Below are 50,657 nucleotides of genomic sequence, written 5' to 3' on the forward strand. Positions count from 1 at the left end.
CCGGATTCACCGGCAGATACGCCCCACCGGCCGCATGGATCGCGTAAAGGGCGGTCAGCAGGTCGACCGAACGGTGCATCGCCACGGCCACCACGGTTTCCGGGCCGACGCCACGGTCGATCAACGTCCGCGCGAGCGCGTTCACCCGGGCCGCGAACTCGCCGTAGTCGAGTCGCGTGCCGTCCTCGGCGTCGAGCACGGCGGCCGCCCGCGGTGTCGCGGCGGCCTGGGCGGCGAACAGTTCGGCGATGGTCGCCGAGGACGGCGCCATGGTCCCGCCGGTTTCGCGCACCGCCAGCTCGCGCCTCTCCTCCGCGGTCAGCAGGTCGATATCGCCGATCGCGCGGTCGGGCCGATCGACGACCGCGCGCAGCAGCAGCACGAACCGGTCGATCATCGAGCGGATCGTGGACTCGTCGAACAGGTCTGTCGCATAACCGAATTCGAGGGCCATCCCGTCCGGTTCACCGTCGCGGCGCGCGGTGTCGACGAGATTGAGGTGCAGATCGTATTTGGCCACGCTCGGGTCGGCGGTCCGGGCATCGACGGTCAATCCTTCGAACCGCACCGCCGGAATGTCGATGTTGTGGAACGCGAAACCCACCTGCGTCAGCGGCGCATGCGCCGTGGAGCGAGGCGGATTCAGCACCTCGACGAGACGTTCGAACGGGATGTCGGCATGGTCGAAGGCGGCGAGATCGGTCGCGCGGACCTGCTCCAGAATCCGGCGGAAGGAGGCGCCGGGGTCGATGCGGGTGCGCAACACCAGGGTGTTGACGAACATGCCGATCAGGCGTTCGAGTCCCGGTTCTCCGCGTCCGGCGACCGGCGTGCCGACCGCGATGTCGTCGCTACCCGACAGACGTGCCAGCAGGGCGGCATACGCGGCGTGCAGCACCATGAAAACCGTGGCATCGCAGGAGCGGCCCAGCGCGGTGAGGGCACGCCCGAGGTCGGCGGGCAGGGTGTGCGACACCGTCGCACCGCGGAAGCTCTGCCGCGCCGGGCGCGGGCGATCGGTGGGCAGATCCAGCACTTCGGGCAGATCGGCCAGCGCCGTGCGCCAGTAGTCGACCTGCACGGCGGCCGGAGCGCTCGGATCGTCTTCGGTGCCGAGCCGTTTGCCTTGCCACAGTGCGTAATCCGCGTATTGCACGGGCAGCGGTTCCCATCGCGGCGCCTGCTGCCGGCGGCGTGCCTCGTAGGCGGTCATCAGGTCGGCGGCCAGTGGCGCGAGCGAGGATCCGTCGAAGCTGATGTGATGGACGACGAGGACCAGCGTGTGTTCCTCGGGCGCGGTGCGCAGCAGGACCACCCGGAACGCAACGTCGCGGGTGACATCGAATCCGGCGGCCGCCGTCGCGGCGATCCGCGCCTCGAGTTCGGCCGCGGGAACCGTCACCGGCTCCAGCGGCGGCAGCGCCTCGCGCACCGGCACGATCACCTGATGCGGCCCGGTGTCGCTGTCCGGGTGCACGGTCCGCAACGCCTCGTGCCGGTCCAGCACATCGGCGACGGTCGCACGCAGGGCCGCCACATCGAGCGGGCCGGACATGCCCACCACCAGGGCGATGTTGTACAGCGCGGAGTCGGTGTCGAACTGGTTGAGAAACCACATCCGGGCCTGGGCCGGCGAGAGCGGGATGCGCGCCGGTCGCGGTTGCGGCACCAGCGGTTCCCGCCCGGATGTGTCGAGGGTGCGCAGCGCCGCGGCGAGCGCCGCGACCGTCGGGGCGTCGAAGACGGTGCGCAGCGACACCTCGACACCGAATGCGGCACTCAGCCGCGCGACCAGCCGCGTCGCCGACAGCGAATTGCCACCGAGGGCGAAGAAGTCGTCGGCGGCGCCTACCTGGTCGATGCCCAGCACGGCGCCGCACACATCGGCGACGAGCTGTTCGGCCGCATCGCGCGGCGCGACGAAAGCGGCTCGCGCACTGGCGAATACCGGCTCGGGCAAGGCGGCGCGGTCGACCTTGCCCACCGAGGTCAGCGGCAGGGCGTCGAGTACCGTCACCGACTCGGGAACCATATGCGCGGGCAGGTGGCGCGCGGCATAGGACGTCACGGCGGCCACGTCGACGACGTCGTCGCCGGGCGCGAGATAGGCGGCGAGCCGCATGCCGCCGTCGGTCGCGACGCTCACCGCGACCGCGGCGGCGACGTCCGGATGACCGGCCAGGACCGCCTCGATCTCACCGAGTTCGATGCGTTGCCCGCGGATCTTCACCTGGAAGTCGGTGCGCCCGGCGTATTCGAGGGTGCGTTCGGGGGTCCAGCGGGCCAGATCGCCGGTGCGGTACATCCGCTCCCCCGCCGCGCCGAACGGCTCGGCCACGAACGCCGCCGCCGTCTCCGCGGGCCGATCGAGATATCCGCGGGCGAGATGGATGCCGGAGATGTACAGCTGTCCGGTCACCCCGGCCGGCACCGGCCGCAGCCGCTCGTCCAGAACCAGCGCCCGCACACCGCGGATCGGACCGCCGATCGTCACCCGATCGCCGGGTCTCAGCGGATCGCTGATCGCCACCATGATCGTGGTCTCGGTCGGTCCGTAGCCGTTGTGCAACCGGCGTCCGGGTCCCCACACCGCGACGGTGTCGGCCGAGACCGCCTCCCCACCGGCCACCAGCACCCGCAACGACCCGAGTTCGGCGGGCGACATCGTCGCCAGCACGCTGGGCGTGAGGAACGCGTGCGAGATCCGTTGCCGGCGAATCACTTCCGCCAGCGGCTCACCGGCGAAGACATCCGGTGGCGAGACCACCAGCGTCGCGCCGTGCGGATGTGCCATCAGCAGTTCCAGCACCAGCGCGTCGAAGCCCGGAGCCGCCACCTGCAGCACGCGCGCGGAATCGCCGATCCGATACCGATCCCGTTGTTCGGCAGCGAAATTCGCCACACCCGCGTGCGTCACGGCGACGCCCTTCGGCTCGCCGGTCGAACCCGACGTGTAGACCACGTACGCCGTATTCGATACCCGGCACGGGCGAATCCGGTCGCGGTCGGTCACCGCGGCCGCGGAACGGCACGTGATGCGGGCCTCGGTGCGCGGTTCGTCGAGGACCAGCCGCTCGGTGGTCTGCGGCACCAGGTCCCGCGTCGCGATCACGGCGACAGCGACCCGGACGTTCGCGAGCATGACCGCCACGCGCTCGGCCGGATTGCGCGGATCCACGGGGACGAAGGCGGCACCCGTCTTCGCCACGGCCCACATTCCCACCACGAGTTCCATCGACCGCGACAGCACCAGCGCGACCCGGTCGTCGGCTCCGATCCCGTACTCGATCAGCACCCGGGCCAGCTGATTCGACCGGGCGTCCAACTCCCCGTACGTCAGGGTGTGCCCGCCCGACACGATCGCCACGGCCTCCGGATCCCGGACCGTGAGCAGCTCGGCCAGCACGAGCGGCGCCTCGGCGCCGCCACCGGACGCGGGCACCAGCGTGGCGCGCTCACCGGCCGACAGCACATCGACCGCGCCGACCCGCTGCCCCGGATCACGCACGACCGATTCGAGAATCCGATGCAGGCGCGCGGCGAACTCCTCGACCGTGCCGCGGTCGAACACGTCCGTCGCGTAGTTGATCCGCATGGGGAGATCGCCTGCCGCCCGGGCATTCTCGGCGACGGTGACAATCAGGTCGACCTTCGCCGGCTGCGGTCCCGGATCCAGGACCTCGGCGGTGACCCCGGCCAGCTCGAGGGCCGGGCGGTTCATATTGTCGAACGCCAGATACACCCGGCACAGCGGGTCCTGCGCCGCCGCCGACATCGGCTCGATCGCCTCGGCGACCTGTTCGTAGGGCAGGTCGCTGTGAGCGAGTGCGCCGAGATCGATGTCCTCGACCCGCGTCAGGAAGTCAGTGAACGTGTCGTCGTCAGCTACTCGCGTCCGCAGCGGCACGGTGTTGACGAACATGCCGATCAACGGTTCGAGCGCGCGTTCGCCGCGGCCCGCGACCGGCGTGCCGACGGTGATGTCGGCCGAGCCCGACAGCCGGGCCAGCAGCACCGCCAGCGCGGCGTGCACGAGCATGAAGGTGGTGACCTTCGCCGTGCGGGCCAGCTGCTCGATCCCGGCGTAGGTTTCGGCGGTGATCGCGGTGTCGACGACATCGGCGAGCAGGGACCGGCGATCCGGGCGCCGGCGGTCGGCCGGGAGTTCCAGCGGCCGCGCCATACCCGACAATTGCTTTGTCCAGTAGTGCAATTGGCGAGCGGCGAGCGACTCGGGATCGGTGTCGTCGCCCAGTAGGATGCGCTGCCGGATGCTGTAGTCGGCGTAGTGCACCGGCAGTGGCTGCCAGCCGGGGGCGTGCCCCTGCGCTCGCGCGCGGTAGGCGGTGGCGAAATCGGCCGCGAGTGGCGGCAGCGACGACCCGTCGCAGCAGATGTGGTGCAGGACGACCACCAGGACGTGTTCGTGATCGGCGGTGGCGAGCAGTGCGACTCGGATCGGCGGCCGATGGCGCACATCGGTTCCGGTCGACACCAGCTCGCCGATCCGGTGGTCGAGTTCGTCGGCGCAGACGCGCCGCGCCGTCACATCCAATTCCGCCACGACATCCTCGGACGGCAGAATCACTTGCGTGCCTCGGCCGTTCACCGCCGGATACACCGTGCGCAGGGATTCGTGCCGTTCGATCACATCGGCCAGGGCCGCGTGCAGGGCGGCGGTGTCGAGCCGTCCGGACAGCCGCAGCACCAGCGGAATGTTGTAGGCCCCCGATTCGGGCTCGATCTGATTGATCAGCCAGATCCGGTTCTGCGCGGGTGCGAGCGGAATGGGATCGACCCGCGGCTGCGGCCGCAGCGCGGGGCGAGCGGACCGGCGGGCGCCGTCGATATGGGCGGCGAGCTGGGCCGCGGTCGGCTTCTCGAACAGCTCGCGCACCGATACCTCGCATCGGGTCGATTCAGCGATCCGCACCGCGGCCCCCGTGGCCGTCAGCGAATTGCCGCCCAGCTCGAAGAAGTCGGCCAGCACACCGACCCGGTCGACGCCCAGGACCTCGGCGAAGACACCGGTGATGGTCTCCTCCACGGCCGTGCGCGGCGCCACGTACGCCGCCGCCGAATCCGGGGCCGGCTCGGGCAGGGCCCGATGGTCCACCTTGCCGTTGACGGTCAGTGGCAGCGCGTCGAGAACCACGACATGGGCCGGGACCATGTAGTCCGGCAGAATCGAACGCACATGCGTGCGCAGCTCCTCGGCCACACAGACCGCTCCGGTGGCCGGCACCACGTAGGCCAGCAGCCGGGCCGCCTCGGTACCGGGCAGATGCACCACGACGACCGCCGCCGACACCGAACCGTGGCTCGAGAACGCGGCGCGGATCTCGTCCAGTTCGATCCGGAACCCGCGCAGCTGCACCTGCCGATCCGCGCGGCCTCGATACTCCAACTCGCCCTCGAGATTCCGGCGCGCGATGTCACCGCTGCGGTACAGCCGCGCACCCGGTACGCCGAACGGGTCGGCGACGAAGCGTCCGGCGGTCAGCCCGGGCCGGCCGACATAGCCCCGGGCGAGTTGCGCTCCGGCAACGTAGATTTCGCCCCAGGCTCCCAGCGGCACCGGTCGCAGGCGCTCGTCCAGGACATACACGCGCAGGCCCGGTAGCGGCGGTCCGATGGTGCTGGGTGCGCCCGGTACGGCCCGGTCGGCCGCCAACGGGGTGTAGGTGACGAAGACCGTGGTTTCGGTGATGCCGTAACTGTTGGCCAGTACCGGCAGATCCGGATTCCGGGCATACCAGTCGGACAGACTCGCCGGATTCAGCGCCTCACCGGAGAGGACGACGAGGCGCAGGGCGAGCTCACCGTCCGGTTGCCCGGCGTCCACATAGCGCTGTCGTGCGGCCGCGAACTGGTGGAACGCCGACGGTGTCTGACTGAGAACGCTCACCTTCTCCCGCGCGGCGAGGCGGACCAGCTCGTCCGGTGAGCGCGTGACGGGACCGTCCACCACCACGAGCCGGCCGCCGGTGACCAGCGCACCGAAGATCTCCCACACCGAAAAGTCGAACGCGAACGAATGGAACAGCGTCCACACGTCACCGGCGCGTACCCCGATTTCGGCAGTGGCGTTCGTCAAGTAGGCGGCGACCGCGCCGTGGGTGATCGCCACACCCTTCGGCTGCCCCGTCGACCCGGAGGTGTAGATGACATAGGCGACGTTGCCTGGGCGCACGGGACGCACCCGGTCGGCGTCGGTGATCGGCTCGCCGCTCTCGGTGGGGTCGTCGTCCAACAGCACGACGCGGCCCGTCTCCGGCAGCCGATCGGACATGCTCCGGTTCGTCACCAGGGCGATCGGTTCGGCGTCGTTCACTACGTAGTCGAGGCGCTCGAGCGGGTGTGCGCGGTCCAGCGGCAGATATCCGGCGCCCGTCTTCACGACGGCCAGTGCGGCCACGATCAGATCGACATCACGCGGCAGTGCGATCGCCACCAGCGTGTCCGGTCCGGCCCCGAGGGCGATGAGCCTGCGCGCCAACCGGTTGGAGCGTTCGTCGAGTTGGCGGTAGGTCAGCGCGGTCGTCCCGTCGTCCACGGCGACGTCGGACGCCGAGAACGCCGCCTGCCGGGTGACGAGGTCGGCGAGTGTCGCCGCTGTGGCCGTTCCCTCGCGGCCCGCGAGTTCGCCGAGCACCGTCCGCTGTTCGGCGGTATCGACCAGCGGGATGTCGACCAGCCGGGCATCGGCGGGCGAGTTCGCCATGCGGTCGAGGAAGTCGACGAAGCGGCCGGCATGGGCGTCGAGTTCGTCCTGTCCGTACAGGTTGGCATTGCCGTGCAGTTCGACCGCCAGCGGTGCGTCGGCGCCGGCGCGGTACATATTGAGTTGCAGATCGTCGAGCGCTCCGGAGGTCAGCGCGCGGTAATGCCCCGTCGCCTCGCCGAGGCGGATCTCGGAATCGAAGAACAGGATGTTGACGATCGGGCCGAAGGAGGTCGCCGCCGCGTCGACGGCGTCGGATTCGCGGCGCAGGTCCTCGAACCGGTAGAGCTGATGTCGCATGGCCAGCACGAGTTCGGACACCGATGCGCGGACCAGGTCCTCCACCGTGGTCGCCGGGTCCACGGTGAATCGGATCGGCACCATATTGGCCAGCATCGCGGCGGCATTGCGCAATCGCCGCGTCACCCGCCCGGACACCGGCAGCGACAGGACGACCTCGTCGGTACCGGTCATGCGCGCGAGGAAGGCGGCGAACGCGGCCACCACCACCTGCGCTGTCGAGGCGTGCAGGTCGTCGGCGAAACGGTCGAGCCGCGCGGTCAGCGGCGCCGGCAACCTACGCCCGGCGAAGCGGTCGTCCTCGCTCCATTTGGCGGAGCGCCCCGCCAAACTCGCGGCCGGCGGCAGGTCGGCCGCCTTGTCCAGCCAGTACGCCCGGTCGGTGTCGAACCGCCGGCTCGTCCGATAGTCGTGCTCGGCGGCGATGATGTCGTTCAGCCCGAGTGCCGCCGGCCGCGTCGGCGCTCGACCCTCGATCAGTGCGTTGTAGTGCTCGGCCACGCGGTTGATGAGGTTGAACGCGCCGTAGCCGTCGATGACGAGATGGTGAGCGCGCGCGTACCACAGGTACCGGTCCTCGCCGATCCGGATGAGTCGCGTCGTGGTGAGCCGGTCCCGGGCCAGATCGACCGCCTTGCTGCCGTAGTCGCGGCGCATCCAGTCCATCGCCGCCGCGTGCGGATCCGCGGCCTCGGTCAGATCCAGGAGCGGCTCGTCGTAGACGATGCCGCGATCCACGTACTGATACGGACGACCGCCGACCTCGACCACGCGGACGATGAGTGACTCGCTCTCGTGACCGGCGTCGTTCACCGCCTTGGCGAAGGCGGCGTAGTCGATGTGCCCCTCGATCTCGACGTAGTGGGCGATGTTGACGTTCGGTCCGCCGGGTAGATTGTCCGCCAGCCACATTCCGTATTGCGCCCTGGAAAGCGGAATCAGATCAGGATTTCGGTCGGCAGGCATGGCTGAATCCGGACTCATCGTCTAACCCCTCCTCGAATTCCGAGACACGGAGCAGCGCACACCCCCACCTGTTTCCATGCGCGGAATTCCCCGTTGCGATACCCTTGATTACGAATGCAATTGCATTTGCGATTCCCCGAGCTGCCGGAATCCCGAATCGCCGGATTTCCGAATCAACCTAACTCATTTCGCTCACGCGCGGTTCGACGCACACGACGCCGCCCCAATCGGAGCCGGGAACGAGCCACTGGCCGATTGAGGGTGTTATCCAGATCGTGTGCGTGCTCTGCGTAGCTGAGGACCCCCTCTCGCCGAGCTTGGCAAGCACTGTGCGACAACTCTTCGCCGTATTATCACGACGTGCCGCCACAACTTGCGGGCGGCCCGAAAGCCCCACTCGCACAGAGGCATATGAGGGCCCCGTCGAATGGGTCGGAACTACGAGCGATTTGTCCGTATTAAAGTGGAAGGCGTATTGTCGAGCGGGTCGATCCCCCCGCCACGCCACGGTTTCGGAAGCTGGTGTCGGCATTGTGTCCGACCCGGGGAGACTGCCCCGGCGAGCATTGTTTCACCTTTCCGCACGACGACGCTGCGCGGAATGACCTATTGCGGTCCACACTGTGCGGAAAACCGTTGTACCACACCTAGCCGATACTACTGAACAGCGGCTTTGCTGTCCCGTACTCGCCGGGAAATCCGGCGAGCCCCGAGCATAATCTTCCGATTCGACCGAGTCCGAGAAGGACACCGCGAGAGCTTCTCGGCGATACCCATGCCGGTGAGCGGCGGATTCACGGGCCCAGGAATAGCCGTTCGTTCGGCAAGCGGTTCTCCGGGAGGCGGCCGTCGATGGTGTCGAGAATGAATTCGATCGTGCACCAACGCTTGCGCCGCCAGTCCCGGACGATATTGTCCACTGCCGCGGCGGCGGTCCGGTAATCGAAGGCCGTTCCACCCAGCCAGATACGCATGTGCACATCGTTGTGCACCGCGTACCCTCCGCCTCCGGGCCTCAGCACGGCACCGGGATGGCCGAGGTCGCGCTGCCACATCGACGGTCCTGCCGATTCTCTGCGTTCATCTTCGTCCCCGAGCGGTAGTGCCGGCCTGACTCCCGTCCACCCTTCCTTCCACGCGGGCGATCGGCGACCGTAGAACTACGTACTTTTCCTACGTGGTCGCCTGCTCGGCGCCGAATCCGGAACCCCAGCTCCGCAGCGCGCGGTCGAGGATGTCGGTGAGCTCCTGGTCGGGGTGGTCGAGCCAGTGTTCGTATCCCGCGATCGCGACGCCGAGTGCGCAGTGGCCCGCGACCTGGGCGAGCAGATCGCGCGTGCCGACACCCAGCCGGGCGGCCACGAATTCGGCCACCACGTTGCGCCACTCCTGATAGCGCAGCGTCGAATGCGCCTGCAGCGCGGGAACTTTCAGGATCAACTCCATACGTTTGCGATGCCAGGGCACCTGAGCCGGGTCGAAGCGGTTGAACTCGACCACCACACTGCGGACCGCGTCGGCGACCGGCTGGTCGGGCGGGCACCGGTCGAACAGATCGCGCATCGCCTGGAGTTGTTCGCTGAAGTTGCCCCACACGACGTCGTTCTTCGATTCGAAGTAGCGGAAGAAGGTCCGCTTGCTGACCCCCACGGCGGCCGCGATGTCCTCGACCGTGGTGTCGTCGAATCCGCGCTGCTCGAACAACTCGAAGGCGACCCGTTCCAACTCGTCAGCGCTGGTCGAGGGCCTGCGACCCGCCCTGACACGTGGTGCGACAGGTTTTTCCGCTGTCACCCCTTCCATTTTGTCACTCGGTGACATTATGCTGTGCCTCACACCCGTTGCCCCGATCCCATCCCCTAGGAGCGGTCATGAACGAACCCATCACCAGCCAGACAGTAGTCCCCGCGGAGGACGGGCTCGTCGAAGACGACCTGCTCGTCGAGGATGTCTCGATCGATGGCATGTGCGGTGTCTACTGACGGCTTCGATCCGGCCGGCTCCTATCGGCTCGCGCCCTCGATCTCGCTGCGACCCGAGCCGTTCGGAGCGCTGGTCTACGACTTCACCACCCGGCGGCTGTCGTTTCTGAAGACCAAGCAGCTGGTGGCGGTCGTGCAGGGACTGGCCGATCACTCTTCCGCGGCCGCCGCTCTGGCGGCCGCGGGGGTCGCCAACGCCGAACACCCCCGCTATCTGAGCGCGCTGGCCGGTCTGCTCGAGGCGGGCACCATCACCCCGCGCCCCGCCGGCCCGGACGAACAGGATCACCGATGAAGCTGGTCGAACATTTCAAACACGGCCTCGACGCCCCGATCTGCCTGACCTGGGAACTCACCTACGCCTGCAATCTGGCCTGTGAGCACTGCCTGTCGTCGTCGGGCCGGCGCGACCCGCGCGAGCTGTCCACCGCCGAATGCAAGGCGTTCATCGACGAGCTCGAACGCATGCAGGTCTTCTACGTCAACATCGGCGGCGGCGAACCCACCGTCCGCGGCGACTTCTGGGAACTGCTCGACTACGCGATCGCCCACCACGTCGGAGTCAAGTTCTCCACCAACGGAATTCGGCTCACCCCCGAACGCGCCCGCCAGCTCGCGGCCACCGACTACGTCGACGTCCAAATCTCCATCGACGGCGCCACCGCCGAAGTCAACGACGCCGTGCGCGGACCGGGATCGTTCGACACCGCGATGCGGGCCATGCAGAATCTGGCCGACGCCGGGTTCGAGAACTTCAAGATCTCGGTCGTGATGACCCGCCACAACGTCGATCAACTCGACGAGTTCAAGGCCATCGCCGACCGGTTCGGCGCCCAGCTGCGCATCACCCGGCTACGCCCCTCCGGACGCGGCGCCGATGTCTGGAACGAGCTGCATCCGACCACCGACCAGCAGTTGCAGATCTACGACTGGCTCGTCGCCCACGGCGAGGGCGTCCTCACCGGAGACTCGTTCTTCCACCTCAACGCACTGGGCTCCACTCCCATCGCGGGACTGAACCTGTGCGGGGCGGGGCGGGTGGTGTGCCTGGTCGATCCGGTCGGCGACGTGTATGCCTGCCCGTTCGCCATCCATGACGAATTCCTCGCCGGCAATGTCCGCGACACCGGTGGATTCGACAGCGTCTGGCGCACCTCGGAACTGTTCGCGCGGCTGCGGCAACCGCAAACCGGCGGCGCGTGCACCTCGTGCTCGGCTTACGACGCCTGCCAGGGCGGATGCATGGCCGCCAAATTCTTCACCGGACTGCCCCTCGACGGCCCGGACCCCGAATGCGTGAAGGGCAACGCCGAACTCGCCCTCGCCGGTGTCGGCGCGAAACCCCAGCCGGACAAGAACCACTCCCGCAGTGCGCCGTCCCGCCGGTCGGTCGCCCTCGGCATACCGACCCGCGCCAGGACGACCGCACCCGACCGGGCTTGCGACACCAGCCCTCTCGCTGGGCTCACCTGACACAACCACCAACCACCCTCGATGCCCCCGGACCGCCCATCTGTCCCGCCACTGTCGGCCTCTCGGCTCGACATTGCCCCACGATGCGGTTTGCCGTATGGACTTCGACTGCAGCACAAGGATTCTCATGGCAAGCACCCGTGACTGGTTCGAATCGGTCGCCGAGGCCCAGCGCCGCGCGAAAAAACGCGTCCCCAAGGCCGTCTACCTGGCCCTGCTGGCCGGCTCCGAGGCCGGCGCCACCCTCGACGACAACGCCGCCGCCTTCACCGAACTCGGCCTGCGCCCCCACATCGCCGACCTGCCCGCCACCCGCGACCTGAGCACCACCGTTCTCGGACAAGACATCTCGATGCCCGTGATCTGCTCCCCCACCGGCGTCCAAGCGGTCGACCCCGCAGGAGAGGTCGGTGTCGCACGCGGGGCCGCGATGTCGGGCACCGCGCTCGGCCTGTCCTCGTTCGGGTCCAAACCGATCGAGGAGGTCATCGCCGCCAACGACAAGACCTTCTTCCAAATCTATTGGCTCGGAAGCAAAGACGATATGGTCGCCCGCCTCGACCGGGCGCGTGAAGCAGGCGCCAAGGGCATCATCGTCACCCTCGACTGGGTCTTCGCCACCGCCCGCGACTGGGGCAGCCCCCCACTGCCCGAAAAGATCGACGTGAAGACCGCCGTGCGATTCGCACCCCAGGTCGTCACCAAACCCGGCTGGCTGCTGCGCTTCGTCAAGTCGGGAAAACTCCCCGACCTCACCACCCCCAACCTCGTCCCGCGCGGGCAGCAGGGCCCGACCTTCTTCGGTGCCTACGGTGAATGGATGGGCACCCCACCGGTCACGTGGGACGACCTGGCCTGGCTGCGGCAGCAATGGGACGGGCCGTTCCTCATCAAGGGCATCGGCCGCCCGGACGACGCCAAACGCGCCGTCGACATCGGCGCCACCGCGATCTCGGTGTCCAACCACGGCGGCAACAACCTCGACACCACCCCCGCCGCGATCCGCATGCTGCCCAGCGTCGTCCAGGCCGTCGGCGGACAGGTCGAGATCCTGCTCGACGGCGGCATCCGACGCGGCAGCGATGTCGTGAAAGCGCTCGCCCTCGGCGCGAACGCGGTCATGATCGGCCGCCCCTACCTGTGGGGCATGGCCGCCGCCGGTGACCGCGGCGTCCACAACGTCCTCGAAGTCATCCGCCAAGGCATCGACTCCGCGCTCTACGGACTCGGCCACTCCTCCGTCCACGACCTCACCCCCGACGACGTCATCATCCCCGACGGCTTCACCCGGGGCATGTAGTGGCCCCCGCCCCGGTCGCCATCGTCACCGGTGCCGCCCGGGGCATCGGCGCCGCCACCGTGCACCGGCTCGACGCCGCGGGCTGGCGCGTCGTGGCTGTCGACATCTGCCGCGACGACCCCGCACTCGGCTATCCGCTCGGCACCCGCGATCAGCTCGCCGCGGTGGCCGCCGCGCACGCGGGGACGGTCCTCGCCGTCGAAGCGGACGTGCGCGATATCGAAAGTCTTAGCCACGCAGTGGAACTCGGGATGGACCGTTTCGGTCGGCTCGACGCGGCCGTCGCCGCCGCGGCCGTCATGACCGGCGGCCGCCCGCTCTGGGAAACCACCCACGCCGACTGGGCACCGATGTTCGACATCGGCGTCCACGGCACCGCCAACCTCGCCCGGGTCGCCGTCCCCGCCATGCTCGCCCGGCCCGAACCCCGCACCGGCCGATTCATCGCCCTCGCCTCCGCGGCCGCCCACCACGGCATGTGGCACCTCTCCGGTTACAACGCGGCCAAACACGCCGTCGTCGGCCTGATCAAAGGATTAGCCCACGACCTGCGCGGCACCGGCATCACCGCCACCGCCGTATCCCCCGGCTCCACCCGCACCGCCCTGCTCACCGAAACCGCCCGCCTCTACCACCTCGACACCGTCGACGACTTCGCCTCCCACCAACTCCTCGACCGCATCCTCGAACCGGACGAGGTCGCCGCCACCATCGCCTGGCTGTGCACGCCCGAATCCGCCGCCGTCACCGGAAGTGTGGTACACGCCGACGGCGGATTCCTGGCGTGAACGCCGGGTTCCTCGAGTACGCGCACCCGGCAATCATGGCGCTTCGAGCCATGGCCTATCGACCTGCGGCCGGATCCGAATCGAGTGGGTTCGGAGATCCACCGTCCGGCGCGTAACCGCCGCCTCGCTCATACGTGAACGTCGTAGCGAGGCAATGGATGTCGGTGATTTCGGCAAGTTCCGGCGGGATGCGGCCACGGAGATGTCCGAGGTCGGGCACGATCAGCAGCTCGATCCGATGGGCGGTCACGTGATCGAGTAGGGCCTCCGCAACGACCAGGCTGCTACTTTTGGTCAGACCGAGGTAGGTATAGCCGAGCCGTCGGGCGATTCCCCGCATCGGCAGATGGAGCCGGTGAACGGTCTTCACCAGGTCCACACAGACGTAACCCATTGCATACGCGGGTATTTCATAGTCCATCGCATCGCCTCGCGAAGTCATCGGTCCTCGTCCTCGATCCGCCGGCGAATGGCGTCTACCTTGCGGTCCTTCGGAATGCGCTGCGGAACAATCAAGGTCGCGATCAGAACGCCCAGCGGCAAACCCACGCAGACGACAAGCCCGCACAAAACCCATCCGCTCATGACTGCCTTTCCGCCAGCGCGCGCCGACCGCGTTCGCTGATCTGCCACCGGGCCCACGAACTGCTGAAAACGATGAATCCGCACGTCGACAAACGAGTAAGCGCGATGCGCACACGCCACCCGGGCAATGCCGCAGCGCGACGAATTTGTCCGGCGGTCAGCAGACCACCCGGTGCCAGCACCGACAGCACCACACAATCCGACCTGTTCATTTTCGGCTTCATCGGCAGCCCCGCTGCCACCGCATCGACCATCGCGTTGCATCCACGAGCCGAGCAGACACGAAATCGGGTAGCGGCCGGAACACGCGCGGGCCGGGCAGATGTCGTCAGAGGATGCACGCAAAATGCAGCGGGGGTGGGCGTGTGCGCGGGGGGTGTGCGATTGTCGAATGTTGTTGGATCGCATCGTTTACGCGTGCGACACTCCGATCATGGGACGTAAGCCCAAACAACCCAACCTCGGACTGACAGAGCTCCTGCACGAAGGGGCGATCAGCCGAGGCGGCCTCGCAAGACGAATCAACGATGCAGGACGAGCTGTCGGCCTCGAGCTCTCGTACGATCACACGTCGGTCGGGCGATGGTTGAGCGGTGAGCAGCCGAATCCTCCTACACCACAGCTGATTGCGGCTGCATTCTCGGAGGTTCTGGGTCGGCGCATTGTGCCCGAGGACTGCGGCATGTCCTCGAGTTCCGGCTCCGGCGATCTCGGATTGGAATTCTCGCTGAGTTTGTCCGAGGCGTTGGGCTCCGTAACAACGCTGTGGCGCGCTGACGTCGAGCAGCGCCGGTACCTGCTCGACGCTTCCTACGCTGTAGCGGTCTACCCCGCAGCGTCGATGCGCTGGTTGACGATGCCCGGACCCGACCATCCCGTATCTGCGGGTCGTCGTCGAGTGGGAAATGTCGATGTCGAAGGCGTTCTCGCGATGACGCGAACATTCCGTGACCTCGACAATCGAGCGGGCGGAGGCCGGGTGCGGTCGACGATCGTGCACTATCTACACAGCTCGGTGGCTCCACTACTGCGCGGGAACTATGCCGAACCAGTCGGACGAACGCTGTTCTCCGCGACCGCGGAGTTGACGAAAATTGCCGGGTGGGCAGCCTACGACCAAGAGGAACACGGACTCGCGCAGCGCTATCTGATTCAGGCTCTCCGACTCGCCAGAGCGGCGAACGATCGTGGTCTGGGCGCTGAGATTCTGGCTGCTATGAGCCATCAGGCTACGTATGTGGGCCGCCCGGGCGACGCCATCGACCTGGCTCGCGCGGCCCGCATGACTGCGCGAGCCACAAGTTCCGCCGCCCTGGAGTCGGAATGCCATTTGGCCGAGGCACACGGTCACGCAGCCCGACAAGACAACTCTTCATGTGCCGCGTCGCTGATCGCAGCAGAGCGCTCGTACGAAAAGGCCGACCGAACAGGTTGCCCGGAATGGCTGTCGTATTTCGATGCCGCATACATGGCCGCCAAGATTGCACACTGTTTTCGCGAACTCGGCGACGACGCCCGTGCCGCCCGGTTCGCCGAACAATCTCTCGATATGTCGTCCGGTTACCACCGAGGCCGCGCCTTCAACCTGACCTTGCTGGCGTCTGTTCGAACAGCCGAGGACCCACTGGAGGCGGTGCGCGTCGGTCGCGAAGCAGTCGAACTCGTATCCGGGATCTCCTCGCAACGCAGCTACGCGTACCTACGTGAACTGCGACGCCGGCTCGATCGGCACAAGGACATCCCGGAAGTTGCCGACTTCCAGCACGAGGTACGGATTCTGACTACACGACCGTACTGAGCGCGCGGTAAACCCCGATTACCGTTGCAGCGCCGACGATGTCGCCGCGCTCGATCATCTTCGCGGCTTCAGCCAACGGGACCCAACGAATGTCCTCCGCTTCGTTGACATCCGGCACGGTGTCGGTTGGTTCGGCGCCCTGGGACAGGTACACCTCCTGCGGATGGTCGAGGGTGCCGATCGCGGGCTGGTAGGTGACCAGATGCCGCATCGACTTCGGCCGCCACCCGGTTTCCTCCTCCACTTCGCGGGCCGCCGCGGCCGCGACGTCTTCAGCTCCGTCCACATACCCTCCAGGCAATTCCCACACCCAGCGATCGATGATGAATCGGTGCCGGTACATGAGCAGGACCTCGCGGCTGTCGTTGAGCACCACGGTCATCGCGCATCGGGGCATACGGGCGACGTACTGGGTGAACGTCACGCCGTCCGGCAACTCCACGTCGACCGTTGACAGCCGTATGTGTCGATTTTCGTCGACCAGGGTTTCGCCATGGATGGTCCACTGAGTGCGCGTCACGTTCCGACGGTATCGCGAACTCCCATCCGGTGTCGTCGGTCGATCCCTCGCCAGCTCCTGCCCGGTGCGGGCGTGCCGCCGCCCGAGAAGTGCGACGCGGCCCAGTCTCCGACGGCGCCATCGCGGCCGACAATCGCCCCGCTCGCTCTCGGTTTGCCCCAACATTCCCGCGTCGACGCTTCGACGCCTTCCCTGGATTGGATCGTTGCGAAGATCAGACTATCCTGCTGGTCAGGAATGAAAGAGCGCCGAGGCGGTGGCATTGCCAAGTCATTGCCACCGCCAGTTCGCTACCGGTGTTCAGTCCGATGCACCCGGAAATCGAAACTCGTCGCTTCCGGGTCCGAATCGACCTCGTCAGCGATGGAGGACCACCGATATGTCGAAGACGAATTTCACCGCGTGGCCGCGGTTGCGGGTGGCGGAGTGGGCGGATACTCGCGAGACGCTGCATATGTGGATGCAGGTGGTGGGGAAGGTTCGGCTCGCGCATGCTCCGTTGTTGAATCACTGGTGGCAGGTCACGCTTTTCGTGAGTCCGCGGGGGTTGGCGACGCCGGCGATTCCCTATGGTGATCGGTTGTTCGATATCGAATTCGACTTTCTCGCCCATCAATTGGTGATCCGCGCCGACACCGGCGACAGTCGCAGTGTGGCGCTCGAGCCGAAATCGGTGGCGCAGTTCTACGCCGAAACCATGCGGGCGCTCGACGAGCTGGGGTTGACCACGCGAATTCAGGGGCGGCCCAACGAGGTCGAGCCGTCCATTCCGTTCGCCGAGGACACCCGGCACGCATCCTACGATCCGGAAGCCGCGCAGACGTTCTGGCGGCAGCTCGTACACGCGAATCGCGCCCTCGACGAGTTCCGGTCGGGATATATCGGAAAGTCCAGTCCGGTGCATTTCTTCTGGGGCGCGATGGATCTGGCCTACACCCGGTTTTCCGGGCGAACGGCGCCGGAACACGGTGGCGGTGCGCCGCATTGTGCCGATTGGGTCATGGTGGAGGGTTATTCCCGCGAACTCAGCAGTTGCGGGTTCTGGCCCGGCGGCGGGGAGGAAGGGGCGTTCTACGCCTACGCCTACCCCGAACCGGAGGGTTACCGCGAACGGCAGTTGCAGGTGCCGGGAGCGGGCTACGCCGCCGCGCTGGGGGAATTCGTCCTGCCGTACGAAACGGTGCGGACGGCCGATGATCCGAACGCTCTGGTTGCCGCGTTTCTACACGAAACATACTCGGCCGCAGCCGAATTGGGCCAGTGGGATCGGCGCGAGCTCGAATGCGATCCGCATCGGTGGGCCGAGAAGCGCGCGGCGGCGCCCTGGTCGTCGCTGCGCTGACCCCGCGGCTACGGCGTGATGCCGTCGAACTGCATCACCCAGTACGGGCTGTTTGTAGTCGTATTCCATTGGGAGACATAGAGAGTGATGTCCGTCGATGAGCTCGACCGGGGGTGGATGAAGCCGCCGTAGAGCTGCGGGAAGGTGCGGACCCAGAACTGCCACCACGGCGCCGAGGCGACGATCTGGCGCTTCGGCGCCGTCCAGACGCGGTCGATGGCCGGTGCGGTGCGGGTGGCGATGCAGGCGCCGGCGACGTCGAAGTAGGACATCACCCACGTCCCGGCGATGTTCTTCACACTCACCTCGCCGATCGGCCCCATCCCGCCGAACAGCGGCGTCGGAGTGGGATTGCCCCACCGCCAGGCCGAACCGTCGTAGCCCCAGTATTCGTACTCGCCGCGGACGGCGATCTGCTGCCACGGCACGCGCATCAGGATCGGACCGTTGCGATTGTGGCTGCGCCCCCACTCCTTCGAGACGATATAGAGATAGCCGTTGTCGTTCCCGATGCCGGCGAAGGACTGCATCATGAACGGACTCCAGCCGCCGTAGCCGTCACTGCCGTCGTTGGGCCAGACGGCCGCGTAGTCGGTCCAGGTGGCGCCGTCGTCGTCGGAGTAGGCCAGCCCGCAGAACAGCGCACCGTGGCGATCGTCGGGGACGCTCCAGTCGTGCACGCTGGTGTAGGTCAGCCACGTTCGCCCGTTCGGATCGACGAACGCGTCGTTGGGAATGCGGCTGACCTCGAACCCGTAACCGTTGTCGGCATTGTGTGTGTAGGTGAGGGCCTGTCGCGCCGGCGCGCCACCGGGGGTCGCGGAAAAGGTGGTGGTGGCGTCCGGGAGGTCGGAGCTGAACAGCAGCACGGGCGAGCCGAGCCACGTGCCCGACCCCTGACTGTCACCGGTGAACGTGTCGCCGAAGACGAAGCCAGACCGGCCCGGCGCGAAATGTTCTCGGCTGTAAGGGATTCCGAGATCGGTGCCACCTACTCCGAATTGCCTCGCCGTACTTCCGGCGAACCCGGTGAGCGGTGTCCCCCAGTGCGTCGCCATCGCCGGCTCATGCCGGGGCGGCGAGGACGAATCGCGTCCATGCCGCGGCTCGGTTGGCGTTGTCGGTGCACACCTTCCCGGTGGTGAGGTCGATGGCATACACGCAGCCGTCGGGGACCCCGCCGTTGAAGGTGGCGAACCAGGCCGTCGGCCCGGTTTGCGGTGTGGCACAGGCTGCCACGTCGGCGAAAGCCCCTTCCGGGAACGTGATCTCCGCGGCGGTGGCGGTGGTGAGGGCGGCCAGGGTGCCGCCCGCGGCGGCGGCCGTCGCCGCCGCCCGGACCTGGGGCACGCAGTCGGTGATCACGAAGAAGCGGCCGTTCGTGCTGGCGATTGTCGGCATGCGAATACTCCGTCGGAGGCTTGACAGGGTTGGGACGGTACGGGGCTGGGGGCTTTACGGGTTGGGAGGCTGGAAGCCGGCGATATCGAGTTTCTGCCCGATGGCCGCGATGGCGTCGACCAGGGACCAGCCGCCCAGCTGCGGCCAGCCGGTGCCCTGCAGTCCGCGCATCTGGATCCACTCGTCGCGGATGCGGCCGTCGGAGTCACGCGGCAACGGCACCTGGGTGGGCCCCGGCGGCGCCGCGAAGCCCGGCAGACCGAGGGTCTGTCCCACGCTGGCGACACCGTCGACGAGCGTGTGGCCGGCCAGTTGCGGCCAGCCGTTGCCGCCGATGCCCATGAACTGAATCCACATGTCGGTCACCGGATCCGTTGCCACCGTGCCGACCCCGACCTGGTTGGCGAAATCCTCCGGTGAGAAACCGTCGGCGGAGTTCATATCGCAGTTGCCGAAGGGCGAGGCGCCCTCGGGCAGGCCGCCGCCGTAACCCTGGCCGTCGGTGTACTGGTGCGCGATCTGGCCGGGCAGGTTCGGATTTCTGCCGTAACCGGCGCCGATCATGTTCAAGCCGTCCGGCCGCACCGGCCACATGCTGTCGAAATCCGGGCGGTTGGCGTAGCCGATGACCCGCCGGGTCGAACCGAGCCAATCGGCGAGCCGCCAGTAGGCGCGGTTGATGCCGTCCGATTGATCCCCGCCGGGGTTGCCGCCCGATTCCACGTCGATCATCGTGATCATCTTCGGATGCGGACCACCCGCCTGACCGACCATGCTCCGGTGGGTGTCGACGGTATCGAGCCAGTTCGGCCGCCAGTAGAAGTAGACGATGAAGCAGGCGATGCGTCCGGAATCGGCGGCCCGGGCCGCCCACGAATAGTTCGAATAGAAGTTGTGGTCCTGATAGGTCCCGTCGTTGGAACGGAACGAGAAGAGCTGATACGGATACGAGTCGTCGACCGGCACTTGGAACTCGGACACGTCGGCGAAAAGGGAATCGACCATATTCCCCTCCAAGAGTCGACCGGTCCTCGGCAGGACCGGGTTTCGAGTGGGTGGCTATCTCATTGTCCGAGGCTACGCCTGTCTCGTCATCGATAGTGCGGTTCTCGTGACCGCGTCGTAATCGACGGTGTCCCAACGAAACCCGTGGAAGATCGAATTACCGCCCCTCGGCGCCCGGCACGAGGGCGCGGACCCGCAACTGGTGCGTAGTCATTTGTCCGTTACCGCACGCCGTCGCCGCACGGTCGAGATACAGCGATACGGTGTTGTCGGGCGGGTAGATTCGCAGTCCCGGCACGTCGACGGGCCCGCACTGGTCGGCCGGGATATTGTGCACGTCGACCGCGAACACCAGCGCCGACGCCTGGCCGCCGGGTGCCAGCTGAACCGGTCCGGGCGCGCTCCCGTCGCGGGCGGCCGGGGCGCCGACGGGCGAGCTGTCGGGGCCGGCGGCATAGGAGACACCCGGGAACCCCTCCAGGACGCACGAGCCGGAACCGTTGTTGGTGAACACGATCGGAAATGCGACAGTTCCGGCGGCGGCGTTCGAGGGCCCCAGCGCGGCCGCGAGATCGGATGTCCGGCATTGTGGCGCAACGGCATTCGCGGCACGGGTGGGCGGAGTACCATCGTTCGAAGGTACCGAACCCACGTGCAGGGCCGGGGCCGCGCTCGTATTCGGAGTGTCCGGCGCCGACTGGTCCGATCCGCAGCCCGCGACGGTCACAGCCGCGGCCGCGGTGAGCGACCACCACGCCATCCGCCTTCTTTTCACAACTCCCGACCGTACTCGGTTCGGGGCCGACCGTGGAAGATCCGTCGAAGTTCGTCGCGGGCAAGGAGAACCCGATGATCGACATCATCACGTTGCGAGGAACCGGAGAGCCCCGGAACGCGGACGGCAGCCCTGCGGGGACGCTGGCCGCGGTCACCGATCTGCTCTCGACCGAGAGCTTCAGCTTCTTCGAACCCGACTGGCCCGCCTCCGTCGGGCCGGATCCGAATCTGTGGGGGCCGTCGCTGGACACCTCGGTCCGGCTGGGCATCGCCGCGGGCGTCGAGGCGATCCAGCAGTCGCCGAACGTCTGTGCGCTGCTGAGCTATTCGCTCGGCGGCATCTGTGCGAGCCGGATACTCGAGGGGGTGGCCCGGGGCGAGTACACCAACACCGACGGCAGCCCGCTCGAGATCGCCTTCGCCGTCTTCATCGCCAACCCGCTGCGCAAGGCCGGCGATTCGGTGAACAACCTGTGCCCGCCCACGACCTTCGGCCTGCACGGCCAACACGGCACCTGGCCCGCGGCGGTCGCGACACGGGAGTACGCGAACCCGGGCGACATCATCACCGCCTCCCCGGCCGACTCGCCGCTGCGCATCATCGACGTGGGAATCTCACCGTTCTCGTTCGTCGAGGGCGCCCGCTTCGGCAACGCGAGCTATCTCATCTTCGCGCAGCTGCTGCAGTTCCTGATGTCGAATCCGGTGGCCAACCTGCAACGCTTCGCCACCGCCGTCAACGGCGTGATCGGTTACCTCACCCCGTATCCCGACGGTCAGCACGTGCTGTACCCGGCGCACGACATGCCGGGCACCGGCGTCACCTGGACCACGGCGGCGGCGGATTGGATCACGGCGAATTTCGCGTAGGAGGTCAGGCCACCGCGCGCAGATGCCGGGGGCGCGCGGGCTCGGCGAGAGCCTGCTCGCGCAACCCCGAGAGCACCCGGCTGAGGATCCGCGAGACCTGCATCTGCGAGATGCCGTGCAGCGCAGCGATCTCGGACTGGGTCTTGCTCTCGTAGAAGCGCTGGATCAAGATCTTGCGTTCCTGCTCGGGCAGGGCCTCGATCAGCGGTTTCACCGTGATCGCGTCCTCGGTGAACTCGTAGCGCGGTTCGTCGACCGCCAGCCGGGCACCCAGCGGCGTGGGGCTGTCGCTCTCGGCGGACTGGGTTTCGTCGAGCGAGTCGCACAGGTAGCTGTTGGCCGCCACGGTCGCCTGCACGACTTCCTCGACCGGGACGTCGAGAGCGCGGGCCAGTTCATGGCTGCTGGGCTCGCGACCGAGTTGCTGGGACAGCACCAGGCTGTGCTGGGAGATGCGGGCGCGCAGTTCCTTCATCCGGCGCGGCACCTTCACCGCCCACCCGCTGTCGCGGAAGTACCGCCGCACCTCCCCCATGATCGTCGGCACGGCGAAGCCCAGGAACGGTGCGCCCCGGGACACGTCGTAACGGTCCACCGACAGCACCAGCGCGAGGTTCGCGACCTGCTGCAGATCCTCCCGCGACTGGCCGCGGCCCTCGTACCGGCGGGCGATGTGAGCGGCCAGCGGCATGCAGTCGGCGATGATCTGCTCCCGCAACCGGGCGCGGCGCGGGTCGGTGGCCTCGAGTTCGGCCAGCGCACGGAACGAATCTTCGATCCCGTCATAGGAATTGCGGCCACCGTCGTCGCGAGCGGTGGCGGAACGGGTCGAGGCAGCAGTGGTATCGGTGCTCATGATCGTCTCCGCAGCTTCCGTATGAACCATGCCGCCCTGGGTATCCGCGACTCGGAGGCTCAAACAAGAAGTTTCGGTCGAATCCGTCGCGGGCGACGGCGGTGGCATCCGTGCCGCGATGTGCTGTACTTGCCGGGTGAGCGAGTCTGGTGAGTCGACCGACGTGGTCGACGCGGTGGTCGAAACAACTCTTCTCGGTGGCCCCCGCCGCTACACCCGCGCTCAGGTGGCCGAGCTGTCGGGTGTCTCGGTCGACAACGCCCGCAAACTGTGGATCGCCTTGGGCTTCCCGGCCGCGGCGAGCGACGACGAAGCGGCGTTCACCGACGCCGACGTCGCCGCGGTCCGCACCTTCTGCGCACTGGGCCCGGCTTCGAATGTCAACGAGCAGAACCAGATTGCCGCCGCCCGCACCCTCGGGCAGTCGATGGCGCGACTGGCCGAATGGCAGGCGGACCTGATCACCCGCGAACTCGGCGCCGGCACCGATGCCGAGGCCACCGCCCACGCCATCGAGGTGCTCACCGATCTGCAGCAGTACGCGTGGCGGCGGCATCTGGCCGCGGCGCTGACCCGATCCCTCGAATCCGACGGCGCCGCACGGCAATTACTCGTCGGATTCGCCGATATGGCCGGCTACACCCGGCTGTCGCGACACCTGGACCCCGACGAGCTGACCGATCTGCTGGAAGCGTTCGAAACCGCCACCACCGAGGCCATCACCGCCCACGGCGGCTGGGTGATCAAGAACGTGGGCGACGAAGTGATGTTCGCCGTCGACGATCCGCACCGGGGCGCGCGCATCGCGCTGGACCTGCACATCGCGATCGGCCGGGCGGCACAGACGATTTCGGAGATGCCCCAGATCCGGGTGGGCCTGGCCTACGGGCCGGTGCTGACCCGCTTCGGCGATCTCTACGGCACCGTGGTCAACACCGCCGCCCGGCTGACCGGCGTCGCCCGCCCCGGAACGGTGCTCGTGGACGACGGCGCGGCCGCGGCCCTGGCCGGCGACACCGAATTCTCCCTGCGTCACCTACGCAGCGTGCGCGTCAAGGGATTCTCCCGCCTGCGGTCCCATGTGCTGCGGGAGCGGCAGCGCAGACAACGCTGATCCTCAGGTCGTCGAGGCCGCCGACGCGATCACATCGGCCACCACGTCGGGTTGTGAGACGAGCGCCACGTGCGACGCCTGCACCTCGCTGGTGTGCGCGCCGATCCGGCCGGCCATCCACCGTTGCGCGGCGGGCGGGATCACGGTGTCGTTCGCGGAGACCAGATACCAGCTAGGCGTGCTCGACCACGAGGGCTGCCCGGACAGCTCGATATTCGCCGACACCGCGAGGGACTTCTGGTGGGCGAGCATGGTGGCCGCCGTCGCATCGCTGACATCGGGAGCGAACACCTGATGGAACGACGCGTCGGCGATGTAGGCGTCGAGGTTGCGGCCGACGGCGTTGGTCGGATCGTCGACGATCTTCATCTGCAGTGCGGGCGGCAGCAATTGGCTGCCGGGAAAGCGGATCGGGTCCAGCGCCAGCGCCACCGGCTCGCCCTGCGCCGGCGCGAACGCCGCCACGAACACGAGCGCCCGCACGTTCGGATTGTGGATGTTGGTGATCACGGCGCCGCCGTAGGAGTGGCCGACCAGGACCACCGGGCCGGAGATGCCGGCGACGGTCTTCTCGACCGATGCGGCGTCGTACGCGGGTCCGCGCAGCGGATTCTCGGGCACCACCACCGGGTAGCCCCGCGCCCGCAAATTCCCGGCGACCGCATCCCAGCTGGTGGTGTCGGCGAACGCACCGTGCACCAGCACGATCGTCGGCATGGACTGGGCATTTGCGGGTCCGAGTGCCGCCACGACGAAACCGGCGATCAGCGCGAACACGATCGACACGGCTTGCGCGAAACGGGTAATTCTCATGGCGTGTCCCTTCATCGCTGCGCCGGCGGGCAGATGCACACGACCGGCAATCAATGGGCAAAGGCGACCTGGCAGCGACGATAGCGCTCTCGGCACGCACCGGCAGCGGTTCGGCGAAGATCCGCTCAGCCGGCCTCGAAGCGGGTGGCGATGTCGGCGGCTGTCACCTTGGCCAGCTCGACGAACAGCGGGAGTCGCTCGGGGATCATCAGCGCCGTGGGCCCGCGCAGTCCGAGCGCGAAGCGGCAGTCGCCGTCCCGGGTGAGGATCGGCAGGCCGATGGTGCGGAAGCCGGGGTCCAGCTCCTCGTCGTTGTAGGCGTAACCGCGTGCGAGCGTGCGATCCAGTTCGGCACGGAGTTCGGCCGGGGAGGAGACCGACCGGGCGGTGCCCTCGTCGTAGGAGAGGGTGGCCAGGACCTCGTCGGAGGCCCCGGACCAGGCGAGCAGGGCCTTGCCCAGCGCACTCGCGTGCAGGGGCAGGCGGACTCCCATCAGCCGATGTCCGTCGGTCTCCCGCCAGCGGCTGGTGCCGAGCAGGACGGCATGAATGCTGTGGCGGATCGCGACCGACGCGCTGGCGCCCGTGGTGGCCGCGAGCTGTTCCAGGCTCGGCTCGGCGAGATAGATGCGGTGCTGGCGGTAGGCGATCTGACCGTATTCGGCGAGCGCGCCGCCCATGCGATAGCGGCTGGAGGCCTCGTCCTTCTCCAGGAAGCCCGCCTGCACCAGCGCGGTGAGGAGGCGGTGAGTGGTGCTCACCGCCAGGCCCTGCTGACGGGCGACTTCCGATACGCCGCGTTCGTCGCCGTCGCGGAAACAGTCGAGGACCGACAGCGCGCGGGTGACGGTCTGCACTCCGGAGGCTTCCACGCCGGGGACGGTAACACAGGAAGCAGGCCCGCACCCCCTCTTTCATTCCATTATTCGGAAAGCGAACCCGCATCGAATTCGGATCACCCTGCGCGAAAAGTCGCCTCGATCAAGCTGATTGGCCAGTACAGAGGACTCGTGCGCCGGAATACACCCGGAGCCGAGGTTTCGTCAAGCCTTCCGATCCTCGGAAAGCATTACCTCGTAACGAGGTCCGTCCGTCCCTACTGTCGCTGGATATCACTCGACTTCGGTTCCCGATTCGGAAGAGGTGCTCCACGATGTTCCGCACGCGCAGGCCACACGGTTGGCGACTCGCGCTCGCGCTCGCCCCCGTCGTCGCTCTGGTCGCGGCGTGTGGCTCCGGATCCGCGTCCGAATCCGGCGCCGGATCGCAGCTGGTGTTGAAGGTGGCCGATCCGGGCAACGCGGGTCCGCTCGCGGTGGCCAAACGAGACGGCACATTCGACAAGGCCCTGGCTCCCCTGGGCGCCAAGGTCGAATGGGTCAACACCACACCGGGTTTCAGCTCCATGCTCAAGCTGTTCAACACCAAGCAACTCGATATCTCCGGGGCCGCGTTCAGCCCGGTCGTGGGCGCGCTGTCGAAGGATGTCGCGGTCCGCATCGTGGCGGTGCAGGATCCGGCCGGTAAGGACCAGAGCGGCATCATCGCCACCAAGGAATCGGGCATCCACTCGGTGGCCGAACTGGTCGGCAAGCGCGTCGCGGTGAACCCGGCCGGCAAGGGCGAATACATCCTGCTGAAGGCCCTCGCCCAGGCGGGCGTGCCGGCCGACAAGGTGACGCGGGTGCCGTTGCAGCAGAAGGACGCCGCCTCGGCCTTCGCCACCGGCAAGGTCGACGCCTGGGCCTCGTTCCTGGTGCCCTATCAGGAGGCCAAGGCCAACGGTGGTGTGGAGATCGCGACCGAACAGAGCATCGGCTCCAAGGACAACACGGTGGTGGTCTTCCGCACCGAGATCCTCGACAAGCGCCCGGAGGTCGCGGCCAAATATCTGGAGGTGCTGCAGGGGCTGACCATTCAGCAGCACGACAATCCGTCCGCGTTCGAGAACGTCTTCGAGCAGACCGGCCCGCGCGCGCTGACCGGCGCCCGGCTCGCCGACGCGATCCGGGTGGACAGCGAAGCCACCGTGCCACGCCTGCCACTGGCATCCGATGCCACCGACCTCGCGGACGTGGTCGACCTGTTCGCCGGCAACGGTGTGATCAGCCGCAAGATCACCGCCGCCGACATCTTCTACGACCTGAAGGCCAAGCTCACCCCCGACCAGCTGGCCGCGCTGAAAACGGGCCGCTGACATGACCGCCGTCATCGTTCCCGCCGCATCGACGGGCCGGCTCGCACCGCCGCGCAGCCGGGTCGAGAAACGCAGACCCGCATGGCTTTCGGTGCCGCTGCGCTTCCTGCTCCCGGTGCTGATCTTCGCCGGCTGGTGGATCGGGTCGGCCACCGGCGCGCTGTCGCCGGAGGTGCTGGCCGGCCCGCCGAAGGTCTGGTCGGCGTTCACCGAACTGGTGCACAACGGTCAGCTGATCGATTTCGCGCTCGCCTCCTTCGTCCGCGCCGGGCTGGGGGTGGGGCTCGGCGTCTCGGCCGGGTTGCTGCTCGGCTTGGCGGCCGGATTGACCAGTCTCGGTGAGGAATTGGTCGATTCGACGATGCAGATCGTGCGCGCCGTCCCGTTCCTCGCGCTGGTGCCGTTGTTCATCGCCTGGTTCGGCATCGACGAGTTGTACAAGGTGCTGCTCATCGCGGTCGCCACCGTCGCGCCCATGTACGCCTACACCTACCTCGGCGTGCGCAATGTGGACCGCAAGGTGGTGGAGGCCGCACGCGGCTTCGGGCTGACCGGTCCTCGACTGGTGCTGGAGGTGATCCTGCCGTCGGCACTGCCCGGCATCCTCATGGCGCTGCGAGTCTGCCTGTCCATCAGCATCACCGGCCTGATCGCGGCCGAGCAGGTCGGCACCAGCAAGGGCGTGGGCTATCTGGTCACCCTCGCGCAGGAATACAACCGCACCGACTACATGGTGCTGTGCGTCGTGCTCTACGCCGTCCTGGGCCTGGTGTTCGACGGCGCGGTGCGGCTGATCGAACGCTTCGCGATGCCGTGGCGCGGGCAGGTGGCGATCCGATGACCGCCGTGGACGAAACCCGCACCGCCGCACCGCTGGCCGTGCACATCACCGGACTGCGAAAAGCCTTCGGCGACAAGGTCGTTCTCGACGGTGTGGATCTGAGCATCCGCCGCGGCGAGTTCGTCGTGCTGCTCGGGCCCAGCGGCACCGGCAAGACGACGCTGCTGCGACTGCTCACCGGCCTGGAGGCTCCGGATGCGGGCGAGGTGCTGGTTCCGGCCGTCCGCACCACCGTGTACCAGGAGCCCCGGCTCATCCCGTCCAAACGGGTGCTGGCGAATGTCGTTGTCGGGCAACGCCGTTCCAAGCCGGTCCGGGAGGCGGGCCTGCGCGCCCTCGCCGAGGTCGGACTCGACGAGAAGGCACGGCAGTGGCCCGCCACCCTGTCCGGCGGCGAAGCCCAGCGCGCCGCACTCGCGCGCGCACTGGTCCGGGAGCCCGAACTGCTGCTGCTGGACGAACCGTTCGCCGCGCTCGACGCCCTGACCCGGCTGCAGATGCAGGACCTCGTCGGCGACCTGGTGGCGCGGCATCGCCCGGCGGTGCTGATGGTCACCCACGACGTGGACGAGGCGGTCAGGCTGGCCGACCGGGTCCTCGTCCTGAACCGGGGCCGTTTCGCCGTCGACATCGATATCGATCTGCCGCGGCCGCGCGACCGCACCGACCCCGCCGCCCTGCGTTATCAGGCGGCTCTGCTCGCCGAACTCGGCGTCGGCCACACCACCGACCACCACCGGATTCCCTGAACCACGGAGCTTTTCATGACCGACACCCTTTGGTACACCCGTTGCCCCGTCCCGACCGCCAGCGGTCTGGCGCACAGCCTGGGCTGGCTCGGGGACGCCGCGCAGCGCGGCGGCCTCACCTTCGGCGTCCTGCAGGACGCCGGACCCGAACTGGCCGGATTCCACTTCGACCACGGGCTGGCCGGCCTGGTGCGCGAAGGCGGCAATGTGCCCGCGCTGGCGGCCCGCGCCGCCGGCTCGCCCACCCGGCTCATCGGCCTCACCTGGATCGACGAATCGCAAGCCATCCTGGTGGGCCCGGATTCCCCGGTCGCCTCGCCCACCGATCTGGCCGGTCTGCGCGTCGGTATTCCGGCCTGGGCGCAGGATCAGGCCCGCAGCTTCCCGCGCGCCATGGCGTTGCACGGCTTCGGCAACGCGCTGCGGCTGGGCGGTCTGACCCTCGCCGATGTCACCGTGGTCGAACTCGCCGTGGAACGAGATCCGCAGGTGCGCACCGATGTTCAGCAGCGCGATCGCCGCGTCACCTGGGGCGCGGAGGAGTTGCTGCGCGGCGAGGTGGACGCGATCTACGTCAAGGGCGCCCGGGCCCAGGAGGTCGCCGCCGAGCATGGTCTGCGGGTGGCGGTGGACCTCGATGCCACCGACAGCTTGCGGCTGCGCGTCAACAACGGCACCCCGCGCCCGATCACCGTGCATCAGCAACTACTCGACACCCGGCCCGAGGTGGTGGTCGACTTCCTCGCGCAGAGTCTGCGCGCCGCAGACTGGGCCGGCGACAATCTCGACGGCGTCCGCACGGTGCTGCAACGCGAAACCCTGTCCGGCCCCGCCGGAGTCGTGGCCGCCTACGGCGAGGACTTCCACCGCAACCTGCATCCGAGCCTGGACGAAGAACGGCTGGAGCTGCTGGGCGTGCAGAAACAGTTCCTCTACACCCACGGCTTCCTCGCCACCGACTTCGATCTCGAATCGTGGGTCGCGCCGGAGCCGCTGGCCCGGGCGCGGGAGCTGGTCGCGGCCGGACGGGCGGCGGCATGACCGAATACCTGTGGCGGCTGCCCAGCCGCGGTGACGGCCGCCGCGCGCGACCGGAACTGCGGCATCGTGGCGGTTTCGGCGATCCGGCGCCCACCCCGGCGAGCGGGCTCAGCGGGGATCGCGCGCCCGATCGTGAACCCACCGATGTGCGCCCCGGCCGCTTCGGCCCCTTCGACGACCTGCACCAGGTGATCGACGCCGCCGAACTGGCCGGACTCGACGGCGTGCTCGCGCCCTACGACCCGCTGGGCGAGGAATCCTGGATCGTCGCCGGCGGCGCCCTGCGCGCCACCCGGCACAGCCGGGTGATCGTCGAATTCCAGCCCGCCTTCGGCACTCCCGTCTACGCGGCGAAGATGTCGGTCACGTTGCAGCGCCTGTCGGCGGGGCGGCTGGGCTGGCGACTGGCGGTCGACACCGACGAGGCGGAGGCGCGCTCACGCGGCGACCGGGTGTCCGGCGCCGACCGCTACCGGCGCGCCGCGGAATTCCTCACCGTCGCACGTGGTGTGTGGAACCACGATGCGGTGCCGGCGGCCGGGTTCCGCGGCACCGGATTCGATCTCGCGGGCGACTTCTACGACGTGATCGACGGCGGTTTCCGCGGCGTGCTGTCGGGCCTGCCCTTCCCGACCGTGTACCTGTCCGGCACCTCGCCCGAGGCCCTGGATCTCTCGGCGCGTCACGGTGATGTGCACGTGTTCACCGAATCCCCCGACGGCCCGGCCGAACAACTGGCCGCGTTGCGCGCCCGCGCCGGCGAGACCGGTCGCACCGTGCGCGCCGGACTCGAGATCCCGGTCATCGCGCGCGAGACCGAGGACGAGGCGTGGGCGCGTGCGGAACGGCAATGGCGTGAGGTACGCCCGGACGGGCCGGGCGCGCGATCGCTGGCCCTGGGCGACGGCCGCTGGGCCGGATTCGACCTGCTCGGCTATCCGCAGGCCATCGGCCTGGTCGGCAGTTACGAGCAGGTGGCCCGGCAGCTGCAGGTATACGCCGCAACGGGTTTCGACACCATCGTGCTGTCCGGACATCCGCACATCGAGGAGATACACCGCGCCGGTGAGCATCTGCTGTTCCTCGCCGATCCGGCCGGACGCACCCTGAAGGAGGTCGCGCTGTGACGATCGACATCTACTGGCGCATCGGTATGGAAGGCGACCATGCCTCGTTGCGCACCCCGCGCCGCCACAACCGCGGCAACGCCGGCGGCTACGGTCCGGGCAATATCGCCCCGGCTGTGCGCGGCGGTGAACTCGACGGCTACAGCTATATCGATCACGTCGCCGCGGTCGCGCGAGCGAGCGAATCCGCCGGATTCCTGGGCGGACTACTGCCCTCGTTCCCGGTCACCGAGGATCCGTGGGCCTTCGCCGCCGCGCTGGCCCGCGAGACCACCACCTACCGCTTCATGGTCGCCTTCCAGCCGGGCTTCCTGCACCCGGTGCAGGCCGCCCGCATGTCGGCAAGTCTGCAGCGCGCCACCGGCGGGCGGCTCGTCTACAACATCATCAGCGGCGGCGGGGGCCCGGCCCAATTGTGGTGGGGCGACAAGGTTTCCCACGACGACCGCTACGCCCGCACCAGCGAATTCCTCGACGTGCTGCGCGGAGTGTGGGACGGGCGGCCGTACACCCACGACGGCCGGTTCTTCCACACCGAGGCCGCCGCCCTGCCGCCGGGCCTGGCCGGGCAACCGTTCCCGGAGGTGTACTTCTCGGGGTCCTCCGGCGCCGCGGTGCAGGCCGCCGGACGCCACGCCGACTACTACCTGTCCTGGCTCGAGCCCTTCGCCGACCTGCGCGCCAAATTCGACGGCGTTCGCGCCCATGCCGAAAAGATCGGCCGCACACCGAAATTCGCGGTCCGCATCGACATCCTGGCCCGGCACACCGAAGAGGCCGCGTGGGACGAGATCCGCAAGGGCTGGGCCTTCGTCGACCGCGAGGCCGCCAATCGCGCCGCCCAGGGCGATTCGGTGGGAGCGGCGCGGATCAAGGGCTGGGTCCCCGAAACCATCACCGGCTACCGGGATCTCGAGGTGCAACCCAACGTCTGGTGCGGATTCAGCCTGATCCGCGGCGGGCCCGCCTTCGGGCTGGTCGGCAGCTACGAACAGGTCGCCCAGCGCCTCGACGAACTGATCGACCTCGGCGTCGACGCCTTCATCCTCGCCGGAAACCCGCATCTGGAAGAGGCCTATCGGGTCGGGGAGGAAGTGCTGCCATTGCTCGGCCGCTCCCGTCTGACCGCACCCGAGGCCACCCCCGCACTGACGCACGCCCACTAGGAGAATCGTGACCACCACCGAAATCCGGCTCGACGACACCGTCACCGAATTCGTCGCCGCCGCCACCCGCGACGCCGAGAAGGCGTTCCGGGTGTTCCGCGAAACCGGCACCGTCGCCGGCAACGGGACCGTCAATTTCGTCGAACGCGTGCCCGGCCACGACATCGCGGTGGCGCTCAACGAGCCCGGCCCCTGGGCCGACGACCGCACCGTGCGACCCGTGGTCGCCACGTTCGACGGAGAAGTACTGTCCGGCACCGGTTCCGCCGGCTTCGTCACCGGCTACGCCGCGGTGTTCCGCGCGCACCCTGAGATCACTTCCGTGGTGCACGTGCACAGCCCCTGGCTGGGTGGCTGGGCGCAGACGCACCGCGTCTTCCCGATCCGCTATGCCGCCGTGCAGCGACTGACCCTGTCGCGGGAGATCCCGCCGCATATCGATCGCAGCATCGGCGCGGGCGATTTCATCCTCGGTCAATTGACCCGCGACCCCGACCTCATCGCCATCTTCGAGGCCAACGGCGGCGCGAACGTCATCGGGCGCGGCGGACTGCTGGAGCTGGCGAAGCTGGTCGTGTTGCTCGAGGAGGGCGCGCAGTACCAGGCGATCGCCGAAACGCTCGGCGGCTCCGTCGAATTCGACAAGTCCAACCTCGCGGTGCAGTGGGGGCGCACCGGCCTCGCGGACGAGGCCCGCCGTCGCGGGCTGATCTGACCCCCCTTCCATACTTTCCCGAGGAGCAACCCCATGACCGTTCGTGTCGGCTACTTCCCGCACAACAATTCGCTGTTCGTCCTGCGTCACCGCGGCATCCTGGAACGCGCACTGCCCGACGTGGAATGGGTGGACCTGCGCACCCTGCCGCAGCCGCCCCGCGCCGACGTGAAAACCGCACTGCCGTCGGTACATTCGGACTACCTGTTCGACGCGGACGGCTACGACTTCATCGGCACCGGCTTCACCCCGCCGATCACCGCGCTCGGCAACGACCGCGACATCGTCTACGTCGGCATCTCCGGACCGCGCATCGAGAACGGCCGGCTGGTCACCAAGGCCGGCAACGGCATCGAATCGGTGGCCGACCTGAAAGGTAAGCGAGTCGGCATCGCGCACGGTTCCTGGCAGACCACGCTGCTGCTGTTCGCCTTGGAGCGCTCGGGTCTGGGCTGGGGCGACATCGAACCGGTCGATACCGACGTGCACGACGGCGGCGCCCTGCTGCTCGACGGCAGCCTCGACGCCTGGGTCGGCGCCTATCCCGGCCTGGCCGCCGTGGAGGCCGCCACCCCGCTGCACACCCTCGTCGACACCGAATCCGTCTTCAGCCACCCCTCGCTGTGGTTCACCCGCCGCGACTTCGCCGAAGCCCACCGCCCGGCGCTGGAAGCGATCATCACCGCCCTGCGGGAGTCCGACGCCTGGATCACCGAAAACCCCCGCGCCGCAGCACAATACTTCGTCGACGATATCGTCGCCCGCGGCGGCACCGCCGACCTCGACGCCTGGGAAGCCGCGCTGCGCGGCCGCCCGTTCGGCCTCGGCCCGGTCACCGAGCAATTCCTCGACGAACAACAGCACGCCGCCGACCTGCTGCACGCAAACGGCCTGCTGCCCAAGCAGATTCGGGTCCGTGACGCGGTCGATCCCACGATCGCGGAGCTGTTCACCGCACCCGAACCGGCACCGGCCGGCTGACGTAGCCACCTCCCCGGACCGCCGGCGCGGAACTACGCGTCGGCGGTCCGGCGGGTGGCCATCGCCGCCACGGCCGCCTCGGCGACGGTCTTATCCTGCTCTCCGGTGCCACCGCTGACGCCGACCGCGCCGACGACCCGACCGTCGCGCCGCAGCGGCACACCGCCGGCGAAGATCATGATGCGCCCCCCGTTGGAGGCGTGTATCCCGTAGAACTGCCCGCCCGGACCAGCGTCGGCTGCGAGGTCCTCGGTCGAGATGTCGAGCGCCCGCGCGGTGAACGCCTTGTTGATCGAGATGTCGATGCTGGCGATCCAGGCACCATCCATCCGCACGTGGGCGACGAGGTTGCCGCCGGCATCGACCACCGCGATATTCGACGGCGACTCGATCTCGTCGGCTTTGGCCCGTCCGGCGGCGATCATCCGCTGCGCATCATCGAGGGACACCGAAGTCTGGTTCACTGTCATGACCCGCTCCCTGTCGTTGCCATGGTTGCGCTCCTCTCGGTCCGGGGGGACGCCTCACGGATGCATGACGACCTTGGTCCACCCGTCGTCCCGGGCATCGAAATGCTGATAGCCGGACTCGGCCTCGGCCAGCGGGAGTTCGTGAGAGACGATCCAGGACGGTGTGGCCCGGCCCTCGTGAATCAGGTCGCGCAGCTGCCGGTTGTAGTGCTTGACGTTGGCCTGTCCGGTACCGATCTTCTGCCCCTTGAACCAGAATTTGCCCATGTCGAAGGCGATCTTGCCGTGGCGTTCGAGTTCGTCGGGGCCGTTTCGGTCCTGCGGCAGGAAGATGCCGACCACGCCGATATGGCCGGTGAAGCGCACCGAGTCGACGAGCCGGTTCATCGTCATCGCGGCGTCTTCGTGACCTTGCGGGTCGTGCGCCTGGTACCCGACACACTCACAACCCTTGTCGGCGCCGCGTCCGTCGGTCTGATCGAGGACCTGCGCGACCGGGTCGCCGGTGGAGTCGTCGATGGGTATGGCGCCGATCTGCTCGGCGAGCCGCAGCCGGTCGGGGTGACGGTCGACGATCATCACCTTGCTCGCACCCTGGATCATCGCCGAGTATGCCGCCATCAGACCGACCGGCCCGGCCCCGTAGATCACCATCGAGTCACCGGGCTGCATGTCGGCCAGGCGAGTGCAGTGCCATCCGGTGGGAAATATGTCGGAGAGCATCACGTAGTCGGTTTCCTTGTCCTGGGCGTCCTCAGGCAGCCGCAGACAGTTGAAGTCGCCGAACGGCACCCGCAGATACTCCGCCTGTCCACCCCAGAACGGTCCCATTCCGGCGAAACCGAATGCGGCGCCCGCCATCTTCGGATCCGGGTGCACCGTCAGGCAGAACGCGGTCAGACCTTCCTCGCAGTTTCGGCAGAAACCGCAGCCGATGTTGAACGGCAGGCACACCCGATCGCCGGTCGCGACCTTGACCACCGCGTTGCCCACCTCGGCGACGATCCCCAAATTCTCGTGACCGAGGACCATCCCGGGCTCCAGATCGGTGCGGCCCTCATACATGTGCAGATCCGATCCGCAGATATTGGTGCTGGTGATCTTTACCAGCACATCGGTCGGCTGCTCGATCCTCGCATCGGGCACATCCTTCACATGGACCTGACGTGGTCCGTCGTACACAAGCGCTTTCATCTCGACACTCCCTCACATGCGGCGTTTCCGGTTGATGCCCGGCCCGGCGGCCACAGGCGGCTACATGCGAGCGACCAGCCGAATGAATCGTGCTCCCGAGGGCAGACGACGCAACAGCGCACGGAACCGACAACCACACCAAAACGTTGGCACACCACCATGTTTCGCGTTACGGCGATGTGAGTGCGTTCCAGGCGTCGCGTTCCCTCCACCATGGAGTCTCCTCTTGTGGCTCCACGATCGCTAGGGGTTGAGACGGTTTATCGATTCGCGGGCTCGAGCGGCCCCTTCCCTGCACAACCGACGGCGTGATGCTGGATCCAACTCCGCCGCAACATGATTCAACCCCGCACATCACATCTACCGGCACCAGCGCACGCAGGTACCGTCGCGGAGCCAGGTGATTGTTTGATCTCGGTGCGGGCGGGTATCGCGGGTGGCGGCGCCGGGAAACCGGTCGCCGGCCGATTGCCCACCCGCACCGCGACCGGAATGAGTATGCGCATGACCGTGACCTGGACCCCCGCCGTTGTTCCCGCCGAGCACAGCACCCATCCGGATCCGCACCTCACGCAGGTCGACGAGACGCTGCCCGACTGGCAGCGGGGGCAGGTGGCGTGGTTCAACGCCGAGAAGGGGTTCGGTTACCTGACCAGCGCCACCGGCGACGCGGTCTTCGTCGACTACCGCACGATCGACATGCCGGGATACAAAACCCTCAGCCCCGGGCAAGCGGTGGTGTTCACGCTGACCCACACCTGCGGCGGACCCGAGGCCACGCAGGTTCTTCCCTTCCCGTACGCCCGCGACGAATCCTGAGCCGGGTCGCGCGAATACCTCGGCGGTGACGGGGTACCGGCCAGATGTCGGCTTCCGCCGACTCCCACCCGACCGTCACGACGAAAGCGAAGATGTGAAAGCCGAACGCCTGGTCGAGGAATCGTTCGAGCTGGTCGCCCGCGTCCGGCGCGCCCGCGTCTTCCATCCGAACGGCCTCTGGTTCAGCGGGCACCTGCGCCCCGCCCCGGCCTTCGAGAGGTATTTCGGCGGCGGACAACGCGACGTCGAGGTCCGGCTGTCCAAAGCGCTCGGCATGCCGGGACGTGTGCCCGACGCCGTGGGAATCGGTCTGCGCGTGCGGACCCCCGGCGGGCGCTGGGACCTCGCCCTGGCGTCGACACCCACCGGCACGCTGACCCGATTCTTCGCGATACCCGTCCCGTCGTGGCGCCACGCGACCTACGGGACGCTGATGGCCTACCGGTTCGACGGCGGCGCCCCGCAGTGGATATTCGCCCGGCCGGACGCCGATCAACCCGCCGACGCCTCCCTGGCGACGCTGCGCGACTACACGACCACACACGGCCTCGGTTTCACGCTGACCGCAGCGCGACTGAACGGACCGGAAGAACCGTTCGCGAATCTGCGGCTCACCGCCGAAACCGCCGCCCCACCTCCCGAGGACGCCGTCGACCCGACCCTGCACCATCCGCCGGGCGTCGCGCTGGCCCCGCGGTTCATCACTCGCATCCGGCGCAGCGCCTACCGGGGCAGCCGCGAGGGACGCGGCGCGGAGCCCTCACCCGGCCACCCCCACTGAGGATTCATTCGTTCGCACTGTTGTCGTCGCACTGCGCCTGGCGGCGAATCCCGCAGCCGACGATCTGCGATAGACGGCTACGCGTTCGGGCGGGGCGGGTCGGCCGACAGACCCATGATGTCGTTCCACCACGAATCCAGGGGGCTGGGGTCCGGCCAGCTCACTGCGGCCGGTTGTTCGGCAGGCATCGAGGCCACGGCTTCATCGTCGACGAATACGGAATCTCTGTTACTCGGCATGCGGCTCACTCCTCGTTCCCCCAAGATCACAGCTGACTACCGAAAACCCCGATCGCGGCCTGCCAAACCACTTTTTCATCACACGAGGGAGACCGTAGGGTTGCCGACACAGGCCAGTGAACTCTTTTCCGACCGGCGAGGAGCAGAATTGCCGAATTTCACCGTCCGCCGCGTACTCACCGCCGCCGCGATCTCGGCCGCGGGACTCGCGGCACTGGCGTCGGGCGCGGCCGCCCAACCCAGCATTTACCATCCGGTGATCACACCGTGCAGCCAGCAGTTCCGTACCCCGCTGGAGCCGCAGCGACCGGGCGCCGAGGTGTATTGGAGTCCGTTCGGCACCGCCGGCATCGTCTGCTACGACGACGGCACCGGCATCGAGCACTACTACCAGCGCGATCCCGCCGGCAGCTGGCACGACATCAACGAACTGCTGCCGGGCCAGCACTTCTACGTGATCTTCACCTCCACCGTGCCGGACCAGGCCACCTGGGGATGAGCGGGGCCGCGGCTAGGACTCGAGCCGGATCGCGCGCAGAGCGAGGTACAGCTCGGCGGCGGATTTCGGGTCCGAGCAGCGCCGCCCGGTCAATGTCTCGATGCGGCGCAGCCGCTGATGGATCGTATTGCGGTGATAGTTGAGGCGTTGCGCCACTTCGGTATTGGAGCCGCCGCAGTCGAACCACAGATCGAGAGTGTCGAGCAGGGTGTCCCGGTCCTCGCAGGGCAGCTCGAGCACCGCTCCGAGGATGTCGTGGGCGAGTGCGCGCGCCGCGTCGGGCGCATGGGCCAGCACCAGGGGCACCGATGCGCTGCCGTAGCTGACGACGGCCGAGGTGCCGGGGCGGGCACAGCGCGCGGCGAGTTCGGCCTCGCGCACAGCCGCACCCGTACCCGTCAAGGCGGAGAAGGTGCGGCTGACGCCGACCCGGCCGGCCGCGATCTGCCGGAGCCGGGTCAGCGACGATTCCAGCGCGCGCGGACTGCCGAGGCTGATCAGCCCGATACTGGTTCCCGTGTCCTGCTGCCATGCCGAATTCACATAGGCCACGCGCAGCCGGCGCTCGGCACCCGGTAGCGGGTCGAGGGTCGGGACACCGGATTCGGCGTACACCGCGACGAACAGACCGGTCCGCGGCAGATGCAATGTCCGGCCGATCTCCGCGATCGCCGCCGCGTCGATCTCGCCGTGGAACAGCGTGTCCAGCAGTGCGCGGCGATCGGCGTCGGCGCGGGCGGCGCGCTCGGCCAGGTAGCCGGTGTAGGCGTTGGCGGCGGCACTCGAATAATCGTCGATCAGCCGCAGGATCTCCGAACCCAGCGCCGGCAGCATGACGTCACCGCCGGCGGTGGCGAGCGAGCGTTCCCAGATCAGGCGACCGGCCAGCCGATAGGCGTGCAGGAGCGCGGCCAGCGGGACCCCGAGTTCGGCCTTGGTGCGGCCGACGTCGGCGGCGGCCCGCAGGCGCCGCCCGTCGGCACCGGCGAGCTGGCCGAGGACCGCGCCCAGGTTGTCGTGGACGGCCGCGCGCAGCAGGGCCTCCGGTACAGCGGTGATCTCCGCGTAGGCGTGGTCTCCGGTGCGGATACGCCCGACCAGTTCGCACGTGAGGTCGTCGACCCCCGCGAGCAAGGTGCGGGCGACCGCCTCGGACCCGTTCGCGGCCGGTCCGATCAGGGTTGGCATGAGTCGATGGTACGAAAGCCGGCGACCCGTGGTGTGTGCTGGAGCACACCGGCCGCCGCCGAACCGGCGACTCGGGCACATGGTGCGACCCCGGCGGCAGCCTGCACCATCGACTTCGTCAGTGATCTGGGCCATATCGGCCCGCGTTCGTAGCGAATCGAAATGAGGTGCCGTCGTGTACGACTACGTCGTCGTAGGCGCGGGTTCGGCCGGCTGTGTGCTGGCCGCCCGGTTGTCCGAGAACCCCGATGTCCAGGTTGCCCTGATCGAGGCCGGTCCGCGCGACACCGCCGAGGAGATCCACATTCCGGTGGCGTTCCCGGCACTGTTCAAGGGGCCGTTGGACTGGGATCTCGACACCGAACCCGAGGCCGGCTTGTACGGCCGCCGCGCGTATCTGCCCCGCGGCCGCATGCTCGGCGGTTCCAGCTCGATGAACGCGATGATCTACATCCGCGGCGCCCGGGCCGACTACGACGGCTGGGCGGCCGTCGGCGCCGAGGGCTGGAGCTACGACGAGGTGCTGCCGTACTTCCTGCGGGCCGAGGACAACGAACGCGGCAAGGACGCCTATCACGGCGTCGGCGGCCCGCTGTCGGTCAGCGACGGCCGCTCCCTCAACCCCCTCGGCGAGGCCTTCCTCGCCGCGGCCGAACAGGCCGGCTACGGCCGCAACGACGACTTCAACGGGGCAACCCAGACGGGCGTGGGCCGCTACCAGCTGACCCAGCGAAACGGTATGCGCTGCAGCGCATCCGTCGCCTACCTGCACCCCGCGCTCGAACGACCGAACCTCACCGTCCTCACCGACACCCTCGCCCACAAGGTGGTGTTCGACGGCGGCCGGGCGACCGGCGTGCTCATCGCCCGCGGCGCCGAGACGGAGCTGATCGCCGCGCGGCGCGAGGTGGTGCTGTCGGCCGGCGCCTACGGTTCGGCGCAGCTGCTGATGCTGTCCGGCGTCGGCCCCGCCGAGGCGATCGCTCCCTTCGGGATCGAGGTCCTGCGCGAGTTGCCGGTCGGGCAGAACCTGCAGGATCATCCGGCGGTCTTCCTGAACTACCGCACCGACCGCGAATCGCTGATGACCGCGCTGTCGCCGGAGAATCTCGCACTGTTGCAGACCGAGGGCCGCGGCCCGCTGACCTCGAATGTCGGTGAGGCGGGTGGTTTCTTCGAGACGCGGCCGGGATTGGCGGGACCGGATGTGCAGTTCCATCAGGCACCCGCGCTGTTCTACGACGAGGGTATGGGACCGGCGGTCGCGCACGGCTTCGGATTCGGCCCCTGCGTGATCAACCCGACCAGCCGGGGTGAGGTGACGCTGCGCTCGGCCGATCCGGCCACCGCACCGCGTATCCGGCACAACTACCTCGGCACCGAGGCCGACCGGGCCGCCATGATCGCCGGCCTGCGGATCGGACTCGACATCGCCGACCGGGCCGCGATCCGCGAGGTCACCACCGGCGAATTCAGCGTTCCCGCATCGGATTCCGACGACGATCTGCTCGATTTCGCGCGCCGCACCGCCCAGACGCTGTATCACCCGACCTCGACCTGCGCCATCGGCTCGGTGGTCGACCCGCAGTTGCGGGTGCTGGGACTGGAGGGTCTGCGGGTCGCCGACGCGTCGGTCATGCCGAGCGTCGTGCGCGGTAACACCAACGCCCCGACCATCATGATCGCGGAGAAGGCCGCCGATCTGATCACCGCCGACCACGAAGGAGCGGTCCGATGAGCAGCGCGCTGACCTCCGCCGTCGATACGGCGATCGCCGCCTTGCGCGTCGGCGAAAAGACCTGGGGTACTATCGATCTGGCGCAACGCCGGCTCCTGCTCGAGCAGGTGCACGCGGCCACCGCGGCGCACGCGCGGGAATGGGTGGATGTCGCCGCCCGCATCAAGGGCCTGCCGGCCGACTCACCGCTGCTGGGCGAAGAGTGGGTGAGCGGACCGTACTCACTGCTCACGGCCACCGCGTCGCTCGCCGAGAGTGTGCGCGCGCTGGAGAACGGGCGCAGCCCGATCGACGGATACCCGATCCGTCCGGCGCCCGGCGGCCGGGTGGCGGTCGACGTGTTCCCGCACGGACTGTTCGATCGGCTGCTGCTCAACGGTTTTCGCGCCGAGGTCTGGTCCCGGCCGGGCGTGGACGCGCGGACGCTGCGCGCGCAGGCAGGGCTGGGCCAGCGGACACCCCGCAGTACCGGCGGCATCGGGGTGGTGCTGGGCGCGGGCAACATCTTCTCGATCGCGCCGCTCGATGTGCTGTACCAGTTGTTCGCCGACAATCGCGTCGTCGCGCTGAAACTCAACCCGATCACCGATCCCCTGCTGCCGGTCCTGGAGCGGATCTTCGCTCCGGCGATCGACCGCGGACTGGTGCGCATCCTCACCGGCGGCGCCGACGTCGGCGCGGCCCTGGTGCATCACCCCGCGGTGACGGCGGTGCACATGACCGGCAGCGCGGCCACCCACGACGCCATCGTCTGGGGCACCGGGCGCGCCGGCGCGCAGCGCAAGGCGAGCGGAAAACCGTTGCTGGACAAGCCGATCACCAGCGAGCTCGGCGGTGTGTCCCCGACGATCGTGGTTCCGGGGCGCTGGTCGGACGCGGATCTGCGTTTCCAGGCCGAACATCTGGCGACGCAGCGGCTGCACAACAACGGCTACAACTGCGTCGCCGCGCAGGTGGCCGTCATCAGCGCCGAGTGGCCGCAGAAGCGGCGTTTTCTCGACGAACTGCGGGCCGCGATCGAGCGGGCGCCCCAGCGGGCGGATTACTACCCCGGCTCCGGGGATCGGGTGGCCGCGGCCCGCGCGGCCTACCCGCAGGCCCAGGCGATCGGCCCGCGCACACTGATCGAGGGGCTGGTGCCCACCCGTGGCGAGTCCGCCCTGCACACCGAATATTTCGCGCCGGTCCTCGGGGTGGTCGAAATTCCCGGCGCGGCGGACGATTTTCTCGCCGAGGCGGTGCGGGTGTGCAACGACGAGTTCGAGGGCACGCTCGGGGTCAACCTGATCGCGCATCCGCGCACCATCGCCGGGCTCGGCAGCGAATTCGACACGGCCCTAGCGGCATTGCGCTACGGGACGGTCGCGGTCAACGCCTGGACCGGATTGGGGTATCTCACCGCGCGGGCCACCTGGGGCGCCTTCCCCGGCCACACCCTCGACGACATCCAGAGCGGTATCGGCGTCGTGCACAACGCCCTGCTGATCGCCGAGCCGGAGCGCACGGTCGTCTACGGACCGTTCCGGCCGGCGCCGCGATCCATCGTCCACGGCGAATTCACGCTCTCGCCGAAACCGCCGTGGTTCGTCACCAACCGCACCGGCGCCACGACGCTGCGCCGGCTCACCGGATTCGCCGCGAAGCCCGGATTCGGCTCGCTGCCGGGCATTTTCGCGTCCGCGTTGCGCGGCTAGCACTACCCGTCCCACCCCTGACGTGCAGGCGGGCCCATCGGCCCGCCTGCACGTCCGCATCACACTCCCGATGAAGGAAGTACCTCCGCGCGATGACACCCCCGGCTCGCTCCGCCCTCCCCGTCCCCATGCCGAGCACCATGCAGGACGAACCCCTGTCGCTGGCCACCCTGCTGCGGTTCGCCGCCCGGGCCCATCCCCACGCCACCGTGCGCACCTGGACCGGACCGGTTCCCGGGTCATGACCTATGCCGAGCTCGGCGCCGAGGCAGCCCGGCTCGCCCATGCGCTCGCCGAACTGGGGGTGCGCCCGGGCGACCGGGTCGGCACCTTCATGTGGAACAACAACGAGCATCTGGTCGCCTACGCGGGTGTCCCCGCCATGGGCGCGGTCCTGCACACCGTGAACATCCGGCTCTTTCCGGAGCAACTGACCTATGTGATCGAGCACGCCGCCGACCGCGTGATCATCGTCGACGGTTCGCTGACGACCGCGTTCGCCGCGGTCCTGCCCACGCTGACGACCGTGCGGCACGTGATCGTCACCAACGGCGATGCGAGCGACCTGATCGCCCCCGACGGTATCGAGGTGCATGCGTTCGACGATCTGCTCGCCGGCCACGCCACCGACTACCCGTATCCGCGAATCGACGAAACATCCGCGGCCGCAATGTGTTACACCTCCGGCACAACGGGCGACCCCAAGGGAGTGGTCTACTCCCACCGCTCCGACTGGCTGCATTCGATGAACGCGTGCACCTCCGACGGCATGGGAATCTCGCGCACGGATTCGATGCTGGCGATCGTGCCGATGTTCCATGCCAACGCCTGGGGATTGCCGTATGCCGCGCTGATGTGCGGCGCCTCGCTCGTCATGCCGGATCGGTTCCTGCAGCCCGCGGCGCTGCTGGAGCTGATGGCCGCCGAACGTCCGAGCTTCGCCGCGGCGGTGCCGACGGTGTGGAACGGGGTCCTCGTCGCGCTCGCCGCGAGCCCGCAGGACATCACCCATCTGCGCTCGGTGGTGGTCGGCGGTGCCGCGGTGCCGGCACAGATGATTCGCGCCTTCGCCGACGATCACGGCGTCGAGATCATCCAGGCGTGGGGGATGACCGAAACCTCGCCGCTGGGCACCATCGCCTGGCCGCCTCCGGGATCGTCCGGCGCGGAGGAATTCCGTTATCGCGCGACGCAGGGGCGATTCCCCGCCTCGGTGCAGGCGCGTCTGATCGGAGACGACGGGTCCGTCCAGCCGTGGGACGGAAAGTCACTGGGCCAGTTGCAGGTTCGCGGTCCGTGGATCACCGGCGCCTACTACGCCCCGAACGAAGCGGCCGCGGATTCCGGCACGGTCCCCGACGGGTGGATGAGTACCGGCGATATCGGAACCATCAGCCCCGACGGCTATCTGACCCTGGTGGACCGGGCCAAGGACATCATCAAATCGGGCGGGGAATGGATCTCGTCGGTGGATCTGGAGAACGCCGTGATGGCGCATCCGGCCGTCGCGGAGGCCGCGGTATTCGGTGTGCCCGACGAGAAGTGGGACGAACGGCCGGTCGTCGCGACGGTGCTGCGGGCCGGCGCCCACGCCGGCGCCGCCGAGTTGCGGCGCTTCCTGACCGATAAATTCGCCCGCTGGCAATTGCCGGAACGCTGGGCCTTCCTCACCGAGATACCGAAGACGAGCGTCGGGAAATTCGACAAGAAGGTCCTGCGCGCTCGGTATGCGTCGGGCGAGCTGGATATCGTGACCTCGGCGACCTGATCGGAGCCCGCGCGGATTACCGCGGTGGCTGCGATGACCGCATCCGCGTCCGGCCCGCCGCGGAAAGCGGCGGGCCGGATCGTTCTGTGGCGAGGCCGCTGCGCGACCGCCGTTCAGCGGGTGGCGATGATCGCCGAACCGTGGCCGAACAGGCCCTGGTTCACAGCGATACCGGCGCGGGCGTTCTCCACCTGCCGCCCGTCGGCCTGGCCGCGCAACTGCCAGGTGAGTTCGCAGATCTGCGCGATCGCCTGCGCCGGGATGGCCTCACCGAAGCAGGCCAGGCCACCGCTGGGATTCACCGGCACGCGGCCACCCAAAGTAGTTGCGCCGCTGCGCAACAGCTCCTCGGCGCCGCCGATCTCGCACAGCCCGATGTCTTCGTACCAATCCAGCTCCAGCGCGGTGGACAGGTCGTAGACCTCGGCGAAGGACAGGTCGGCGGGACCGAGTCCGGCCTCCGCGTAGGCGGCATCCGCGATCGCGGACCGGAACGACCGCGAGGGCGTATCGAAGGCCACCGCGGAGTCGGTCGCGAAGTCCGGCAGATCGAGAACGGTTTTCGGGAAGGTCGGCGTGACCGTCGACAGCGCCCGGATGCGGACCGGATCGGCGATACCGTGGCGGCGGGCGTAGTCCATCGACGTCAGCACCAGCGCGGCGCCGCCGTCACTGGTCGCGCAGATGTCGAGCAGTCGCAACGGATCGGAGACGATCGCCGAGGCCGCGACCTCCTCGGCCGCGACCTCTTTGCGGTAGCGCGCGTAAGGGTTGTTCAGGCCGTGCTTGGCGTTCTTCACCTTGACGGCGGCGAAATCGTCGAGCGTTGCCCCGTGCAGCGCCATCCGCCGGCGCGCGTAGAGCGCGAAGTAGATGGGGTTGGTGGCGCCGAGCAGATGGAAACGCAACCAGTCCGGATCGTCGCGGCGCTCGCCGCCGACCGGCTGGAAGAACCCCTTCGGGGCGGCATCCGCACCGACCACGAGCGCCACATCGGTCAGCCCGGCCAGGATCTGGGCCCGCGCGTTGGCGATGGCCTGGGCACCGGAGGCGCAGGCGGCGTAGCTGCTCGAGATCCGGGCGCCGGACCAGCCGAGCGCCTGGGCGAAGGTCGCACCCGACACGAATCCGGGGTAGCCGTTGCGGATCGTGTCCGCGCCGGCGATGTAGCCGACGTCGCGGTGGTCGACGCCGGCATCGGCCAGTGCCGCCCGCGCGGCCACCAGGCCGTATTCGACGAAATTGCGACCCCATTTGCCCCACTGGTGCATACCCGCACCGAGGACGGCGATATCGCGCTCGTTGTCAGGCATCGACCGGCCTCCACATCCACACCGTGTGCTCCGCTTCCTCGTCCTCGTACAGCACGCCCAGCGCCAGCTCGACCGGCATGCCCACGGCCAGGTCGTCCACGGTGAGGCCGCGCACGACCTGCCCGAGAATCACCATCTGCTCTTCCTCGAGTTCCACCGCCGCGACGACGTACGGCTCGAACGGATCCGGCGACACATAGGGTGCGGGCGGTTTGTAGCGGGCGTCCGCGTACGACCAGATCCGGCCTCGCGTGGAGAACAGATACTCGACCAGTTCGGATCCGTCCTTCGGACTCGCGCACTGCGGGTTGCGGCAGGCCAGCGTGTTCCGCGGGAAGTACGGTGTGCCGCAGACCTCGCAGCGACTTCCCTGGAGACGTACGGTGCCGTCGTCCGCAGTGAACCAGCCTTCCACGGCGGGGCGTTGTTCTTTCTGCACAGCGCCGACGATATAGGAACACGTTCTATTTTGGCGAGGAAATCCGCTCCGCCGATGCGCGCGCCCGGGTACGGTGTGACCGGATCGAGGATGGCCCCCACCCTCGAGTCGATCTGGAGTACCACACCGCGATGGGCATGAAAATCATTGACCCGCAGTCGATTCGCAACGTCACGATCGTCGGGGCTCCCGGGGAGACGGCGGCGCTCATCGACCGGCTGCGCCGCCGGGCCGCCGGAAACGGGTCCCACTCAGCGGTCACCGTCGACTGGGTGACCGACCGCGTCGAGCACACGATTCGCCTGACCGAGCTGTCGAGCCACGCGGCGATCGCGGAACTCGAACGGGCCGTGCGGACGGCCGACGGGGTGGTCGCGGTGATGAACGCGGCCGCGGCGAGCGCGGCGCGGCTCGAGGCGATTCTGCGGGTGGCAGACGACCATCAGGTCGCCCGCCTGTGCCTGGTGCACGGACTCGACCATCGCGCGGCGGATTTCGGCCGCTGCGTGCGCACTGTCGCCGCCACGCGCGGAGCGGTGCCGCTGACGGTGCAGATTCCGCTCGGTATCGGGGCCGCATTCGAGGGCGTCGTCGATCTGATCCCGATGTGGGCACTCGAACCGATGGCCGTCGAATTCTTCGGCAGCCACTGGCCGGTGGCCGAACAGCGGTATCACGAGCTCGTCGACGCGGTGCTGGCGCAGGACACCGCACGCCCCGGCGTGCCGAGCACCGGGAAGTTGCCGCCGCAACAGTTGTACGACCGGATCCGCCGCCTCACCCGGATCGGCGACGTGGTGCCCATCCTGTGCGATGCGTCGCCGCGCACCGACGACACCGCCGCACTGCTGGACGCGATGGTCCGGTACTTGCCGTCACCGATGCACGTCTGCCAACCGGAGCATGCGCTCGACCAGTGAACGACTGGGCCGATGAGCGACTCGGCGACGCCGCCGACACCCGCGCGGTGGATTCGGCTCGCCGGTAACGAGCCGAATCCGTCGCGATCACCAACCGGAGCCGGAGCCACCCGAACCGGTGTTGGCAAGGATGGTGCCGATCACCATCTGCAGGATGCCAGCGACAGAGCCAAGAAATTCCACGGTGTCCTCCGACTTTCTCATCCGCCGAGTGTCCGGCGTAGCGGAGAACCTAGCTCAGCAATCTTGTGAAAGAAAGACATTTCGGAAAATTCGGTACCACTCACGGACACTCCGCAGAACCGGAACCCGTGGTGACGCCACCGCGACGCGATACATTACCACTCGGAAAAGTTGCGAACGAGACGGTTTCGAACACTCCGCGACCTTCCGGCAATTGGCGTTTACCCCCGGCGGCGCCGGGTAGCTCGCGGTCGCCATCTGGGGCAGCGGCGGGGTCGGGCTGATGGCCGGGCATTCGGCGCGGCTGCTCGGCGCCGAACGCGTGATCGTGATCGACCGCTATCGCGAACGTCTGGCGCTGGCGTTCCCGATGGCCGTCGTCACCAACAAGAGCCTCACGATCCGCAGCGCACAACAGCACGGCCAGCGCTACGTCCGCCGCATCTTCGACTACATCCAGCCGGGCGACCATCCGTCCTATCTGATCACCCACGACCTCCCGCTGGAGGACGCCGTGCACGGGTACGACCTGTTCAAGAACAAACGAGAAGGCTGCGTGCGCGCGATCTTCCGCCCGTGACGCGAACCGACCCGCGAGCCACTGTTCTCACCCTGCTCAACGACGCTCTCGCCAACTCGATTAGCATTTTCGCCGCGTCACATAAGAGCTGAGTGGAGGGTGGGTTTTCATGGCCAAGAAGGTCATCGTCGAGCTGGTGGACGACTACGACGGCAAGTCCGATGCCGACCAGACGGTGCACTTCGGCATCGACGGGGTCGAATACGAAATCGACCTGTCGACCAAGAACGCCGAGAAACTGCGCAAGATCTTCGAGCAGTGGACCGGGTCCGCTCGCAAGGTCGGCCGAAACCGCAAGGGCGCCGTCAAGTCCGGCGCCGCCCGCACGACCCCGGACCGCGAGCAGACCGCCGCCATCCGGGAGTGGGCGCGCAACAACGGCTACGAGATCTCGAGCCGTGGCCGTATCCACAAGGACATCGTCGAGGCATACAACAAAGCCGGCTAGACGACGGTCGGCCCGTCACGAATCTGCCAGTGTCACGGCGCGCGCCATGAGCGCGTCCGCGACGGCACGGGGACGACGGCCGAGCCCGCAGGCGCAGGCGACGCCGTCGACGCGGCGGCCCAGCGCATTTTCGATGGTGTACAGCGTCTTTCGCTGCTCATCCTCGGTCGGCACGTCGTGGACGACACCCGCGTAGAAGCGGGTGCCCGCGGGCAGGGACAGATCGGCGAGGGGCGCGTAGAACCGGGACTCCGCAGCCGGCGGTCTGTCGCCCGCGGCGAAGGGAACATGGACGTACTCCAGCGTGCGTCCGGAAGGCCATTGTCGCGCAACGGAATTGGCCAGGTCGACGAACGGCCGGGCGGTGCGCAGCGGCACGCCCTTGTTGTGCAGGCTGCCCAAGCACAGGTGCACGCCGATCCGGCTGCCCTCCGGGGCCGCGGCGGCCAGCGCCGCGATTCCCCGGCCCGAGCCCAGCAGCCGCTCCACCATGCGGTGCGCGGGTTGGGTCAGCGCCATCGCCACCAGCTCCGCGGTGGCCTCCAACTGGATGACGACATCGTCGCCGCCCGTCCGCGCGATGGCGGCGATCTCTCCCATGGTGGCCTCGGTGAACGCGGTGCGTTCGGAGCGAATTCCATTGGGCCCCAATGCGACGAACGCCAGGGTGAGATCGGTCGGCATGCCGATCTGCAACGCGAGTCCGGGCCGGCCCAGATCGGCGCGCACGGCGGAGAAGATCGGCAGCGCTTCGGTCGCTTCCCTGGAATACCCGAGGTCCATACCGTCCCCGATTGCCGTGCGGCCCTCCGGTACCCGGTATCGAGGTCGATCGCGCCGAGTCCGCCACTCCCCCGCCCGGGTGACCTCGAGCGCGCCCTGGGCGACCAGGTCCTCCAGGATCGGCCGGACGTAGTATTCGTACCGGCGGGTCTCACCGGTGGGCAGGGTCTGTAACAGCGGACCGGCACCGTCGGCCATCGCCCGCATCGCCTCATCCGTGCTCGCGGCGGGGAAGCTCCCCACGAAATGCACGCTGCGCGAAGGCATTTACCTATCGTAACCGGTCGGCCGACGCCGCGGGACGCATCGAGAGACGGGGGTGGGACGCGGTCGGCGCGGGCCGATCCACATCGGGTGTTTGCACACAATTTACGGGCTCGCATTCTCGGCGAAGCCCGGGCGGCCGCGATCGCCCCTAGACTCGCTGCCACGTCTCGCACCTCGAGACGACTCGTCGTTCGACCAGCGCCGTGCGAACACCGTCCCGCGCCTCGCCGAGGCGCCACCCAGCTGTCCGGGCTCGATCCGGTGCACCCGTGCCGCCGGTGAACCGCCCCGGACCGTCCCCCGGGAGGTAACGATGGCCGTCTCGCCCAGCTCCGTCTCGCACGCGGAAGGGACCACCGTCCACCTCCGGACGCCGGGCGAATCGTTCGCCACCGGACCGCAGCGCGCGGCGACGCCGCCGTCGACCACGATCCCCGCCGCGGCGGAATCCGGACCGCCACGGCAGTTGAGCGCGCTGGACCTGCATCTGCTGGACAGCGAAACCGCCTCGGCGCCCATGCATATCGGCGCCGTCATGCTGCTCGACTCGGGCCGCGGGCCGCGCGGCGCCCTGGACGTCGGCACCCTGCGGCGGCTGTTCGCCGCCCGGCTGCACCTGGTGGCGCCGCTGCGCCGCCGGGTCCGCACCGTGCCACTGGGCCTCGACGAGCCGTACTGGGACGACTGCGCCACCGTCGACCTGGGTTTCCACGTGCGCGAGGTGCGACTACCCGACGGGGCGACCGACGCCGACCTCGCCGACTATGTCGCCCGCCGCCACGCTCAGCCGCTCGACCGATCCCGTCCGCTGTGGGAGTGCCACCTGGTCTCCGGACTCTCGGGCGGCCGCCAGGCGGTCTACACGAAGGTGCACCACGCGGTGATCGACGGCGTATCCGCGGCGGAGATCATGGGGGCGATCCTCGACATCTCCGAAACACCGACGCCCACACCGCCTCCCGAGGCCGGCATCCGCCGTGACCGCACGCCGTCGATGGTGGAGATGCTGGCCCGCAGCGCTCCCAAGGCGGTGACCCGCCAATCTGCTCGCACGCGTGCCGCGCTCGACGCGGTCCCGACCCTGCTGCGCACCCGGGACGCCTTCCGCGCCAAACACGACGCCGTCCCGTTCAACCACCCGCTCACCACGACCCGCAGCGTCGCCTACACCTCGCTGCCCCTGGATGCGGTCAAGGCGATCAAGAAGTCGATCGACGGCACGGTCAACGATGTCGTGATGGCCCTGTGCACCTCGGCACTGCGCAACTGGATGCTCGACCGCGAAATCCCCGTCGACCGGCCCCTACTGGCCGCGATCCCGGTCTCGGTGCGCACGCCCGAACAGTTCGGCACCGCGGGAAATCAGTTCTCGCTCATGCTGTCCCCGCTGCCGATCGGTGAGCACGATCCGCACGCCCGGCTGAAACTGCTGCACAACAATCTGCTCGTGGCCAAGGACCGATTCGGCAGACAGCCACCGACCCTGCTGCACGAACTGACCACATTGCTCACACCGGCCCTGCACGGCCTGCCGACGCGGGCGCTGCTGCGCGCCGCCGCCCCCACCCTCCCTCTGGTCAACCTGATCGTCTCGAACGTCCCAGGACCGCAGATTCCGCTGTATCTCGACGGCATTCGCGTGCTGGCCAGCTATCCGGTCTCGGTGCTCACCGAGTTGTCCGGCAGCCTGAACATCACCGTGATGTCCTACGACGGGCACCTCGATTTCGGCATCGTCGCCTGCCCGGAGGCCGTTCCCGACGTCTGGGACCTCACCACACACCTCGCGGATGCGCTGGCCGAGTTGCAGCAGAGCTCGTGATGCGGCGCACGACCCTTTGGTAATATGACTCTCCGATACTGAGAACGTCATATACGCGAGGGGTCCGATGGTGGACGATCC

The 50,657-nt window shown here is 68.3% G+C and carries 46 protein-coding genes and 2 pseudogenes; 27 read left to right on the plus strand and 21 right to left on the minus strand.

The features are described from left to right. The 3 genes from RJ03_RS22370 to mftR all read right to left on the minus strand — a co-directional run. Positions 1-7,990 (minus strand): non-ribosomal peptide synthetase (locus RJ03_RS22370; protein WP_036505587.1); only part of this gene is annotated, 7,990 nt, incomplete at its 3' end. A 794-nt stretch (positions 7,991-8,784) separates the two neighbouring features. Continuing rightward, positions 8,785-8,964 carry a hypothetical protein gene (locus RJ03_RS22375; RefSeq protein ID WP_063008434.1) on the minus strand — a complete coding sequence of 60 codons (180 nt, stop codon included), beginning with the start codon at positions 8,962-8,964 and terminating at the stop codon, positions 8,785-8,787. A 199-nt stretch (positions 8,965-9,163) separates the two neighbouring features. Beyond that, complete coding sequence (gene mftR, locus RJ03_RS22380; protein ID WP_306304684.1) at positions 9,164-9,811, minus strand: mycofactocin system transcriptional regulator MftR; 648 nt, start codon at positions 9,809-9,811, stop codon at positions 9,164-9,166. 50 nt (positions 9,812-9,861) lie between these two features. On the opposite strand from mftR, the gene mftA reads away from it, so the two are divergent. From mftA to RJ03_RS22400, 5 genes are all read left to right on the plus strand, one after another. Beyond that, positions 9,862-9,972 (plus strand): mycofactocin precursor MftA, encoded by a 111-nt coding sequence (gene mftA / locus RJ03_RS36210; protein WP_083871264.1) that lies wholly within the window; start codon positions 9,862-9,864, stop codon positions 9,970-9,972. Further along, positions 9,962-10,267: a mycofactocin biosynthesis chaperone MftB gene (gene mftB / locus RJ03_RS22385; protein ID WP_218000990.1), complete on the plus strand. Its 306-nt coding sequence runs from the start codon at positions 9,962-9,964 to the stop codon at positions 10,265-10,267. The genes mftA and mftB overlap by 11 nt, the downstream gene beginning before the upstream one ends. Next, positions 10,264-11,445 carry a mycofactocin radical SAM maturase gene (gene mftC, locus RJ03_RS22390; protein ID WP_036505558.1) on the plus strand — a complete coding sequence of 394 codons (1,182 nt, stop codon included), beginning with the start codon at positions 10,264-10,266 and terminating at the stop codon, positions 11,443-11,445. The genes mftB and mftC overlap by 4 nt, the downstream gene beginning before the upstream one ends. Before the next feature lie 127 nt (positions 11,446-11,572). Then, complete coding sequence (mftD, locus tag RJ03_RS22395) at positions 11,573-12,745, plus strand: pre-mycofactocin synthase MftD (RefSeq protein WP_036505559.1); 1,173 nt, start codon at positions 11,573-11,575, stop codon at positions 12,743-12,745. Beyond that, entirely contained in the window at positions 12,745-13,533 is a 789-nt protein-coding gene (locus RJ03_RS22400) for a mycofactocin-coupled SDR family oxidoreductase (RefSeq protein WP_036505560.1), read from the plus strand. The genes mftD and RJ03_RS22400 overlap by 1 nt, the downstream gene beginning before the upstream one ends. Before the next feature lie 55 nt (positions 13,534-13,588). Here the strand turns inward: RJ03_RS22400 and RJ03_RS22405 are convergent, their stop codons facing one another. From RJ03_RS22405 to RJ03_RS22410, 3 genes are read right to left on the minus strand one after another with little or no spacing between them, the layout of a single operon-like run. Continuing rightward, a complete protein-coding gene (locus RJ03_RS22405) occupies positions 13,589-13,954 on the minus strand; it encodes a hypothetical protein (protein WP_036505561.1) in 366 nt (121 codons plus the stop codon). Positions 13,955-13,971: 17 nt separating this feature from the next. Then, a complete protein-coding gene (locus RJ03_RS37305) occupies positions 13,972-14,118 on the minus strand; it encodes a hypothetical protein (RefSeq protein ID WP_157121780.1) in 147 nt (48 codons plus the stop codon). Beyond that, positions 14,115-14,372 carry a hypothetical protein gene (locus RJ03_RS22410; RefSeq protein WP_036505562.1) on the minus strand — a complete coding sequence of 86 codons (258 nt, stop codon included), beginning with the start codon at positions 14,370-14,372 and terminating at the stop codon, positions 14,115-14,117. The genes RJ03_RS37305 and RJ03_RS22410 overlap by 4 nt, the downstream gene beginning before the upstream one ends. A gap of 137 nt (positions 14,373-14,509) precedes the next feature. Here RJ03_RS22410 and RJ03_RS22415 point away from each other — a divergent pair, with 137 nt between their 5' ends. Next, a complete protein-coding gene (locus RJ03_RS22415; RefSeq protein WP_218000991.1) occupies positions 14,510-15,916 on the plus strand; it encodes an NsdA family TPR-like regulatory protein in 1,407 nt (468 codons plus the stop codon). On the opposite strand, the gene RJ03_RS22420 is transcribed toward RJ03_RS22415, so the two are convergent. After that, positions 15,900-16,436 (minus strand): NUDIX domain-containing protein, encoded by a 537-nt coding sequence (locus tag RJ03_RS22420; protein WP_036505563.1) that lies wholly within the window; start codon positions 16,434-16,436, stop codon positions 15,900-15,902. The genes RJ03_RS22415 and RJ03_RS22420 overlap by 17 nt on opposite strands. A 379-nt stretch (positions 16,437-16,815) precedes the next feature. Between RJ03_RS22420 and RJ03_RS22425 the strand changes: the two genes are divergently transcribed. Beyond that, positions 16,816-17,778, plus strand: coding sequence for a DUF5996 family protein (locus tag RJ03_RS22425; protein WP_036505564.1), 963 nt, complete (start codon positions 16,816-16,818; stop codon positions 17,776-17,778). Positions 17,779-17,786: 8 nt separating this feature from the next. Here the strand turns inward: RJ03_RS22425 and RJ03_RS22430 are convergent, their stop codons facing one another. The 4 genes from RJ03_RS22430 to RJ03_RS22445 all read right to left on the minus strand — a co-directional run bounded on the left by RJ03_RS22430 (position 17,787) and on the right by RJ03_RS22445 (position 20,944). Beyond that, positions 17,787-18,836 (minus strand): glycoside hydrolase family 183 protein, encoded by a 1,050-nt coding sequence (locus RJ03_RS22430; protein ID WP_036505565.1) that lies wholly within the window; start codon positions 18,834-18,836, stop codon positions 17,787-17,789. A 7-nt stretch (positions 18,837-18,843) separates the two neighbouring features. Continuing rightward, positions 18,844-19,179: a PQQ-binding-like beta-propeller repeat protein gene (locus RJ03_RS22435; RefSeq protein ID WP_036505566.1), complete on the minus strand. Its 336-nt coding sequence runs from the start codon at positions 19,177-19,179 to the stop codon at positions 18,844-18,846. 54 nt (positions 19,180-19,233) lie between these two features. After that, on the minus strand, positions 19,234-20,184 hold the full coding sequence (locus RJ03_RS38975) for a hypothetical protein (protein WP_306304685.1): 951 nt from the start codon (positions 20,182-20,184) through the stop codon (positions 19,234-19,236). Positions 20,185-20,341: 157 nt separating this feature from the next. After that, positions 20,342-20,944: a DUF4232 domain-containing protein gene (locus tag RJ03_RS22445; RefSeq protein WP_036505567.1), complete on the minus strand. Its 603-nt coding sequence runs from the start codon at positions 20,942-20,944 to the stop codon at positions 20,342-20,344. Between the two features lie 89 nt (positions 20,945-21,033). Between RJ03_RS22445 and RJ03_RS22450 the strand changes: the two genes are divergently transcribed. Next, complete coding sequence (locus tag RJ03_RS22450; RefSeq protein ID WP_036505591.1) at positions 21,034-21,831, plus strand: hypothetical protein; 798 nt, start codon at positions 21,034-21,036, stop codon at positions 21,829-21,831. Positions 21,832-21,835: 4 nt separating this feature from the next. Here the strand turns inward: RJ03_RS22450 and RJ03_RS22455 are convergent, their stop codons facing one another. After that, positions 21,836-22,687: a SigB/SigF/SigG family RNA polymerase sigma factor gene (locus tag RJ03_RS22455; protein WP_036505592.1), complete on the minus strand. Its 852-nt coding sequence runs from the start codon at positions 22,685-22,687 to the stop codon at positions 21,836-21,838. Positions 22,688-22,823: 136 nt separating this feature from the next. Between RJ03_RS22455 and RJ03_RS22460 the strand changes: the two genes are divergently transcribed. Continuing rightward, positions 22,824-23,801: an adenylate/guanylate cyclase domain-containing protein gene (locus tag RJ03_RS22460; RefSeq protein WP_036505568.1), complete on the plus strand. Its 978-nt coding sequence runs from the start codon at positions 22,824-22,826 to the stop codon at positions 23,799-23,801. Between the two features lie 3 nt (positions 23,802-23,804). Here the strand turns inward: RJ03_RS22460 and RJ03_RS22465 are convergent, their stop codons facing one another. After that, positions 23,805-24,614 carry an alpha/beta fold hydrolase gene (locus tag RJ03_RS22465; RefSeq protein WP_036505593.1) on the minus strand — a complete coding sequence of 270 codons (810 nt, stop codon included), beginning with the start codon at positions 24,612-24,614 and terminating at the stop codon, positions 23,805-23,807. Positions 24,615-24,739: 125 nt separating this feature from the next. After that, positions 24,740-25,486 carry an IclR family transcriptional regulator gene (locus RJ03_RS22470; protein ID WP_036505569.1) on the minus strand — a complete coding sequence of 249 codons (747 nt, stop codon included), beginning with the start codon at positions 25,484-25,486 and terminating at the stop codon, positions 24,740-24,742. Between the two features lie 281 nt (positions 25,487-25,767). Here RJ03_RS22470 and RJ03_RS22475 point away from each other — a divergent pair, with 281 nt between their 5' ends. Genes RJ03_RS22475 through RJ03_RS22510 form a run of 8 tightly spaced genes read left to right on the plus strand, consistent with a single transcriptional unit; the run spans position 25,768 to position 33,431 of the window. Beyond that, positions 25,768-26,811: an NrtA/SsuA/CpmA family ABC transporter substrate-binding protein gene (locus tag RJ03_RS22475; protein ID WP_036505570.1), complete on the plus strand. Its 1,044-nt coding sequence runs from the start codon at positions 25,768-25,770 to the stop codon at positions 26,809-26,811. 1 nt (position 26,812) lies between these two features. Next, positions 26,813-27,652 (plus strand): ABC transporter permease, encoded by an 840-nt coding sequence (locus RJ03_RS22480; RefSeq protein ID WP_036505571.1) that lies wholly within the window; start codon positions 26,813-26,815, stop codon positions 27,650-27,652. After that, positions 27,649-28,401: an ABC transporter ATP-binding protein gene (locus tag RJ03_RS22485; protein WP_036505594.1), complete on the plus strand. Its 753-nt coding sequence runs from the start codon at positions 27,649-27,651 to the stop codon at positions 28,399-28,401. The genes RJ03_RS22480 and RJ03_RS22485 overlap by 4 nt, the downstream gene beginning before the upstream one ends. Before the next feature lie 15 nt (positions 28,402-28,416). Then, entirely contained in the window at positions 28,417-29,442 is a 1,026-nt protein-coding gene (locus tag RJ03_RS22490; protein WP_036505572.1) for an ABC transporter substrate-binding protein, read from the plus strand. Then, the gene (locus tag RJ03_RS22495; RefSeq protein ID WP_036505595.1) at positions 29,439-30,569 is read left to right on the plus strand and encodes an LLM class flavin-dependent oxidoreductase; all 1,131 of its coding nucleotides are present in this window, start codon (positions 29,439-29,441) and stop codon (positions 30,567-30,569) included. Before RJ03_RS22490 ends, RJ03_RS22495 begins: the two co-directional genes overlap by 4 nt. Further along, the gene (locus RJ03_RS22500; protein ID WP_036505573.1) at positions 30,566-31,735 is read left to right on the plus strand and encodes an LLM class flavin-dependent oxidoreductase; all 1,170 of its coding nucleotides are present in this window, start codon (positions 30,566-30,568) and stop codon (positions 31,733-31,735) included. The genes RJ03_RS22495 and RJ03_RS22500 overlap by 4 nt, the downstream gene beginning before the upstream one ends. Positions 31,736-31,742: 7 nt before the next feature. Further along, positions 31,743-32,450 (plus strand): class II aldolase/adducin family protein, encoded by a 708-nt coding sequence (locus tag RJ03_RS22505; RefSeq protein WP_036505574.1) that lies wholly within the window; start codon positions 31,743-31,745, stop codon positions 32,448-32,450. Positions 32,451-32,483: 33 nt separating this feature from the next. Next, positions 32,484-33,431: an ABC transporter substrate-binding protein gene (locus tag RJ03_RS22510; protein WP_036505575.1), complete on the plus strand. Its 948-nt coding sequence runs from the start codon at positions 32,484-32,486 to the stop codon at positions 33,429-33,431. 32 nt (positions 33,432-33,463) lie between these two features. On the opposite strand, the gene RJ03_RS22515 is transcribed toward RJ03_RS22510, so the two are convergent. Beyond that, entirely contained in the window at positions 33,464-33,901 is a 438-nt protein-coding gene (locus RJ03_RS22515; RefSeq protein WP_036505576.1) for a GlcG/HbpS family heme-binding protein, read from the minus strand. Between the two features lie 54 nt (positions 33,902-33,955). After that, positions 33,956-35,095 (minus strand): glutathione-independent formaldehyde dehydrogenase, encoded by a 1,140-nt coding sequence (locus tag RJ03_RS22520; protein WP_036505577.1) that lies wholly within the window; start codon positions 35,093-35,095, stop codon positions 33,956-33,958. A gap of 417 nt (positions 35,096-35,512) precedes the next feature. Between RJ03_RS22520 and RJ03_RS38915 the strand changes: the two genes are divergently transcribed. Together RJ03_RS38915 and RJ03_RS22530 are read left to right on the plus strand one after the other, a co-directional pair. Next, positions 35,513-35,914 (plus strand): cold shock domain-containing protein, encoded by a 402-nt coding sequence (locus tag RJ03_RS38915; RefSeq protein ID WP_305080238.1) that lies wholly within the window; start codon positions 35,513-35,515, stop codon positions 35,912-35,914. A gap of 94 nt (positions 35,915-36,008) precedes the next feature. Next, positions 36,009-36,695 carry a hypothetical protein gene (locus RJ03_RS22530; protein ID WP_051025096.1) on the plus strand — a complete coding sequence of 229 codons (687 nt, stop codon included), beginning with the start codon at positions 36,009-36,011 and terminating at the stop codon, positions 36,693-36,695. A 77-nt stretch (positions 36,696-36,772) separates the two neighbouring features. Here the strand turns inward: RJ03_RS22530 and RJ03_RS37310 are convergent, their stop codons facing one another. After that, positions 36,773-36,934, minus strand: a complete 162-nt coding sequence (locus tag RJ03_RS37310) for a hypothetical protein (protein ID WP_157121778.1) — start codon at positions 36,932-36,934, stop codon at positions 36,773-36,775. Between the two features lie 148 nt (positions 36,935-37,082). On the opposite strand from RJ03_RS37310, the gene RJ03_RS22535 reads away from it, so the two are divergent. After that, positions 37,083-37,433: a hypothetical protein gene (locus RJ03_RS22535; protein ID WP_036505578.1), complete on the plus strand. Its 351-nt coding sequence runs from the start codon at positions 37,083-37,085 to the stop codon at positions 37,431-37,433. 12 nt (positions 37,434-37,445) lie between these two features. On the opposite strand, the gene RJ03_RS22540 is transcribed toward RJ03_RS22535, so the two are convergent. Continuing rightward, on the minus strand, positions 37,446-38,621 hold the full coding sequence (locus RJ03_RS22540; protein ID WP_051025097.1) for a PucR family transcriptional regulator: 1,176 nt from the start codon (positions 38,619-38,621) through the stop codon (positions 37,446-37,448). A 175-nt stretch (positions 38,622-38,796) separates the two neighbouring features. Between RJ03_RS22540 and RJ03_RS22545 the strand changes: the two genes are divergently transcribed. The 3 genes and pseudogenes from RJ03_RS22545 to RJ03_RS22555 all read left to right on the plus strand — a co-directional run bounded on the left by RJ03_RS22545 (position 38,797) and on the right by RJ03_RS22555 (position 43,821). Next, positions 38,797-40,359 carry a GMC family oxidoreductase gene (locus RJ03_RS22545; RefSeq protein ID WP_036505579.1) on the plus strand — a complete coding sequence of 521 codons (1,563 nt, stop codon included), beginning with the start codon at positions 38,797-38,799 and terminating at the stop codon, positions 40,357-40,359. Beyond that, positions 40,356-42,053, plus strand: coding sequence for an aldehyde dehydrogenase family protein (locus tag RJ03_RS22550; protein WP_036505580.1), 1,698 nt, complete (start codon positions 40,356-40,358; stop codon positions 42,051-42,053). Before RJ03_RS22545 ends, RJ03_RS22550 begins: the two co-directional genes overlap by 4 nt. A gap of 128 nt (positions 42,054-42,181) precedes the next feature. Next, positions 42,182-43,821 (plus strand): annotated as a pseudogene (locus RJ03_RS22555) (long-chain fatty acid--CoA ligase). A gap of 113 nt (positions 43,822-43,934) precedes the next feature. Here the strand turns inward: RJ03_RS22555 and RJ03_RS22560 are convergent. Together RJ03_RS22560 and RJ03_RS22565 are read right to left on the minus strand one after the other, a co-directional pair. Further along, positions 43,935-45,134, minus strand: coding sequence for a lipid-transfer protein (locus tag RJ03_RS22560; protein WP_036505581.1), 1,200 nt, complete (start codon positions 45,132-45,134; stop codon positions 43,935-43,937). Next, positions 45,127-45,573: a Zn-ribbon domain-containing OB-fold protein gene (locus RJ03_RS22565; protein ID WP_439956266.1), complete on the minus strand. Its 447-nt coding sequence runs from the start codon at positions 45,571-45,573 to the stop codon at positions 45,127-45,129. The genes RJ03_RS22560 and RJ03_RS22565 overlap by 8 nt, the downstream gene beginning before the upstream one ends. Before the next feature lie 137 nt (positions 45,574-45,710). Here RJ03_RS22565 and RJ03_RS22570 point away from each other — a divergent pair, with 137 nt between their 5' ends. From RJ03_RS22570 to RJ03_RS22580, 3 genes and pseudogenes are all read left to right on the plus strand, one after another. After that, positions 45,711-46,493, plus strand: a complete 783-nt coding sequence (locus tag RJ03_RS22570) for a hypothetical protein (protein WP_245552358.1) — start codon at positions 45,711-45,713, stop codon at positions 46,491-46,493. A 433-nt stretch (positions 46,494-46,926) separates the two neighbouring features. Further along, positions 46,927-47,256 (plus strand): annotated as a pseudogene (locus RJ03_RS22575) (glutathione-dependent formaldehyde dehydrogenase); the annotation flags it as partial. A 109-nt stretch (positions 47,257-47,365) separates the two neighbouring features. After that, on the plus strand, positions 47,366-47,704 hold the full coding sequence (locus RJ03_RS22580) for a histone-like nucleoid-structuring protein Lsr2 (RefSeq protein WP_036505585.1): 339 nt from the start codon (positions 47,366-47,368) through the stop codon (positions 47,702-47,704). A gap of 15 nt (positions 47,705-47,719) precedes the next feature. On the opposite strand, the gene RJ03_RS22585 is transcribed toward RJ03_RS22580, so the two are convergent. Beyond that, positions 47,720-48,754 carry a hypothetical protein gene (locus tag RJ03_RS22585; RefSeq protein ID WP_036505586.1) on the minus strand — a complete coding sequence of 345 codons (1,035 nt, stop codon included), beginning with the start codon at positions 48,752-48,754 and terminating at the stop codon, positions 47,720-47,722. A 313-nt stretch (positions 48,755-49,067) separates the two neighbouring features. Between RJ03_RS22585 and RJ03_RS22590 the strand changes: the two genes are divergently transcribed. Beyond that, positions 49,068-50,576: a WS/DGAT/MGAT family O-acyltransferase gene (locus tag RJ03_RS22590; RefSeq protein ID WP_083871269.1), complete on the plus strand. Its 1,509-nt coding sequence runs from the start codon at positions 49,068-49,070 to the stop codon at positions 50,574-50,576. The last annotated feature ends 81 nt before the right edge of the window (positions 50,577-50,657 follow it).

The organism is Nocardia aobensis NBRC 100429 (assembly GCF_000308375.1).
Taxonomy (GTDB): Bacteria; Actinomycetota; Actinomycetes; order Mycobacteriales; family Mycobacteriaceae; genus Nocardia; species Nocardia aobensis.

Excerpts from the sequence above, each read along its gene's own strand:
- RJ03_RS22375 (WP_063008434.1), bottom strand. The coding sequence starts at position 8,964 with ATGCGTATCTGGCTGGGTGGAACGGCCTTCGATTACCGGACCGCCGCC.
- mftR (WP_306304684.1), bottom strand. The coding sequence starts at position 9,811 with ATGTCACCGAGTGACAAAATGGAAGGGGTGACAGCGGAAAAACCTGTC.
- mftA (WP_083871264.1), top strand. The coding sequence starts at position 9,862 with ATGAACGAACCCATCACCAGCCAGACAGTAGTCCCCGCGGAGGACGGG.
- mftC (WP_036505558.1), top strand. The coding sequence starts at position 10,264 with ATGAAGCTGGTCGAACATTTCAAACACGGCCTCGACGCCCCGATCTGC.
- mftD (WP_036505559.1), top strand. The coding sequence starts at position 11,573 with ATGGCAAGCACCCGTGACTGGTTCGAATCGGTCGCCGAGGCCCAGCGC.
- RJ03_RS22405 (WP_036505561.1), bottom strand. The coding sequence starts at position 13,954 with ATGGACTATGAAATACCCGCGTATGCAATGGGTTACGTCTGTGTGGAC.
- RJ03_RS37305 (WP_157121780.1), bottom strand. The coding sequence starts at position 14,118 with ATGAGCGGATGGGTTTTGTGCGGGCTTGTCGTCTGCGTGGGTTTGCCG.
- RJ03_RS22410 (WP_036505562.1), bottom strand. The coding sequence starts at position 14,372 with ATGGTCGATGCGGTGGCAGCGGGGCTGCCGATGAAGCCGAAAATGAAC.
- RJ03_RS22415 (WP_218000991.1), top strand. The coding sequence starts at position 14,510 with ATGTTGTTGGATCGCATCGTTTACGCGTGCGACACTCCGATCATGGGA.
- RJ03_RS22425 (WP_036505564.1), top strand. The coding sequence starts at position 16,816 with ATGTCGAAGACGAATTTCACCGCGTGGCCGCGGTTGCGGGTGGCGGAG.
- RJ03_RS22430 (WP_036505565.1), bottom strand. The coding sequence starts at position 18,836 with ATGGCGACGCACTGGGGGACACCGCTCACCGGGTTCGCCGGAAGTACG.
- RJ03_RS22435 (WP_036505566.1), bottom strand. The coding sequence starts at position 19,179 with ATGCCGACAATCGCCAGCACGAACGGCCGCTTCTTCGTGATCACCGAC.
- RJ03_RS38975 (WP_306304685.1), bottom strand. The coding sequence starts at position 20,184 with ATGGTCGATTCCCTTTTCGCCGACGTGTCCGAGTTCCAAGTGCCGGTC.
- RJ03_RS22445 (WP_036505567.1), bottom strand. The coding sequence starts at position 20,944 with ATGGCGTGGTGGTCGCTCACCGCGGCCGCGGCTGTGACCGTCGCGGGC.
- RJ03_RS22450 (WP_036505591.1), top strand. The coding sequence starts at position 21,034 with ATGATCGACATCATCACGTTGCGAGGAACCGGAGAGCCCCGGAACGCG.
- RJ03_RS22455 (WP_036505592.1), bottom strand. The coding sequence starts at position 22,687 with ATGAGCACCGATACCACTGCTGCCTCGACCCGTTCCGCCACCGCTCGC.
- RJ03_RS22465 (WP_036505593.1), bottom strand. The coding sequence starts at position 24,614 with ATGAGAATTACCCGTTTCGCGCAAGCCGTGTCGATCGTGTTCGCGCTG.
- RJ03_RS22475 (WP_036505570.1), top strand. The coding sequence starts at position 25,768 with ATGTTCCGCACGCGCAGGCCACACGGTTGGCGACTCGCGCTCGCGCTC.
- RJ03_RS22480 (WP_036505571.1), top strand. The coding sequence starts at position 26,813 with ATGACCGCCGTCATCGTTCCCGCCGCATCGACGGGCCGGCTCGCACCG.
- RJ03_RS22485 (WP_036505594.1), top strand. The coding sequence starts at position 27,649 with ATGACCGCCGTGGACGAAACCCGCACCGCCGCACCGCTGGCCGTGCAC.
- RJ03_RS22490 (WP_036505572.1), top strand. The coding sequence starts at position 28,417 with ATGACCGACACCCTTTGGTACACCCGTTGCCCCGTCCCGACCGCCAGC.
- RJ03_RS22495 (WP_036505595.1), top strand. The coding sequence starts at position 29,439 with ATGACCGAATACCTGTGGCGGCTGCCCAGCCGCGGTGACGGCCGCCGC.
- RJ03_RS22510 (WP_036505575.1), top strand. The coding sequence starts at position 32,484 with ATGACCGTTCGTGTCGGCTACTTCCCGCACAACAATTCGCTGTTCGTC.
- RJ03_RS22515 (WP_036505576.1), bottom strand. The coding sequence starts at position 33,901 with ATGACAGTGAACCAGACTTCGGTGTCCCTCGATGATGCGCAGCGGATG.
- RJ03_RS22520 (WP_036505577.1), bottom strand. The coding sequence starts at position 35,095 with ATGAAAGCGCTTGTGTACGACGGACCACGTCAGGTCCATGTGAAGGAT.
- RJ03_RS37310 (WP_157121778.1), bottom strand. The coding sequence starts at position 36,934 with ATGCCGAGTAACAGAGATTCCGTATTCGTCGACGATGAAGCCGTGGCC.
- RJ03_RS22540 (WP_051025097.1), bottom strand. The coding sequence starts at position 38,621 with ATGCCAACCCTGATCGGACCGGCCGCGAACGGGTCCGAGGCGGTCGCC.
- RJ03_RS22550 (WP_036505580.1), top strand. The coding sequence starts at position 40,356 with ATGAGCAGCGCGCTGACCTCCGCCGTCGATACGGCGATCGCCGCCTTG.
- RJ03_RS22560 (WP_036505581.1), bottom strand. The coding sequence starts at position 45,134 with ATGCCTGACAACGAGCGCGATATCGCCGTCCTCGGTGCGGGTATGCAC.
- RJ03_RS22570 (WP_245552358.1), top strand. The coding sequence starts at position 45,711 with ATGAAAATCATTGACCCGCAGTCGATTCGCAACGTCACGATCGTCGGG.
- RJ03_RS22580 (WP_036505585.1), top strand. The coding sequence starts at position 47,366 with ATGGCCAAGAAGGTCATCGTCGAGCTGGTGGACGACTACGACGGCAAG.
- RJ03_RS22585 (WP_036505586.1), bottom strand. The coding sequence starts at position 48,754 with ATGCCTTCGCGCAGCGTGCATTTCGTGGGGAGCTTCCCCGCCGCGAGC.
- RJ03_RS22590 (WP_083871269.1), top strand. The coding sequence starts at position 49,068 with ATGGCCGTCTCGCCCAGCTCCGTCTCGCACGCGGAAGGGACCACCGTC.